This is a genomic window from Undibacterium sp. GW821-FHT11B02 (assembly GCF_058808955.1).
Window position 1 is genome coordinate 288,358 of the sequence record NZ_JBXASD010000004.1, and the last position, 57,671, is coordinate 346,028.

Consider the following 57,671-nt stretch of genomic DNA (forward strand, 5'->3'; position numbering starts at 1 on the left):
TCGAAAGAATTGATTCCCCAGATCACGCCCTGCACAAATACTTTGTGTTCATACAAGGCCAGCAACATACCAAGCTGGAAAGGGTCCAGGCTGGGCATCAGTATGGTAGTGGATGGCTGGTTACCAGCAAACACTTTATGCGGCAAAAGCTTGGCGATATGTACGTCGCTAAGACCTGCCTGCGACAACTCTTCCCGTGCCTGGCTTTCGGTCTTGCCAAATGCCAGTGCTGCGCTCTGGGCCAGGCAGTTCGCCAGCAAGGGTGCCTGATGACCGGGCAAAGGATAATCACTGGAAGCCGCCACCACAAAATCGCAAGGAATCAGCCAGCCACCCTGATGCAATAACTGGAAGAAAGCATGCTGGCCATTCACACCGATTTCCCCCCAGACGATGGGGTTGGCACGGCAAGTCAGAGCTTCGCCATCACGGCTGACGGTCTTGCCATTGGACTCCATTTCCAGTTGTTGCAAGAAAGCCGGCAAATGACGAATAGATTCGTTGTACGGCAGGATAGCGGTCGTTTCGGCACCGAGGAAATTGGTGTTCCAGATGGAAATCAGGGCCAGCAGCACGGGAAGGTTGTTTTCCAGCGGTGCCCGGCAGAAATGCTTGTCCATGGTTTCTGCCCCTGCGAGCATGCGTTCGAAACCACTCATGCCAATCGCCAGCGCCACCGACAAGCCAACCGCCGACCACAGGGAATAGCGCCCCCCCACCCAATCCCAGATTTGCAGGATATTGCTGTCCGGAATACCGAATTCATGCGCTTTATCAGGGCTGGATGTCACCGCAATGAAATGCTTGGCAACCGCCCATTCTTCCATTGCTGCCGCCATCAGCCAGGTGCGCGCAGTCTGGGCATTGATGCTGGTTTCTTGCGTAGTGAAGGTCTTGGAGGCGACAATAAACAGGGTGGTACGTGGATCCAGCTTTTCCAGCAAGGGAGCAAGGTGGGCACTATCCAGATTCGACACATAGTAAAAAGTCAGCCCTGGATGCTGCATGGCCGATAGTGCACGGGTTGCCAGCTTCGGGCCAAGGTCGGAACCACCTATGCCTATATTCACGACATTCTGTATGGCATCACCCTTGAAGCCGCGCCACAAACCACTACGTACACGCTCGACGATATCCCGCATCTGCTTGCGCACGGCCCTGACTTGCGGCATGACATCATGCTCTGCATTTGGAAAAGGAGTGAAATCCGTGTGACGCAAAGCCGTATGCAACACCGCGCGGTCTTCACTGATATTGATTTTTTCACCGGCAAACATGCGGTCACGCCAGCTTTCTACATTCGACAAACGTGCCAGCGCCATCAGGCTATCGAGTGTGGGCTTGTCTATGCGCTGCTTGGAATAATCGACCAGCAAGCCATCCAGCTCTGCCGAAAAATGATTAAACCTGTCCGTATCGGCAGCAAACAGTTCACGCAGATGCTTATGCTCCAGGCGCTGTTGATGCGCCAGCAATGCCTGCCATTCGGGCGTGTGGGTGATATTCATATTCTTCCTGGGCTGATAAGGGTGAGCGTAACTAGCTGATAACCAAGCTGATTTAAATACGCGTGCAGCGAAGCTGATTATTAAAATATATTGTTAAAATAAACACTAAACTGTGTTAACCTATGTTACATCGCTGCACTTCTGCAGCCAAAATAACATAGGGCAAGAATGCCAACAAGATTAGCCTGACAAAAAGGATGATCATGCTGAGTAAACAGGACATCGGTATCTTGATTGTGGATGACAATGACATCAGCCGTTCGATGCTGCGTCATATCCTTGAGAGCGAACAATTCAATGTCATTGGTGAAGCCAACAATGGCCTCACCGCTATTGAGTGGATAGAAAAAACCATCCCGGAAGTGGTGTGCCTGGACGTCATGATGCCCGACATTGACGGGTTGGTTATACTCGACCACATCAAGAGAATATCACCGGAAACCGTGGTGTTGATGGTTACCGGCAGCAACAAAAAAGAAACCGTGGTCAAAGCTATCAAGAGTGGGGCCAACGGTTTTATCGTCAAGCCTTTCAATCCCGCGACGGTGCTGCAGAATATGAACAGCCTGTTGACGAAGTCGTACAGGCCGCTAAAGTACTTGATTGACCGCCGCAAAAACTGGAAACAACCAGAATTTTAAGGCGTGCCATGAATAGGCATGGCGTAAAGAGATCAGGCGAACACCTTGCCAGATTGCACTGTTAACGCGAGCTGAGTAAATTCGCCATGGCAACATAAGCTTCCAGCGACAAGGTCTCTGGACGGCCCTGAGGATCTACCCCACACGCGACCAGATCAGCTTCCGTCAGCAAGCCAGCGACGCAATTGCGTACTACCTTGCGTCTTTGAGAAAATGCCTTGGTGACGACTTCTTCCAGTTTTTTGATATCGCAAGGGAAGGCTCCGGGCTTGGGTATCATGCGTACGATGGCAGATTCCACCCTTGGTGGCGGATCAAATGCTTCTGGCGGCACAACAAACATCAACTCCATGTGGTAGCGCACCTGCAACATGACAGACAGCCGGCCATAGGTTTTGCTACCAGGCTCTGCCACCATCCGTTCCACCACTTCTTTTTGCAGCATGAAATGCTGGTCTTCTACCAAGTGGGCAAATTCAGCCAGATGGAACAAGAGTGGGCTGGAAATGTTATATGGCAAATTGCCCACCACACGCAGCTTCTGCCCAGCTGGAACGGCAATGCCAGAAAAATCAAATGCCAGGGCATCGCCCTCATGCACCGTCAGTTTTTCTGCGGGAAAATTCTTCTTCAGGCGCGCCACCAGATCACGGTCCAGTTCCACTACGTGCAGGTGGTCCAGCCCTTCCAGCAGCAAGCGTGTCATGGCCGCCAGACCAGGACCAATTTCCACCATGGTCTGACCCGGCTGCGGGTGGATGGCGCGAATGATCTGGCTCAATACCAGATCGTCAGTCAAAAAATTCTGACCAAAACGTTTACGTGGGATATGTTTCATATTATTTCTTTGAGGCTGGAACATGTTTGCCCTGACTTTTGCCAGAACAAGATGCTGCCAATTCTGCTATTGGGTTCTGGCCATGCTGGCCGCAACACGTATGGCTACTATCATACTACCGATATCAGCATGCCCGACACCCTGTGCCGCCAGGTCCAGCGCCGTACCATGATCTACCGAAGTGCGTATCAATGGCAAGCCCAGGGTGATATTTACACCCAGTCCAAAACTCGCATGTTTCAGTACTGGCAAACCCTGATCATGATACATGGCCAGCACGCAATCAGCCTGTTCCAGGTATTTTTGCTGGAACAGGGTGTCTGCCGGATAAGGACCGCTGACTTGCATGCCTGCTTGTTGCGCCTGCATGATGACGGGCGTGATGACATCAATTTCTTCGCGGCCCAGATATCCATTCTCACCTGCATGCGGGTTCAACCCGGCCACCAGTATGCGTGGCATGGCAATACCAAACTTGTCGCGCAGATCAGCATGAATAATTTCCAACGTACGCAGCAAGTCATCAAACTGGATAGCATCTGCCACCTGTCGCAAGGGCAGATGCGTGGTTGCCAGAGCGACCCTCAAAGGCTGCGGCAACTGCGCATTGGCTTCACTTGCCAGCATCATGACGACACGGCTGGTATTGGTTTTTTCGGCGAAATATTCAGTATGCCCACTGAAAGGAACGCCAGCATCATTGATGGTGCTTTTTTGCAGCGGTGCTGTGACGATGGCGTCACACCATTGCTGCTGCACACTTTCAATGGCCACATCCAGGGTTTGTAAAACAGAACGGCCATTACGTGCATCCAGATGGCCAGCAATCACGTGGGCGTTCAGGGGACAATCAATCACCGTCAATCTATCTGTGCCGCAGGCGGGCAAACCTTGATTGCGTAGTGCCTGTAAGGACACGCCCATAAGATTGATATCGGGATTAATCTCCGCCGCGAGCATGGCCAGATAAGCAGCATCGCCTACCAGAACAGGTCTTACTTCATGCCGCAATTGCCAGGCGGCGGCGATAGATATTTCAGGCCCGATGCCGGCCGGTTCCCCTACGGTCACCGCGATCACCGACAAACTGGGCTGTGGCATTATTTGTCTTCCAGACGATATTCCACGTATGCGCGATCACGAATCTCGCGCAACCAGTCCTGCAAGGCTTCATCGGCCTTGCGTTCACGCACAGCCTGACGGGCTGCGATACGTTGACGATCTTTCGACAATTCATCAGTTTTGCGCTCCAGCACCTGAATCAGGTGGACACCAAACTGTGTGGTGACCGGCTCACTAATCTGGTTGACCGCCAGCTTATCCATCACCTGCTCAAATTCAGGTACGGTAACACCAGGGAAAACCCAACCCAGATCACCGCCTTTGGAGGCAGAACCGTCAGCAGAATTCGCTTTGGCCAGATCTTCAAAAGTTGCCTCTTTAGCTTCTATCTTTCTTTTGAATTCCAGCAATTTTTGACGTGCTTCTGGCTCGGTAACGATTTGGCTGACCTTGATCAGGATGTGGCGTGCATGTGTCTGTTGTTCGACTGCTGCAGCCTTGCTGTCATTCACAGCACGCTTGCCATTGACCTTGACGATATGAAAACCATTCGGGCTACGCACGATGTCGGACACTTCGCCGACTTTAACCTTGCTGATGGCATCGACAAACAATTGTGGCAAACGGTCTTGTTCACGCCAGCCGATGTCACCACCCTTGAGCGCTTCAGAACTATCGGAATAAGTCACTGCAAGTTTGGCAAAGTCCGCGCCGCCGCGCAATTTTTCCAGCACTTCTTCAGCACGTTTGCGACGCAGGGCAATTTGTTCAGATGAGGCATTTTCTGGAATGCTCACCAGAATATGTGCCAAATTCAATTCTTGCTTGCCCGCTTTGGAATTGGCTTCTGCTGCCAGATAATTGTCAATCTCTGTTTCTGACACCTGAATCTTGCTGTCAACTTCACGTTCGCGGACACGCTGCATGAGGATATCGTCACGAATTTCTTCGCGGAACTTGGCGTAGGATGTGCCTTCGCGTTCGATCTGGTTGCGGAACTCGGTCATGGACATCTTGTTTTGTTCAGCCAGACGTAACATGGTGCGGTCCAGCATTACATCATCAACACGCATGCCATTTTCTTTGGCCAGTTGCATTTGGGCACGATCGGTAATCATGCGTTCTAGCAATTGCTTTTGCAGATCAGCGCGGTCTGGCAAGGCTGTACCCTGTTTTTTCAGGCGCGTTTCTACGGACAGCAGGCGTTCATTCAATTCCTGACGGGTAATCACTTCATCATTCACCACCACCACGATGGTATTGATGACTTGCGACTTGCCGGTCTGCGCAGACTTGGGCTTGGAGACAGGTGCAGGAGCTGGTGCAACGGCGGCTGGATTGATTTTAACTTGCGACCACGCCACCGGGCTGGCAAGCAGGCCGGCAGAAACCGCGAATACTGAGAATAATTTACATTGTTTCATTTGCAATAAATGTCGCATATTGATCCAAAAATCCTGTTACGCCTGGTCACGTGTCTGAGCATCGACACCGGGCAAAAGTTGCAATATACACGTTAGCACCCGTTTCATAAACAGCGCAGGCCATTCAATCGCCGGTGACGGCTACTACAATTGTTATTACAGCAAAAATATCTACCGTTCATTGATCGGCTGATAACCCGAAATATTTTTCCTCAAGGCATCAATTGGATTACCGCCAAAGCCCAGACGGGCCAGGCCATTCAATTCCAGCTGAATCGAGAATCCCGACGTGTTATTGACACTATTAGTGGCAAAACGTTGCGCAAGAAAACGCAAAGACCAGCAATCTGCCTTGTATTCAAAGCCCAGCAAGCCATCCACCATGCGTTTGTCCATCATGGAATAATTGCTGCGACCCACCATATACCAGCGATCAGCCATCGGCCATTGTGCTGAAAAATCCAACTGTTCCAGCGAATCCCGCTGGTAACGATAAGTCAGGTTCAGCACTTTTTTAGGAGATGGTTGCCAGCGAATACCATAATTGGAACGCACGGACTGACGATCAGTCTGACTCAACTGCAAGGCCATCTCGCCACTCAAAGTAGATGATAACTTGCCAACGGCTGCCAGCAACAGATCGGAACGACTTGGACTGACGGTATTGTCCAGCGTGACTTTCTGGGTATTGAAATAAAAACGCTGACCGATCGCCAGTTTCAGACTTTCATCACCATTACCTTCAATAAAACGCGAAATCAGGGCCGCCGTGATCTGGTTGGAATCCCCTATCCTGTCCTGGCCAGTGAAACGGTTTTCACTGAAAATCTGGGCAAAATTAAAATCGGCAACCGCGCTGTCAAAATTCGGCATGTTCGACTGGTCGCGGTAAGGCGTATTCACATAGAACAGGCGCGGCTCAAGGGTTTGCGTCAGGTCAGTGTCAAACATGCGGGTTTTTCGCTCAAACACCAGGCCGCTATCAACAGAAAAAGTCGGTACAGCACGATGAAAATCAGCTTCCTGTCCGGGTGCCGGATTCACCAGATGATAATTGGTCGCATGGAAGGAGATTTTCGGAATAATGAAAGCTCCAGGTTGCACCAGCGGCAAAGACAAGCTGGGGTTGATCACCACGCGATCACCACGTACCAGGGTAGGATGCCAGAAACGTGTCAACATGCTGTCCATGGACCAGTCCAGGCCCGCGACATCATGCTGTTCCGCATGCAGTTGCAACTGTGGCAAGCGGTCATAAGGGCGGTCAATCGGCGCAGTCGGATCCTGCAAGACCTGATAGTTTGAGGCTCTGAGCCCCACGCTCCAGAATGAACCGTAATATGTCAGATTGGCTTCGCGCAGCAACAGCCGCTGAGCGGTCTTGGTAATGGTGCGGGAAAAATCGGTAGGATAATTATCGTCCGATGCCGTATTGATATTCCAGGAAAAATCCAGTTGTGGCAGCAATTTCTGCTGATGGACAGAAGCTACCGCATAACGGTTGGTACCGGTCACGCGGTCATTGAGCAAACCTTCGACACTGGTTTCGCCAGAATAGGTTTCACCCAGATAGCGCCCTTCCAACCCCAGTTGCAGACCGCGCCTGGCAATCATCTTGGGGTAGACCGTCAAATCACGGTTAGGCGCAATATTGAAGTAATACGGTACCGTCAGTTCTGGCCCACCCTTGGATGAGGCCCCCAGGACAGGTGGCAGGAAACCAGAATGGCGTGCACCAGACAAAGGAAAAGTCAGTGATGGCGTCGCCAGGATAGGTACACCAAGGAAATATATGACCGACTTGCCAGCCACACCACGGTCAAGACCGGTATCCAAGTTCAACGTGTCTGCTTGTAAATACCAATCCGGATTCAGACCTTCACAGGTACTGTAAGTACCACTGGTAAGAAGGGAACGCTCTTCATCCTGAAAATCGATACGCTTGGCATGGCCCTGGGCATTATTGCGCAAGAGTTTGTAAATAGGATTGGTGACAAAGCCAGCACCAGAATCAAGCTGCATGCGCATGCTATCACCGCTATAACAGTCTCCATAGCGATTAACGCGGACATTGCCAGATGCATCCACCTCATCGTCGAGGTTGCTGTACATGGCTTCATCCGCATTTAACTTGGTGCCGCCCTTGATGACTTCCACATCGCGCTCAAACTTGATAAAGCGTTCTGGCCGGCCATTGAAGGAGTCGGCACTTATCGTCACAGGCGCGTTTTTATCGTCCTGCTTTGCTTTAGCAAGCTGCAGTTTCTCTTTCTGCGATTTTTCATCCTGCTGATTTTGCGCCTGGGCTTCGGCTGTAATGCCTGAAGTCTGGGTCTGCGCCATCGCCTGGGAAAAATAGGCAGGCACAAGAACCGACACCAGAATCGCCGGGATAGTAGGAAACAACAGCGGTGAATGAGATAATACGGGTTTCCTGCGCATGAATTCAGTGGTCAATAAGCGTTTTGCCAAGTATTCTGAACGATGTCATACAGACAATCTGCCAGAAATCAGTCGCCTATTATAGGTGAAATGCTGGCAAAACCACTTGAAGTATGCAGACAAACTAACTTCTATTAATATTTATACATGTCCTCCTCAGCAATCCCAGCGAATTCTGCAGCATCTGCAGTGATCTCCTCCGAAAAAGAACAGCGCAAACAGGCGCTGCAAACCTGGCTTGCGGGTGTAAACGGGCATGCCATGAAGCTGGACAGCATCCGTACAGCTTCTGCCGATGCCAGTTTTCGCCAATATTACAGAATTGATACCGAAAATGGTAACAGCCTCATCGCCGTTGATGCTCCTCCAGCGACCGAGAATAGCGCTGCCTTTATCAAGATGGCAAATCTGTTGAAAAGCATCAATCTGACTGTGCCTGAAGTACTGGACCACGACATTGCACAGGGTTTCTTGCTGGTCACCGATATGGGCATGCATACTTATGGCCAGGTCTTGAATAGCGACAATGCGCACAAGCTGTATCTGGATGCCATTGACAGCCTGATCCTGTTGCAGGCGCAAAGCCAGCCGGATGTATTGCCTGAATATGACCGCCCTTTCCTGCTGCGCGAATTGAATATCTTTAAAGAATGGTATGTCGCCAAACATCTGGGTGTGACCCTGACGGATGCACAAAATGCCACGCTGGATAAGGTATTTGATCACTTGCTGGCCAGCGCATTGGCACAGCCACAGGTGTACGTACACCGTGATTTTCATTCGCGCAATCTGATGTGGATGGACAAGGGCAACCCCGGCATTATCGATTTCCAGGATGCTGTGTATGGCCCCATCACCTATGACCTGGTATCGCTGTTGCGCGACGCCTACGTGCAGTGGGATGAGGAAATCGTGCTGGACTGGGCCATACGTTATTGGGAAAAAGCCAAACGTGCTGGCTTGCCAGTAGCACCGGACATCGACAGCTTCTACCGTGATTTCGAGAGGATGGGCTTGCAGCGCCACCTGAAGATACTTGGCATCTTCGCCCGTCTGTCACATCGTGACGGCAAACATCATTACATAGGTGATATCCCTACTGTCATGGAATACGTGCGCAAAACTTCACACCGCTACAAGGAACTGATCCCGCTGTTGCGCCTGCTGGATGAACTGCAAGACAACGCGCCGCAAGTTGGCTACACCTTCTAAAGGCCCGTGACCATGAAAGCCATGTTACTTGCCGCAGGACGCGGCGAACGTATGCGTCCCTTGACCGACTCCTGCCCCAAGCCCTTGCTGAAAGTGCGCGGCAGACCGCTGATCGTCTGGCATATCCTGAACCTGGTAAAAGCCGGCATCACCGAAATGGTCATCAATCATGCACATCTGGGTCACATGATAGAAGATGCCCTGGGTGATGGTTCCCGTTTCGGTGCGAGCATCCAGTACTCTGCTGAAGAACAGGCGCTGGAAACAGCAGGCGGTATTGCCAAGGCCCTGCACTTGCTGGGGGATGCCCCCTTCATCGTAGTATCTGGCGATATTTATATCCCGCATTTCAATTTTGCTGAATGCCTGAATACGCTGGAAGAACATGACCCCTGGGGTAACCCGCACCCGACAGACAAGCGCGACATCGCCTGGCTGTATATGGTGAAAAATCCAAGCTTCCACCCTGGTGGTGACTTCGCACTGACGCTGATGGGTCTGGCGAATGAAGGTTCACCACGGCATACTTTTGGCAATATCGGCGTGTACCGGCCAGAAATGTTCCAGGCCATACGCCCCGGCGACCATGCCAAGCTTGGCCCTTTGCTGCGCGAATACATTGATGCTGGTCGTGTCGGTGGTGAACTGTATCGTGGTGAGTGGCATAACCTTGGCACGCCAGATCAATTGGAAGCACTGAATGCCCCCCTGAATTTCAAAGGAACTGCATGAATATCCCTTCCGTGCCTGCTCTGCAGTCTTACCTCCGGCGTCGCCAACAGTTGCAGTCACAGATGCTGGCACAAGGTGGCGGCGTCGCCATCATCCCCACTGCACGCGAATTGATACGCAACAACGACAACACCTACCCTTTCCGGCACGATAGCCATTTTTATTACCTGTCCGGTTTCAATGAACCGGAAGCCCTCATCGTGCTCGTCGCCAAAGCTGATCAACAGCAAGCCATTTTGTTTTGCCGCGAAAAAAATCCTGAGCGTGAAATATGGGATGGCTTTCGCTATGGCCCACAAGCGGCAGAAAAAGAGTTTGGTTTCGATGCTGCGTACCCCATAGAAAGTCTTGCGGAAAAGTTACCTGAGCTGCTGGCTGATACCCACAAGCTGTTTTACAGCACCGCCATGGAACCGCATATCGACGAACAGTTGCAGCAAAGCCTGCAGGCCGTGCGTGCCAAGAGCCGCAGCGGTATCCGTGCACCTGCCATCACCGTAGATGTGCGGGAACTGATCGATGAAATGCGCCTGTTCAAGGATGAAACTGAAATTGCCCTGATGCAGCGTGCCGCCAGCATTTCCGGCATGGCCCATGCACGCGCCATGCGCAGTGCCCGGCCCGGCAAGTATGAATATGAACTGGAAGCTGAACTGCTGCATGAATTCCGCCGTCAGGGTGCACAGTCACCGGCCTATGGCTCCATCGTTGCCGCCGGTGGCAACGCCTGCATATTGCATTACCAGAGTAACCAGGCGCAGATACAGGATGGCGATCTGGTACTGATCGATGCAGGCTGCGAATACGACAGCTATGCATCTGACATCACCCGCACCTTCCCTGCCAATGGCAAGTTCAGCATTGCACAAGAACGCCTGTATGAAATCGTGCTGAATGCACAGCAGGCGGCCATGGATTGCGCCCACCCCGGTTCACGTTATATGGATGGGCATCATGCCGCCGTGCGTATACTGACCCAGGGTATGCTGGATACTGGCCTGCTGGATAAAAACAAGGTCGGCAATCTCGACGATGCCATTACCAGTTCAGCTTACCGTCAGTTTTATATGCACGGCACCGGCCACTGGCTGGGTCTGGATGTGCACGATGTTGGCAATTATCGTGAAACCGAAAAACTCGGAGACGAAAAACCTTACCGCCAGTTACAAGCCGACATGGTCATCACCATAGAACCCGGCATTTATGTACGGCCTGCCGAAGGTGTACCGCAAGAATACTGGAACATAGGCATACGCATAGAAGACGATATCCTGATCACCGCAGATGGTCATCTGAACCTGAGCCGTGATACGCCCAAAACCGTGGCAGAAATTGAAGCAGAAATGCGTAAGCATTAGAGATACAAAACCCTATGGATCAAATCATCAATGATGTGGATATAGCGATTTGCGGTGCAGGCCCGGTAGGCCAGGTGCTGGCCCTGTTGCTGCATCGTCAGGGTTACATGGCTGACCGGATTGCCCTGTTCGATGGCAAAACCGCAGAGCAGGCCGAGCACGATGCACGCTCCATCGCCCTGTCATATGGCAGCCGGCAAATCCTGGAAGCTGCTGGGGCCTGGCCCATCCGGGCGACCGCCATCAGCGAAATCCATGTCTCGCGCCGTGGCCATTTTGGCCGTAGCCTGATGCGTGCCAGCGACTATGATTTACCTGCGCTGGGATATGTGGCGCGGTATGGTGACATCATTCGTCCATTGCAACTGGCAATCAAACAGTCAGGCATCATCATCACCCGGCCGCATACCATTACCGCCATCGATGAAATGCCCGACCATGTGCGTCTGAGCCTGCGCCACGCTGATACCATGGATACGCAAGCCATCAGCCACATCAGCGCCGGCATCGTGATACAGGCCGAAGGTGGTACCTTTGGTGACCAGCAGCAAAGAACGCAGCACCACGATTATCAGCAAACAGCCATCATTGCCCATGTGAATACCGACGCCCAGATCACCGGGCGTGCATTTGAACGCTTTACTGACCAGGGCCCGCTGGCCCTGTTGCCGCAGGAAGATGGTTATGCCCTGGTGTGGTGTGTCAGGCCGGACCAGGCTGGTCACTTGCTGGCGATGGATGAAGCCGCCTTCAGGCAAGCTCTGCAAACAGCATTTGGCAATCGCCTTGGCAATTTCATCAAGACCTCTGTGCGCCTGTCTTACCCGTTGGGCTTGAATGCCCAGGCCCAGGCCACGGCACGCACAGTCGCCATCGGCAATGCAGCCCAAACCCTGCACCCGGTAGCAGGGCAAGGTCTGAACCTGGGTCTGCGCGATAGTATGGTTTTAGCGCGTGTATTGACACGGCATGCCAGCAGCACTGCCGCCATGACTGATCCGGCTGCAGCCTTGCAAGCTTATCTGGCAGAACGTCTGGCCGACAGAAAATTGACCATACGCATCACCGACAGCATGGCCCGCGTGTTTGCCAGCAGCCCTGATGGTGCCTTCAGCCAAAGCTTGCTTGGTATAGGGTTAGGTGCATTGGACCTGATCAACCCGGCAAAAAAAATGCTGGCCGAACAGATGATGTATGGGTGGCGTTGAACATTTTCAGCCATGCATAAAGAACAGAAATTAGGTAGAGGCAGAGATTACTCTATAATCCGCCCTTCACCTGAAAGGAAACACCATGAAATTGCGCATCAAGAGACGTCACCTGAACTATGGCCGTTTGTACAATCACCAACTGGCTGTCGTGCTGGAAGCTGCATTTGAAGAATTCAGAAGCAACTTCAGCGAACAAGGTGCATCCATTGCCGAATCCATCGATTCACTGCAAGACCTGGGTGCCAGCTACCGCCACTTCAAGAAATTTGCCCTGCGCTTCGCCAAGGCACATTAAGCATTACCTTTAACGAGTCGTGGCGAATAGCGCAAGCCGACCAGCACGACTCGTATTTCATAATAGCCAATCGCTTCGCTGGCAGCATAAAGCCCCCTGCCCGACAATCTCTTCTCGAAACAAATCCACGTAGCCGCAATGCCATCGCGCATCGTTTGTACTTTGCTCATCTAAACAACGTCGACCTCTCCGAACAGATCCAATATTCCGTGATGCTTACAACGGAATGAAATCGATTGTAATTTTGTCGTAACAGTCGCCTTTTACAATGCATTCATATACCGCAAATATATTTAACTATCTGTATATGAAAATTCACTGCATCTGAGAAAAGGATTTCCCATGCCCCCCCGTTTTTTGAGTTTGATTGCTATTTCTTGTGCTGTTCCTTCCGCCGTTTTCTTGCTGCATGGCTGTGGCAGTTCGTCTGACAATCCCACGCAAGTACAGAACCCAAATCTGCCCGTAGCATCTCAAGCTGGATGGACGACGGGTGACTTGCATGTGCACACCATACAATCCGACGATGCCCGCACGACGCAAACACTGGATACCGTGCTGGACAAGGCTTTCACCAGCTATGGCCTGGACTGGACCGCTGTCACCAATCATTTGCGCTCGTCAAAATATGACAATAACGGTGTCCTGCTGACCACCCCTGTTCCTTTTGCGTATGGCATGGAGTCGTATGAAATCCCCAGGATCAAAGCCTTGCAGGCCTCTGGTCGCTATGCAGACAAAACCATCTTCTCTGGTTTTGAATGGGATATGCCCACGCATGATCACTTGGGCGTCAGCATTTTTGATGTAGCTGATGGCAAATTGATTTCGTCTACGTCAGCGGCCAAGGAATTTCAATATCTGTTCACCACCCTGGAAGACAGCAAATTTGACGCTGCGGATGTCAGCAAGTGGAAAGTGAAATATTCCCAACGTTTTAACAGCACGGCAGCAGATGCCTTGCAAGCCATCTCGTGGTTGAAGAAAAATTATCCTGATACCAGTTTTGTCACGATCAACCATCCTTCGCGCAATCCCGGCAAGTACACGATTGCCGACTTCCGCACCATGAACGATATGGCACCCAATATCATGTTTTCCATAGAGGGCATGGTCGGTAACCAGATGGAACCTGATCGTGGCGGGTATACCTCCAGCTATACCGATGCGAACAAACCAAATCGTGTTTATGGTGGCGTTGATGCCATCGTCGCGCAGGTAGGTGGTGTCTGGGATGCCTTGCTTGGCGAAGGTCGCCGCATCTGGAATATTGCCGATTCTGACTCGCATTTTAAAATCGACGACGCAGGCAACAGCAGTGGCTACTTCCCCGGCGAATATGCGAAAAACTATGTGTGGATGAACGACAAGAAAGCCGGCGTCAATGAACTAATCAAAAGCCTGCAATCAGGAAGAATGTTCAGCGTCTTTGGTGACCTTATCAATGCCATGGAATTCACTGCCAGTAATTCCAGCGACGTAAAAAATATGGGACAGGAACTGAAGGTAGCGAACGGCAGCACGGTTGATGTCACCATACGTTTCAAAAGCCCGGCCAAGAATAATTATGAATTCCCGGTCGGTAGTGGTGTATCCGGCAACAAGGCACCGAAAGTGGATCATGTGGATCTGATCGTGGGTGACGTTGGTAGCAAGGCGGCACCGGATTCCAGCGCCTACAACGTGGCGACCAATCCCAGTACCAAAGTCTTGAAACGCTTCACCAGCGTTGACTGGAAAACAGATGCTGATGGTTACAACGTCATCAAGTACCAGATGGTTGTGCAGAAAAACCAGTATCTGCGCCTGCGTGGCACCAACCTGGGTATCAATGTCGCAGACATGACGGACAATGGCGAACCTTTGGCCGATGCCAAAATCACGACCGCAGACAACCCCACGCGTCACAACCAGATCAATGACCGCAACTACGCCAGCCTGTGGTTCTATTCCAATCCGGTCTTTATCAGCGTGAACTAGATTGGATTGTATTCATGGTGGGGAAGGTGCCATGCAGCATTGCCATTGCATGCGTCTTGCCCCCTAGCCTGACAAAATATCTCTACAGTGATTGTTACTTCAAATGGTGTGACGGCAAGTCCATCTGTTACGGCCGCGTCGATCAAATCTGTATCCCTGCCATACGACTTTTCAGGAGTACAATTTTTTACTCAGACATAATCAGGAGCGTTTGCCATGAAACTGTACCCATTATTCCTGCTGATGGCGACCGCCACTGTATTCAGCCCTGGTCCGGGCGTGGTCATGACGCTCACAAATGCTTTGCGTTATGGCTTGCGCGGCACATTTGGCGGCATCCTGGGCATTGCCTTTGGTGCCCTGATCGTGGCTGCCATTTCTGCCACAAGTGTCGGTGTGGTGCTGGCGGCATCCGCCACGGCTTTTACCATCCTCAAACTGCTCGGTGCAGCCTACCTGATTTTTCTTGGTGTCAAACTCTGGCGCGCTCCGGCCTTCCGCTTTGCTGAAGCAAATGCACATGAAGCCAGCTTCAAGAAGCGCTTTCTTGAGGGCCTGTCGCTGCAAATGACTAATCCGAAAGCGATCTTTTTCTTTCTATCGATTTTTCCACAATTTATCGATCCGGCAATGGGCTATGGCATGCAGTTTGGCGTACTGGTACTGACTTACAGCACGCTGATTGTTTTGATACACAGCAGTTACGCCATTTTTGCAGGTAAGGCGAAAAACTGGCTGACTTCAGAAAAAGGTGGAGCCCGCATGAATAAAATTGGTGCGGTCACCTTCATATTCTTTGGCTGCGCCCTCGCTGGTGCCAAACGTACAGTGTGACGATAAAGGTCGAAGCTAAGACATCACGGCTAGTGCGGTGCAGCAATAAAAAACTGCATTGTTGACATTTGGTAATGTGCCAAGCGGCATTTTTCTGCTAGCATCAATTATCTGCCTTTTATCTTTTATGTAAAGGCAGGCCATCGTCCACCACTACCCGAGGTGCTTATGTCAACAAGACGCATAGGAATGTCTGACATTATCATAGGGCAGCCCTTACTTTGGGATGTCTACGGCAGTGACGGCAGTCTCTTGCTTCGCAAGGGCTTTATTGTCAGTAACACAGGCCAGGTCGCCTCACTGATAGAGCGCGGTCTGTTTGCCAACACCGAGCGAAGCGATGGTGGTCTGCGCGATGGCAAACCGGTAGAAAAAGCCAGCGAATCCCCTTCTGTAGTACGCATGGTCAATTCAGCCCGTACGGAATTGCGGCGCATTTTGTACAAACTCAACACTGAAGCAAATGCCCAGGCGCAGATTCTCGCGCTGGCCAGACAGGTAGGTTCTGCCGTCTTCATGTCGCCCGATATCGCCCTTGGGGGTATCTTGCTGAATCAGGAAGATACCTACGGCATACGCCACTCTGTCGATACTGCCATGGTGGCATTACTAATCGCACGCGCATTAAAAAAACCACAGGAAGAAATGCTGCTGCTGGCAGCCGCCGCACTGACCATGAACCTGGGTATGTTGCGTCAACAAGAACGCCTGCAAGAAAAAAGCGAAGCCCTGACAACAGACGAACGGGAATTGATCATGCAACATCCGGAAGCTGCAGTCAGCATGTTGCGTGCTGCAGGCATCGATAAAGAAGACTGGTTATCCTGGGTCTTGCATCATCACGAAAGTGAAGACGGTAGTGGTTATCCTGGTAAAAAGACCGGTGTCGACATCCCGCAAAATGCCAAAATTATTTCAGTCGCCGACCGTTACTGCGCCCGCATCTGCCCCCGCAGTTATCGCAAATCCATGCTGCCAAACGTTGCCCTGCGCGACATCCTGATAGAAGGAAAAGAAAAAATAGACCCCATGCTGGTCGCGGTGTTTATACGTGAGCTTGGTGCCTATCCCATCGGTACGTTTGTCAGGCTGGAAAATGGCGAAGTAGGTGTGGTAAGCGCCAAGGGAGCGACCACAACCACTCCGTTTGTGCATGCCCTGCTGGGGCCGCGCGGGGTGGCGCTGACGGTACCACTCAAGCGGGACACACAAAAAATTGCCATTCGCGAAGTCATGCATCGTGAGCAGGTACCGGTCAAATTTACTATGCGTCATCTATGGGGTGATATCGCCCGGGTCTGAAGATGATCAGGTTATCCCCATCATAACCGACCACTGGCCAGCAGGCAGCGTTATGTGCCTGGTGTGTTCGCTAATCTATGGGCAAACCACTGACTGGCTTGATTTCTTCCATGCAAATCATGGACCTTAAGGATGCCACGCCCGGAACCTGCATCAGGGTGTCAGTCAAAAACTGCGACAGGCTCTTCAAATCACAGGCTACCACCTTCAGGATGTAATCAAAATCGCCTGAAATGGTGTGGCATTCTATGATTTCGGGGAAAGCCTTCAACTGACGCTCCACCTCGCGCACATTGCGGAACTGTTCACGGTCCAGTGACAGGTTCACAAATGCCATGACTCCCAGTCCCAGTGCCTCCGGTGCTACCTGCGCTACGTAGGCGCGTATCACCCCTTTTTCTTCCAGTGTCCGGACCCGCCTGAGCGTCTGTGGGGCGGACAGATGTATGCGTTCAGCCAGGCTCAGATTACTCATACGGCCATCTTGCTGAAGGTGGCGCAAGATGTTGCGGTCATACACGTCCATTTACTTCTCCTTTTTCCTCAAAATGCCGGCTAGCCATTCTGCCGCCGCCAATGCTGATTTTCAGGATATTTTATCAATTCCATTAAATAAGAAATTTAAACACATATTTTTCATAAATAAGAAATTTAATTTCTATTTATACAGAATTTACATCACATTTAGCAATCTAATTCTCGCTGCCGCTGGCTACAATAGATAACAGAATACATAGCACAACAGGTGCGCAAGAGCCTGATGCGAAATGGGTCTGGTGGATTTCTACCGTATTTGCCGGCTTGCAAGCTGGGCAAATCCGAAATCTCGCAACATCAGGAAAACCAGGGTGATTTCGCAATAGCCTCTCAAATGTATTCCGGTAAGTTTTTAAAAATACACGGAGAACATCATGGTGACCTTCATCGGCACGCAAGAAATGCAAAACCACTTGAAAAAAACCCGACTTGAAGACGCAATCACACGTCTGGCCGGGATGATCAAGGAAGATTATTTACGCTGGCAGGCTTTTGACAAGTCAGCACGGGTAGCCAGCCACTCTGATGTCGGCGTCATAGAATTGATGCCAATTTCCGATGGAGTGCAGTATTCATTCAAATATGTGAACGGGCATCCCAAAAATACCCAGGCAGGCCTGCTAACGGTCACCGCCTTTGGCGTGCTGGCAGATGTCAATACCGGCTACCCTCGCCTGCTGTCTGAACTGACACTGACCACCGCTATCCGCACTGCCGCCACCTCGGCACTGGCCGCCACTTTTATGGCCAGACCTGATTGCCGCAGCATGGCGTTGATTGGCAACGGTGCCCAAAGCGAATTCCAGGCTATTGCCTTTCATGCCATGCTGGGCATCAAAGAGTTACGTGTATATGACATCGACCCTGCAGCAACCGACAAGTTAATTCATAATTTGCGCATGTATCCTGAATTGCGGGTGATACGCGCCAATTCCACTGCCGAAGCAGTCAAAGGCGCAGACATTGTGACTACAGTGACGGCAGACAAAACCAATGCCATCATACTGACACCGGAAATGATAGAACCCGGCATGCACATCAATGGCGTCGGTGGTGATTGCCCCGGCAAGACTGAATTACATGCCGATATTTTGCATCAGGCCCATGTTGTGGTTGAATATGAACCACAATCGAGGATAGAAGGTGAATTGCAACAGATGCCAGCTGATTTCCAGGTAACGGAATTGTGGACTATCCTGGCAGGCAAGGCATCTGGTCGCACACATGCTGAACAGATCACGGTATTTGATTCTGTTGGTTTTGCGCTGGAAGATTTTTCTGCCATGCGTTATCTGGAAAAATATGTAATGCAGGCCAATTCGCCTGTACTGGATTTGATACCTGAATTGATGAACCCGAAAGATTTGTTTGGCATGGGAATGGCTGGTAATACTGTAACCAGCCCTACCCGCAGCACAACTGCCTATGCCGTACCGATAAACGCCTGATCCAGGCATTACCGCAAGAACGAAAACAGCGAATGAAAACCATTTCCTTAATTGGAGCGCCAACCGATGTCGGCGCAAGTGTCAGAGGCGCGGGCATGGGGCCTGACGCATTGCGTGTGGCAGGTCTGAACGAGGCTCTGACAGCGCGTCATATAAAAGTCATCGATCATGGCAATTTGCATGGTCCTGCCAACCCCTGGGAACAACCCGTCAACGGCCTGCGTCACCTGAAAGAAGCCATAGACTGGAACCAGGCGGTGTATGACGCCGTTGATCAGGCCCTGCGTGACGGCCACATGCCCATGATGCTGGGTGGCGATCATTGCCTGGCAATAGGTTCGATCAGCGCGGTGGCGGCACACTGCCGCCGCGTTGGCAAAAAGCTGCGGGTGCTGTGGTTTGATGCCCATGCCGACAGCAACCTGTCTACCATCAGCCCCACCGGGAATATCCACGGTATGCCTGTCGCCTGCCTGATGGGCCACGGCCCGAAAGAATTAATTAATTATGGCGGTCACACACCAGCCATAGAACCTGCCGACATCCGCCTGATAGGCATACGCAGTGTGGATGACGGTGAACGACGTTTCATCCACGAAATGGGCATGCAAGTCTTCGACATGCGCTATATCGATGAATATGGCATGCGCAACGTCATGTCTTCAGCCCTCGCCAATCTCGACAGCAATACCCATCTGCATGTGAGCTTTGACCTCGACTGCCTCGACCCGGGCATCGCCCCCGGTGTCGGCACCGCCGTACTGGGCGGGCCCAGCTATCGCGAAGCCCAGCTGTGCATGGAAATGGTCGCCGACACCGGCTTGCTGGCATCGCTGGACGTGGTAGAACTGAACCCTGCACTGGACATACGCAACCAGACCGCCGTATTGGCAGTGGATTTGATCGAAAGCCTGTTTGGCAAATCTACCCTGGTCAGGATGTGAGCATCAACAGGCTACGAAAACTGCAACAGTTGAAACAATTACTTAGAGGCTGTTGCGAAATTAAGATGGCTAGGCGTCGTCGCCGCAGACAGTACTTTAGTACGGCAAGGCGACGCAACAACGCCAGGTTAATTTCGCAACTGCCTCTTAAATGGAATTGCCATCACACGTAACAGTTGCTCATCTTTTGGATAGGCATCAGGTTCATGCACCCCAAGTGCATCGGGAAGTGAACCTGGGTGATAATCAAAGCTGCCAAACAATTGATCCCAGATGGTGACAACTGCAGCATAGTTTTTACCTTCGTTGAAAGCTGAGCTATGGTGGTAACGATGCAGTTCAGTACCCATGAACAGGTAGTTCAAATAGCCTGCCCTGACATCCACATTGAAGTGTGAAACCAATCCCTGAAAACCCGTCAGCACCGCAGCAGCAAAGATGGCCTCTTCTGAAAAACCAAGAAACACAGGCGGCAGCATCAGTATCGCCCTGACATAGGCCCCATTGATGGGATGGCCGACCACATGCATGAAGACATAGACTTGCTGCGGCAGATGATGTGCCACATGCGTCTTCCACAGCCACTGTCCCAACCGGCCTTGTGCCTCGTGGCTGTAACGATGTACCCAGTACCAGAGAAGGTCAGAAATTAAAATAGCGATGCCAGCCTGCGCCCACCAGGGCAGCCAACCCGTATCGTGCAATTTGGGTAAAGCACTCCAGCGCGTCAGTGCAGTCAGACAGAAAGCAGTAGCAGCCAGGGCCGCACCATTGACCAGCATCATGGGAATATCTCTGCGTAAAAAACTACGCCAACTCATGGACCAGTCTGCTCTTGCCGGCATGACCCATTCCAGAAAAAGCATGATGCCTATGGTCGCTCCCAAATAAATGGAATAAGCCTGCCTGGGCACGCCCAGCATTTTCATGGTGTTCATGTAAATGAAGGCCAGCGTCATCAGCAAGCCTAGAGGATAAAACCAAAACTTGATGAACCGGGTGAAATAATCCCGCACAAAACCAGATTTCGGTTCGTGCGTGTAGCCTTTGGCTGATGAGGTTTGCATGTTTTTTACTCCACTGTAAGTAGTATTGTTTGCGCGTTGCTGCCATGGGTAAAACGCAGTTTTTCAAAGTTGGGCATGCCTGAAAACAGCCTTACCCTGAAACCATTTGAAAACCCCAGTGCTTCGACTGGCAAACCAAAGAAGTTGTGATCGACGGTCCCGTTATCGTTAGCATCGTGAAACACGACCACCGCGTAATCACCTGCGGGCAGTGCTGTAAACAGAAAACTACTTTGCCCTTCATTGATAGTTGCACTTAGTTCCAGTTGCCCCTTCCTGGTGACTTCATTTCCTGGCCGGTAGAGCCTGGCAATTGCATGTCCTTTACTTGTTTTAAACCCGTTCGCGATGACCGTCAGGTTGCCATTTGCATCCTGAGCATTCGCGACACTGCTGGTCATGAGCAAGCTAAGCACTACACCAGTCGAAAAAAAAGAAACCTGGCGCAGTTTTGCGGCGATTTGTCTGTAAGTCGTGTTTGTCATCATGTACTTGTCTGAAATTGGACAGGCGTCCATAATCGCAAGCAAATGGAGTTGACCGAAGAACCAAATTCCATTCCGCGCCCATTTACAGACGTTTCCGCCCTTATTGTTCAGGAAGTCGCACCATGCCCGTACAGACAGTAACTGATCGCCGGATACTAAAAACCAGACTGGCTCTGCGCGAAGCGTTGCTCAGTTTGCTGACTGAATGTGGATGGGACGACCTCAGCATCCAGCAAATTTGCGAACGCGCGAATGTCGGACGTTCCACGTTTTATCTGCACTTTGAAAGTAAAGACGCCCTGCTTTCAGAAAGCCTGAATGATTTACGGGATGCATTGACTACCCATGCCAACATGCACACTCCAGTCCAGGGCTTTGCTTTCTTGCCTGGCTTGCTGGCACACATGGAGGAAAATCGACGGGTATTCAGAAACGTCATAGGCCGTCGTAGCGGCTATGGCGTTGAACGTCGATTCCGGGAAATGGTATTTCAATTAATAGAACATGATCTGGCAAAACAGAATGTTGCTGAAATCCAGCGCCACATGCAGGCGCGCTACATCGCAGGCGGGATAGTTGATTTAATGGCCTGGTGGGTAGATGCGCCCGAAGCACCGACAATGAGTGAGCTGAAGCAATTTATACTGGAACACATTGCACGACAATAATCGGGCTTGACCACTGTGCAAGCAAATAGACGGGGTGATTTGTAAGGTTTTGCCGTGTAACCATGACATAACTCAAGTGAATGCCGACTTGACTTGACGCCAAAATCCTTACTCCCTATGATACGTTCAGTGAAATTACCGTTCTACCCATGAAATTATCCCATCCATCCCGCTTGGCGGCAGTGTTTGTTGCACTGTTCAGCATGCTGTTCATGCAGCTTGCCCTGGCTTCGTACGCCTGCCCGGGTATGACGATGGAAGGTGGTCAGGACAGTGCCCGGACATCCTTATCCGCAGACATTGAATCGATGCCCGGTTGTGAAGGAATGGACAAGGAACAGCCTGGTCTTTGCCATGCCCATGCCCAGAACGAATGGAGCAAACAATCGCTCGACAAGCCATCAATGCCTGACGTGCAGGCATTTACACCTGCAGGCATGGTATTGGTGGTAGAGGTCGCTGATTTCACGGCGACCATGCCGCAAACAGCGACTTTCTCCCGCTTGTTGAGCCATACGACAGCACCTCCGATTGCCATACGCAACTGCTGTTTCCGTATTTAAATTTCCAGATAGCCCGTTCTGACCGGCACGCTTATCAGTGTGTCTTGTTATCTATTGCTGTCTGGAGTTTCCATGTTATTTTCTTTCGTCACCCCACATCGTGGGCGGCCACATCCTGTTCGTATTGTCGCACTTGCAGGCATACTGGCTTTATCTCCATTTTTATCTCCATTTACTGCTCTGGCGCTTGATCTTCCTCTGACGCTGGGGCAAGCACAACAGCTGGCTGTGACACGGTCCCGACAACTGAATGCGCAAGATCTGGCGGTCACTGCTGCGCGCGAAATGGCGATCGCCGCTGGCCAGCTGCCTGACCCGGTACTGAAGGTCGGCGTCGATAATCTGCCAGTCAGTGGTGCTGACCGTGGCAGCCTGACCAGTGATTTCATGACCATGCGCCGCGTTGGCATCATGCAGGAAATCACCCGGGCAGACAAACGGCAGCTACGCGCCGAACGCTACGATCGCAGCGCTGACAAAGCACTCGCAGAAAAGACCACAACCATCGCAACCATCCAGCGCGAGACAGCAGTCGCCTGGCTGGATCGCTATTTTTCTGAGCAAATGTTGGCTGTGGTGACGGAACAGATACAACAGGCAAAACTGGAAATCGAAGCTACCGAAGCTGCGTATCGCGCAGGCCGCAGCAGTCAGGCAGATGTGTTTGCAGCACGCGCTGCACTCGCCATGGCTGATGATCGCGCCAGCGAATTTAAAAAGAAACTAAAAAATGCCACAACCACATTAGCTCGCTGGACTGGTGATACATCCGATACCCCACTATCCGGAAAACCTAATGTCGACAATATCGAATTAGACAGAATGTCGCTGGAGACTTCACTGGCGCATCATCCCCAGATTGCCGTACTGAACAGGCAGACAGAAATTGCAGAGACCGATGCCAGGCTGGCTGCAGCCAATAAAAAATCTGACTGGACCGTAGAAGTGGCATTCCAGCAGCGCGGACCTGCCTATTCGAATATGGTATCCATCGGCCTGTCCCTGCCTTTCCAATGGGACCAAAAGAACCGGCAAGACCGGGAGCTGTCGTCCAAACTGGCCATGCTGGAACAATCCAGAGCTGAACGTGACGAAATGTTGAGAGCCCATATTGCCGAAACCCAAATCATGATAGACGAATGGCAAAGCAACCGCGAACGTGTCACCCGCTACGAGCATGAACTAATCCCGTTGGCAAGGGAACGTAGTCAGGCGGTGATGGCTGCCTATCGGGGTGGCAAGTCCAGTCTCAATGATGTATTGGCAGCCCGCCGCAATGAACTCGACACCCAGTTGCAAACGCTGCAATTACAAGCCGACGCTGCCCGTCTGTGGGCACAACTGAATTTCCTGATTCCTGTCGACACCATGAACAAGGATATGCCATGAAAAACAAAAACATCATCATTGCGCTTGCCGTCACCAGCGCTTTTGTCATCAGCGGTTATGGCTTATATCAATTCGGTCTCAGGCAGGGAACACAAGCCGCTTCCAATGCAACAAACAATGCTGCAACGACGAAAAACAGTGGCAACGACAGGAGGGTTTTGTACTGGCATGACCCAATGGCCCCGGGTCAAAAATTTGACAAACCGGGTAAATCACCCTTCATGGATATGCAACTGGTACCGGTGTACGCTGATAGTGTCGATGATGCCAATAGCGCAGATCAGGGCAGTGTCAACATCAGCCCGCGCGTACAACAGAATCTGGGTATCCGCATCGCCGAGGTCAGCAAAGCTAATCTGGTTTCCCCTGTGAGCACTGTCGGAACCGTTGCTTATAACGAACGCGATGTCGCCCTGGTACAGGCGCGCAGCAACGGCTTCGTCGAAAAACTCTATGTACGCGCCCCCCTGGATACAGTCAGGAAGGGACAGCCGCTGGCAGAACTGTATGTTCCGGATTGGGTCGCAGCACAGGAAGAATACCTGACGGCTCGACACATGCAAGCTGCAGGCATCGCAGATTTGCAAGAAGCCGCCCAGCAGCGTATGCGGCTTGCCGGAATGAATGATGAGCAGATTCGTCAAGTAGCCAACAGTGGCAAAGTGCGCCCACGTATCACCATTACTGCACCAGTCAGCGGGGTAGTCTCAGAGTTGACGGCGCGCGAAGGCATGACGGTGATTACAGGTGCCTCATTATTTCGTATCAATGGTCTTGCCACGATCTGGGTCAATGCCGATATACCGGAGAACCTGGCTGCTCAGGTACGTCCTGGCAATAGTGTGGAAGCACGCACACCCTCTTTACCTGGCGTGTCCTTCCAGGGCAAGGTCAGCGCCATCCTGCCGCAAGTCGATACCACCACCCGCACCTTGAAGGCACGCATAGAGCTGGCGAACCCCAATGGCGCGTTGGTGCCCGGCATGTTTGCCACACTGAACTTTAATTCTGGATTACACAAAGATGTCTTGCTGGTACCGACTGAAGCAGTGATTGCAACCGGAACGCGCCATGTGGTGATGCTGGCCCAGGGCGAGGGCAAATTCATGCCTGTCGATGTTGAAATCGGCGCAGAAGCAAGTGGCCAGACGGAAATTCGCAAGGGTTTGGAAGCAGGGCAAAAGGTGGTCGTTTCCGGTCAATTCCTGATCGATTCCGAGGCCAGCTTAAAAGGAACCACAACCCGCATGGGCGGCACACCAGCAGCGAATGCAACAGAGATGAGCAAAGCGAATGGCACGATACATCATGGTAGCGGCAAAGTTGAAAAAATAAATAAGGATGAAATCACGCTATCGCACGGCCCTATCGCCAGTCTGGGATGGGACGCGATGACGATGGGCTTCAAGCTGCCCGCCAGCGGTTTGCCGCGCAATATAAAAGTCGGTGATACGGTGATTTTTGAAATACGCCAGGCACAGGATGGTAGCTACCAGATTGTCTCCGTTTCGCCAACGGCAGGAGCGCAGAAATGATCGCCAAACTGATACGCTGGTCGATTGCCAATCGCTTTCTGGTCTTGCTGGCTACCCTTGTTATCACCGCATGGGGTATCTGGTCATTGTCCCGCACGCCGTTGGATGCAATTCCTGACTTATCCGATGTGCAAGTAATTATCCGCACCAGTTATCCGGGTCAGGCACCGCAAATTGTCGAAAATCAAATCACCTATCCATTGACGACCACCATGCTGTCGGTGCCCGGTGCCAAGACGGTACGCGGCTATTCTTTCTTTGGTGATTCCTTTGTGTATGTGTTGTTTGAAGATGGCACTGATCTTTACTGGGCGCGTTCACGTGTGCTGGAATACCTGAATCAGGTGCAGTCGCGCTTGCCGCCACAAGCCAAAGCCTCACTTGGCCCTGATGCCACCGGTGTCGGCTGGGTATATGAATATGCACTGGTGGATCGCAGTGGCAAGATGGATTTGTCACAGTTAAGGGCATTCCAGGACTGGTTCCTGAAGTACGAATTAAAATCTGTCCCGAATGTGTCCGAGGTGGCCAGCATAGGCGGTATGGTGCGCCAATATCAGATTCAGCTTGACCCGGACAAGATGCGTGCCTACAACATACCCCATGGCAAAATCATTGAAGCGGTACAAAAGGCCAACCAGGAAACCGGCGGATCAGTACTCGAGCTGGGTGAAGCCGAATATATGGTGCGTGCCTCTGGTTATCTGAAGTCGCTGGATGATTTTCGCAAGATACCTTTGATGACGACAGATGCCGGTGTATCCGTGCGCCTGGGTGATGTGGCACGCATCCAGGTCGGGCCAGAAATGCGGCGCGGCATTGCCGACCTGAACGGTGAAGGCGAAGTGGCTGGTGGTGTCATCATCATGCGATCTGGAAAAAATGCCCTTGAAACCATCAATGCTGTGAAAGTCAAACTGGAAAAACTGAAAGCCAGCCTGCCTCCAGGTGTGGAAGTCGTCACTACCTATGACCGCTCCAGTCTCATCAATCGCGCTGTAAAAAACCTGGAAGAGAAATTGATTGAAGAATTCATTGTGGTGGCCATTGTATGCGCTGTCTTCTTATTCCATTTTCGCTCGGCCCTGGTTGCTATCGTCACTTTGCCAATTGGCATCTTGATTGCCTTTATCATCATGTATTACCAGGGAGTAAACGCCAATATCATGTCGCTTGGAGGTATCGCAATTGCTGTTGGTGCCATGGTTGATGCAGCCGTGGTCATGATAGAGAACGCACACAAGCACATGGAAGCATGGAATCATGCCCACCCAAATGAAAAGCTACAGGGTGAAGCGCATTGGCGGGTGATCGGCGATGCTGCTGCCGAAGTGGGGCCAGCCCTGTTCTTCTCTTTGCTGATTATTGTCCTGTCCTTTATTCCAGTCTTCACGCTGGAAGCGCAGGAAGGGCGGCTATTTTCGCCACTGGCTTTCACCAAAACCTATGCCATGGCAGCCGCCGCATGTTTGGCAGTCACATTGATTCCCGTATTAATGGGTTATCTTATACGTGGAAAGATTCCTGATGAACATAAGAACCCCTTGAATCGCCTGCTGATTGCTTTGTATCGTCCCTTGCTTAACGTGGTACTTAGGTTTCCCAAACTGACCCTGGTGCTCGCTGCACTGATAGCAATCGTTACCGTCTGGCCCCTGGCGCGTCTGGGGGGGGAGTTCATGCCGCCCCTTGATGAAGGTGACCTGCTATACATGCCTTCCGCACTGCCGGGTGCAGGTGCGGGCAAGGTCGCAGAATTACTTCAGCAGACAGATCGCCTGATCAAGACTGTACCGGAAGTAAAAAGCGTATTCGGCAAAGCTGGCCGCGCCGAAACCGCGACTGACCCTGCCCCTTTGGAAATGTTCGAGACCACCATTCAATTCAAGCCCAAGGACCAATGGCGTCCCGGCATGACTACCGATAAGCTGGTGGAAGAGCTGGACCGCATTGTCAAAGTTCCCGGTTTATCCAATATATGGGTGCCACCGATCAGGAACCGTATAGACATGTTGGCGACGGGTATCAAGAGTCCGGTGGGTGTTAAAGTGGCAGGAACAAACCTCAAAGAAATAGACAGGATTACCAGCGATATTGAACGTGCCATCAAAAACGTACCCGGCGTTTCATCCGTCCTGGCTGAAAGACTGAACGGTGGGCGCTACATCGATATTGATATCAACCGCGATGCCGCAGCACGTTACGGCCTCAACATTGCAGATGTGCAAAGCATCGTATCCGCCGCCATTGGCGGTGACAATATTGGTGAAACGATCGAAGGTCTGCAACGCTTTCCCATCAATGTGCGCTATCCACGAGAGGTGCGTGATTCGGTAGAGAAGTTGCGCCAGTTACCGGTACTGACCGAACGTGGCGCACAAATCCGCCTGAGTGATGTTGCTGACATTCGTATCAACGACGGACCGCCCATGTTAAAGAGCGAGAACGCACGCTTGTCGGGTTGGGTATATGTCGATATTCGTGATCGCGACCTTAGTTCAGCAGTCCATGACATGCAAGAAATCGTTGCCAGGGAAGTGAAATTGCCAGCCGGCTATTCGATTGCCTGGTCCGGTCAGTTTGAATACCTGGAACGTGCGGCAGCAAAGCTGAAAATCGTTGTTCCCGCGACCTTGCTGATCATCTTTGTATTGCTGTACATGACCTTCAAGCGTGTAGACGAAGCAGTACTGATTATGGCGACCCTGCCATTTGCTTTGGCTGGCGGAATCTGGTTGCTATGGGCACTCGGGCATAATCTTTCTGTCGCCAGTGGGGTCGGCTTCATCGCTTTAGCTGGTGTATCGGCTGAATTCGGCGTGATCATGCTTTTGTATCTGAAGCATGCATGGGACGACAAATTAAAATTGGGCAAGAACAGTGAAACAGACCTGTTGGAAGCAATACGCGAAGGTGCCGTATTGCGTGTGCGTCCTAAAGCCATGACGGTTGCCGTCATCATCGCGGGCCTCGTGCCTGTCATGTTTGGCCATGGCAGCGGATCGGAAGTCATGCAAAGGATCGCCGCCCCCATGGTGGGCGGCATGATTACGGCACCTTTGCTGTCGATGTTTGTGGTGCCAGCAGTGTATTTACTACTGCGACGCCGACTAGCAGGCGATATCAAAAAATGAGAGAAAAACTTCATGCTTCTTGAAGCATGAACGGACCAAGCACTGTACCGTATGGATTCTTGTTTTCTTCTGATGTGTGCAAAGACAGGACCTTGCCCTTCAATGAGAATGCTGATGATGCATATCAGGATAATGTGGATGTTTATGCCTTACCGGGTGATGCTGGTGTTGATGTACATGTGGTTCTGTGCCATCCCAGTCGGCATCATGTTCATGCTGGTGATGCGTGTCATGCGTATGCTCGTGTGCATGCAACAAGGGTTCATGGGTGTGTTCATGTTCATGGTTTTCAGTCAGGTGCAACCAGATACCTGCCAACATCAAAACCGCCGCCTGCCAGAACATGCTGCCTGGATGTTCGCTTAGCAGGAGTAGCGATACGACTGTGCCTACAAAGGGTGCTGACGAAAAATAGGCACCAGTACGTGCAGCCCCCAGATGCCGCAGTGCCAGTACAAACATGACCAGGCTGAGACCATAGCCAGCAAACCCGATCAGACCAACCGACAGCAAGGTGTTGATATGGGGTGGCTGGTAGCCGAGGAACAAGGCTATGCTCAGGTTGACGGTACCGGCAACCAGCCCTTTGATGCCGGCAATTTGCAAGGCATCACTGGCCGCCACCTTGCGGGTCAGGTTATTGTCAATTGCCCAGCACAGGCAGGCAGCAGTAATTGCCAGCGCGCCCCAGGGTACGCCCAATACCGGTACCTGCTCCCAGGATAAAAGCACACCTGCCACCACAATCAACAACATGCCCAGAAAAATGCGCCGGTCAAAATTTTCCTTGAAAACGAACCAGGCCAGCAATGCCGTCAATACCCCTTCCATATTCAGTAACAGGGAAGTTGTCGAGGCTGGCGTCAAAGTCAAACCAGCCATCAGCAACACTGGCCCGGCGATACCGCCAGTGAGTACGGCACCTGCAAGCCAGGGTAGATCTGGCCGTGTGAGCGGCACTAATTTATCCTGACTGTTACGAGACATAGCAGCACGCAGAATAAAAATCAGCAGCAAACCCAGGCCGCTCCCCAGGTACAAGACACCTGCCAGCATGACAGGGGCGATATCCGCCACCATGGTTTTGGCGAATGGGGTGCTAATGCCGAACAGGATAGCTGCCAGCAACGCGTAAATAACACCTTTGTGCATCAAATGAGCTTTCTATAATTTTTTTAAATAGCCAGACCAGCGCGTCATCAATGACAGCCACTACCGTGGCTGCCAAGGTTGCGTACCGGATGTCCTTCCGCAGTCCCCAGGTTCTGCAAAATACCGCAGTCTTTTGTTGCCTGCGTAGTTTTGCACAAATTGCGCAAGGACTTTAGTTGCAGCTCCAACCCCTTCAACTCTTTGATACGATGGGCAACATGACCAATATGCTTGTCCAGCAAGGCATTGACCTCGGAACAATTGTCTTCCGGCACATCACGGAATTGCAACAATTGGCGTATTTCATCCAGGGTCATGTCCAGTGAACGGCAGTGTCGTATGAATTGCAGGCGTTCTGCATGCACTTCACCGTACAGGCGGAAATTGCCCTGGGAACGGCTGGCCTGGGGCAGCAAGCCCTCTTTTTCATAGTAACGTATGGTTTCCACCAGGCATCCGGAACGCTTTGCCAGTTCACCTATTTTCAATTCCATTACACGACCTCTATAATTTTAATGTCAGTGCTTGACTCTATACCTGCTACAGGGTGTCTAATGCTCACTATACCTCTTTTCCGGAGCAAGCATGGCGAACCAACAACATAAATATTCACATTCTCATTCGCCCCCTCATGTACACCCGCACGCGCATGCCCATCAGCACGCTCATCAGCACGACCATGCGTGTTGTGATCATGGGGATGTCAAAGTGACTGAAGATGCAGAAAATGCAATGGCAGCACCAAATTTGAATGCTGCCGACCTGCCTGCAGGTACTTCCACCGTCATGTACTCGATAGAGAACATGGATTGCCCGACTGAAGAGGGCCTGATCCGTAACAAGTTGTCAGGCATGCCAGGTATCGTCAGGCTTAATTTCAATCTGATGCAGCGCAAATTGACGGTCAGCCATACCTTGGAAACGCAGGAGGCAATTCAAGCTGCCCTGACTTCCATCAGCATGCAGGCGGTGTTGTTAAGTGAAGATGGTCAAAACAGTCAAGACGCGACGGCGATACCGCCAACCAACCCATCCAGAAAATGGTGGTTGCTGGGTGCAGGTGCCATGGCAGCAATTCTTGCGGAAGCTTATACCTATATCGGTAACCCCAAAATAGCCGCTCCCGTCATTCTGCTGTCCGTCTTCGCCATTCTTGTCAGTGGTACCAGCACGTATAAAAAAGGCTGGATCGCGCTAAAGAACTTCAATCTGAACATCAATGCCTTGATGACCATCGCCGTCACTGGTGCAGTTATCATCGGTCAATGGCCCGAAGCCGCGATGGTCATGGTGTTGTTCAGCCTGTCAGAGGCAATAGAAGCCATGTCGCTGGACCGCGCCCGCAATGCCATACGTGGCCTGATGGCGATGACGCCGGAAAAAGCCAGTGTCTTGCAAGTAGATGGAAGCTGGCAAACCCTGGAAGCCAAATCAATAGTCGTTGGCGCAACTGTCCGTGTCGCTCCCGGCGAACGTATCCCCATGGACGGAGAAATAAGCAAGGGACAGTCTTCTGTCAACCAGGCCCCTATCACAGGTGAAAGCATGCCTGTTGCCAAAAGCATTGGTGACAAGGTATTTGCCGGTACCATCAATGAAACCGGTTCTTTCGAATACCGTGTAACCGCAGCACAAACAGACTCCACTCTGTCACGTATCATCCATGCGGTTGAAGAGGCGCAGGGCAGCCGGGCACCGACACAGCGTTTTGTCGACAGCTTTGCCAAAGTGTATACACCCATCGTATTTGTGCTGGCGCTGGGCGTCATGCTCATCCCACCGCTGCTGCTGGGCTTGCCGTGGATGGTCTGGGTTTACAAGGCTTTGGTCTTGCTTGTGATTGCCTGCCCGTGTGCGCTGGTTGTTTCCACCCCGGTGACGGTGGTCAGTGGTCTGGCAGCGGCGGCAAAGGCGGGTATCCTGATCAAGGGCGGTATTTATCTGGAAGAAGGTCGCAAGCTGAAATCACTGGCATTGGACAAAACCGGCACCATCACCCAGGGCAAACCTATTGTCACGGACATCAAGTTGCTGACCGGTGAACCAGACACTGTGCTACAACTGGCAGCCAGCCTGGCAGGTCGTTCCGATCACCCTGTATCAGGTGCAGTGACAGCACATTGGACAGCACAGGAAAATGACACTTCAGTATTTGAAGTCAGCGACTTTGAAGCCATTGCAGGACGTGGCGTCAAGGGCCAGATTGCCGGTAAATGGTATTACCTGGGCAATCACCGCCTGATAGAAGAACTTAAAATTTGCAGCGCAACTACCGAGGCCGTACTGTATGCCATGGAAGCTGACGGCAAAACCGCCGTGATCATCGCCGACGAATACAGGCCACTCGCCATCATCGGTGTCGCAGACACCGTAAGAGAAAGCAGCCGCCAGGCGATTGCAGAATTGCATGCACTGGGTATCCGTACTGTGATGCTGACCGGTGACAATGAACTGACCGCGAAAGCCATTGCAAAAAGTGTAGGGATTGACGATGCCCGTGGCAATCTGCTGCCGGAAGACAAACTGACTGCCATCAACGATGAACTGACAAGCTACGGCACGGTCGGTATGGTTGGTGATGGTATCAATGATGCCCCGGCATTGGCCAAATCCAGCATAGGCTTCGCCATGGGTGCCGCCGGCACTGATACCGCTTTGGAAACAGCTGATGTTGCCCTGATGGACGATGACTTGCGCAAGATCCCGCAATTCATCCGTTTAAGTCAGCGTACTGCAGCTATCCTGAAGCAAAATATTGCGCTGGCACTGGGTATCAAGCTGGTGTTCCTGATCATGGCTGTCATGGGCATTGCCACCCTGTGGATGGCTGTGTTTGCAGATATGGGGGCAAGCCTGCTGGTAATCTTTAATGGGCTTCGTCTGGTACGCGGAGTCAAATAAGACCATCAACATAAAAAAGCCCAAAAGCAAATGAATGCTTTTGGGCTTTTTTAATCAATTGAATCTACCGGCAATATCGCTTACTCAACTGCCTTCACCATGTCTTCAATGACTTTCTTGGCATCACCAAAGACCATCATGGTTTTATCCATGTAGAACAATTCATTGTCCAGACCTGCATAGCCAGAAGCCATGGAGCGCTTGTTGACGATGACGGTCTTGGCCTTGTAGGCTTCCAGAATAGGCATGCCTGCAATCGGTGATTTCGGGTCTTTTGCCGCAGGGTTCACCACGTCATTCGCACCCAACACCAATACCACGTCAGCCTGACCAAACTCGCTGTTGATGTCTTCCATTTCAAATACCTGGTCGTATGGTACTTCGGCTTCTGCCAGCAAGACATTCATGTGACCAGGCATGCGCCCCGCCACAGGATGAATCGCATACTTGACCGTGATGCCTTTGTGCGTCAGTTTTTCTGTCAACTCTTTCAAGGCATGCTGGGCACGTGCTACCGCCAGACCATAACCAGGAACAATGATGACAGTCTCGGCGTTACCGAGCAGGAACGCGACGTCATCAGCAGAGCCGGATTTGACAGTACGCTGAGCCTGATCACCCGTAGCAGCAGTAGCTGCTTCGCCACCAAAACCACCCAGTATCACGTTGAAGAAAGAGCGGTTCATGGCCTTGCACATGATGTAAGACAGAATCGCACCAGAAGAACCCACCAGCGAACCGGCAATGATCAGCATGGAGTTATTCAGCGAAAAGCCGATACCCGCTGCAGCCCAGCCAGAATAGCTGTTCAACATGGACACCACCACCGGCATATCAGCACCACCGATAGGGATGATGATCAGCACACCCAATACAAAGGCAATCGCTGCCATGACGACGAACGGTGCCCAGCTTTGTGTCACGCAGAAGGCAATACCAAAAGCCAGCATGGCAATCGCCAGTATCAGGTTCAACTGATGCTGACCTGCAAAACTGACCGGTGCCCCCTGGAACAGGCGGAACTTGTATTTGCCCGACAATTTACCAAAAGCAATGACAGAACCAGAGAAAGTAATCGCGCCGACAAAAGTACCGATAAACAATTCCAAACGATTACCGAAAGGAATTGGCTGGTCTCTTGCCACGATATTGAATACCCATGGTTCAGACACGACGGCGACGGCAATACACACCGCTGCCAGACCAATCAGTGAGTGCATCGCTGCAACCAGTTCCGGCATCTTGGTCATCTCTACACGCTTGGCGAGGGTGGCACCAATGCCACCGCCAACGACCACGCCGATAATCACCAGGCCATAACCCAGACCTGCACCAGCGCTTTCGTTTTTCAGCTTGACGATCAGGGCAATGGTGGTCGCTACGGCGATTGCCATGCCTATCATGCCGAAGCTGTTACCACGGCGTGCCGTCGATGGATGGGACAAACCCTTGAGGGCCTGGATGAAGCAGACGGATGCAATCAAATAGAGCATCGTTACCAGATTCATGCTCATTATTTGTCCTCCTTCGGTGCTTTAGGCTCTTTCTTCTTGAACATTTCCAGCATCCTCTGGGTGACCAGAAAACCGCCGAATACGTTCACTGCCGCCAGTGCCACGGCAAGGGTGCCCATGACCTGGGCCAACGCGCCTTCCGTCAGGCCGGCAGCCAACATGGCGCCGACGATGATGATGGCGGAAATGGCATTGGTCACCGCCATCAAAGGCGTGTGCAGGGCCGGTGTTACTGTCCACACCACATGGTAACCGACATAAATTGCCAGTACGAAGATGATGAGGTTGGTAAGGGTATGACTAACTTCCATAATGTCCTCTCTTTAATTGGATTGAGACATGCAAATCGCTATGACATCAAGCTACTTTTTTAAAGTCGCTTTTGGTCGCGTCACTTATACTCTTTGATACTGGTGATCTGATTCTTGCCATTCACAAAAACGACATTGGGCTGGTACGCTTTTGCCTCTTCTTCTGTCATCGGCGCATAGGTACAAATAATCATCAAATCACCGAGTTGCACGCGACGGGCAGCAGCGCCATTCAGTGAGATTTCACCGCTACCACGTTTGCCTCTGATGGCATAAGTGGAAAAGCGCTCACCATTGTTGACGTTATACAGCTCTATCTGCTCGTTTTCGATGATGTTGGCAGCGTCGAGCAAATCTTCATCTATCCCGCACGATCCTTCATAGTGCAGGTCACACTGGGTCACAGTTGCGCGATGAATTTTGGCGCGGAGCATATTTCTTTGCATGGTCTTTCTACTTTCTGATACTGAAAAAATCTTAAACCTTAAATCTTAAACCTTAAAACTTTTACTCTATTTCTTTAATACTTCGCCTGCTGAGCAAACCAGAGTAGCAGCGATGATTTCATCTTCACGGTTGATAGCCAGTGCAGCATCCTTGTCGATGATGAGTTTGAGGAAGTCCAGCACATTGCGTGCATACAAGGCCGATGCATCAGCCGCCACCAGCGTTGCCAGATTAGGCTCACCAATGATGTGTACACCGTACTTGGTGACCGTTTTGTTCAGTTCAGACAAGGGGCAATTACCACCCTGCTCTACCGCCATATCGACGATGACTGAACCTGGTTTCATGGCCTTGACCGTATCTTCCGAGATCAATACCGGTGCCTTGCGGCCAGGGATCAATGCGGTAGTGATGATAATGTCAGCCTGCTTGGCACGTTCATGCACCAGCGCTGCCTGCCGGGCCATCCATGCAGCTGGCATGGGACGGGCATAACCGCCTACCCCTTTGGCGATCTCACGCTCTTCATCGGTTTCATACGGCACATCGATAAATTTCGCGCCCAGTGACTCGACCTGTTCCTTGACTGGTGGACGTACGTCAGATGCTTCGATGACGGCTCCTAAACGCTTGGCAGTGGCGATGGCCTGCAAGCCAGCCACACCGACACCCATGATCAACACACGTGCTGCTTTGACCGTGCCCGCCGCAGTCATCAACATAGGCATGAAGCGTTGATAGGTATTGGCTGCCAGCATGACGGCTTTGTAACCGGCAATATTGGCTTGCGAAGACAAGACATCGAGTGACTGTGCACGGGTAATGCGCGGTGCAGCTTCGAGTGCGAATGCGGACAGGCCGTGTGTGGCCATTGCCGCAATATTGTCTGCATCAAAAGGATTAAGCATGCCGACCAGCACTGCACCTGATTTCATCAGGCTTCGTTCTGTTGCATCCGGTGCACGCACTTTCAAGATCAGTTCGGCACCAAAAGCATCGGCTGCCGTACCGATTTCAGCGCCCACTGCCTGATAAGCTTCGTCAGTAATGCTGGAAGCCACACCAGCACCCGACTGTACGATCACCTGGTGTTTAGCGGCGATATATTTCTTGATGGTTTCTGGGGTTGCCGCAACACGCGTCTCCCCCGGCCGTGACTCGGCGGGAATGCCGATTTTCATAGATTGCTCCCTGATGTGATTAAATTCGGTGAATAAATTCCGTGCTGATGAGGCCAGGGGCAAGCTCTGCCCCAGGACTAATCTTGCCTGACCGGGTTGTATGACAACTTATACAATTCTTACCCGAATCTTACATTTAATATTCGACAACGATATTACACGCAAAATGTTTTTTAGCACAACCGTTCGTTTTTCTTGATTTTTTGGTTTTTCCAACCTCAATTTCAGGATGTCGTCATTACTTCAGTTCAAAGAAAATATTTATTTCCCCATTAAAAACAGTTACTTAAAGTAACTTCTTCAAGTTGCATCAGTTTGGTGCAAATTGAAAAATGAGAAATTTTCCTTCCATAACCGGACCATAGATAAATTACGCATTAGCTAATTCGCTTTCAAATTTGCTGGATTGCCACACAAAATCTGACGGCAAAGTAAAATGACGGACTTACTGGAAAATGCTATGTCTGCCATTTGGAAACCCTCCGTCACTGTAGCCGCAATTATTGAGCGCGACCAACAGTTTTTCATGATTGAAGAAGAAACACCAGACGGTATCCGCATCAACCAGCCTGCCGGCCATCTGGACCCCGATGAATCGCTGGAACAGGCTGTCATACGCGAAACCCTGGAAGAAACCGCACATGCTTTCACGCCTACCGGCTTGATCGGCACCTACATGTCGCGTTTCATTTCTCCCACAACCGGCGAAGCTGTCACTTACCTGCGTTTTGCCTTCAGTGGTGAACTGGGTGCGGCACAGGACAGGGAACTTGATACCGGCATCCTGCGTACTGTGTGGATGAGCTATGCAGACTTGCAGGCGTCGCAGGACAGACATCGCAGTCCTTTGGTCATGCAATGCATCAATGATTATTTGCAGGGCAAGCGTGCGCCACTATCCCTGTTATTTACCCATCCAAGCGCACTTGGAAACTTGGAACATCAATAATGAGCAAGAAAAAAGTAGTAATCGGCATGTCTGGTGGTGTGGATTCTTCGGTATCCGCCTGGCTGCTGAAAGAACAGGGCTATGAAGTTATCGGCCTGTTCATGAAGAACTGGGAAGACGATGACGATTCTGAATATTGCTCAACCCGTGAAGACTGGATTGATGCCGTCAGCGTCGCCGACGTGGTCGGTGTCGATATCGAGGCCGTCAACTTTGCCAGCGAATACAAGGACCGTGTGTTTGCCGAGTTCCTGCGTGAATACCAGGCTGGTCGTACACCGAACCCGGATGTATTGTGCAATGCCGAAATCAAGTTCAAGGCTTTTCTTGACCATGCCATGAAGCTGGGTGCCGATTACATCGCCACCGGCCACTATGCACGCGTGCGCGAAGTGGACGGCCAATTTCAGTTGCTCAAAGCGATGGACGCCAGCAAGGATCAAAGCTACTTCCTGCATCGTTTAAATCAGCAGCAACTGGCCAATACCCTGTTCCCTTTGGGAGAAATTCACAAGACGGAAGTACGCAAGATCGCCGAACAACTGCAACTGCCGAACGCCAAGAAAAAAGATTCGACTGGCATTTGCTTCATTGGTGAACGCCCTTTTCGCGAATTCCTGAACCGTTACCTGTCCTACAAGCCTGGTGACATCAAAACCCCGGAAGGTGAAATCATAGGCCAGCATGTCGGCCTGAGCTTTTATACCCTTGGTCAGAGAAAAGGCATAGGCATAGGTGGTATCAAATCCCATCAAAATGCCGACGGCAGTAGTGATGCCTGGTATGTGGCAAAAAAGGATGTGGCAGCCAACACGCTGTATGCAGTACAAGGACACGATCATCCATGGTTGTTGTCAGAGTCGCTGGAAGCCGGACAAGTCAGCTGGGTGGCGGGCCATGCACCGCAGGCTGGTGACCTGTCAGCCAAGACACGTTATCGCCAGCCTGATATAGCCTGCGAATTCAACGGAAATGAGCAGCGCTTTGAACTGGTCTTCCCGCAGGCGCAATGGGCCGTCACGCCGGGCCAGTCTGCCGTTCTGTATAATGGGGACATCTGTCTGGGTGGTGGTATTATCGATTCCGCAGTACGCATCCACACTGAGACTTGATCAAAATTGACACAAAAATTGTCCCATGTGCCAGCGCCAGATGAATGTAGTCCAGTATTTATCTGGCCAAAGAAACTGGCGTCTACATCCCAATCGGGAAGAAAGCGTGAAGAATAGTGTTCGTCCCACGAAGATTGATATGCGTATATGTACAACACATCCAATGACTGACGGTCAAAATCTTTCCCCTGACACAATCAATAGCTTGTGCAAACAACGCTAATTTCAAAACAAAATTTAATGTATTTTGTTTACTCTGACAAATCTACTCAATAGACCAAATTATCCAAAATATGTACGGAGAGAGACAATCATCGATTTGACACGATTCATTTCTTTACAATTTAAATCGATGAAATTATATTTACATTTCTATTTCACCAAAAAAGCTAGTCGATATGAATCGTCCTGATACGCAAGCACTAGGTGGTACCGTTAACGCACGCATAGGCAAGGTTTATATGAGCTTGTCAAAAGCACATAGAAAAGCTGCAGACTATGTGCTGTCGAATGTTTTTCGCTCTGCCACGATGTCTATCGACGAACTGGCTAATGCAGTGGGTATCTCTGTTGCAACGGCGAATCGCTTCGCCAGAGCACTGGGATTTGAAGGTTACCCGCAATTTCGTGCAGAGCTGGTTTATGGCTTTGAAGCGATGCTGGCCCCTATCGACAACCTGCGCAGTGAAATTCAGCGTCCTGCTACCAGCACGGAAATCATTTCCAGTTCCCTGAACGAAGATATGGCGAATCTGGAAGCCACCCGCCGCGGCCTGGCACCCGATTTGTGCAACCATGCTGTGCGCCAGATACTGAATGCGGAAAGAATTTATATTGTCGGTTATGGTGCCAGCGCCTTTCTGGCTGGCCTGATGGCGCATGGCCTGGACCCGTTTTGCAACACGGTGCAATCCACGCTGGGTTCCGGCGGGCCATCGAATGTAGCCCGGCAACTGTTTAAATATACCGAGCGCGATCTGGTCATCGGCATTTCTTTTCCACGCTATGCCGAAGACGTTGTCACCATTTTGCAACAATTGCGTGAAAAAGGGGTGCCTATCCTGGCCCTGACCGACGCCCCCAGCTCCCCCCTGGCGTCGCTGGCCAATGTCACGCTGTACGCGCAGACCAGACGCAATTTCTCACCCAATTCCGAAGGCGCAGCACTATGCCTGATCGAAGCTATTTGCAGCGCTGTCGCCCATCAGGCCAAAGCACCCGTGCATGCGGCGTCGGAAATGACCAAGTTCATGTTGCCCTGGTTGTATCAGGAACCCAACGCCAGCCGTAAATCCCAGGCAGCGGCTGCCAGTAAAATCATAGACGTGGATCGCCCGGCTTAAACCCGGGTATTGAAAATGAATGCCAAAGCCAGCGCCGCCATCATCATTCATGGTGGCGCTGGTACCATACTGCGCAGCTCACTGACAGCAGGGCAGGAGCAGGATTACCTGACCGCACTGTATGACGTTGTCGTCGCCGCTGCCAGTATGCTGGCTAATGGTGGCAGTGCACTTGATGCAGTGACACTGGCTGTCAGCCTGCTGGAAGACTGCCCTCTTTTCAATGCGGGTAAAGGCTCGGTATACACCAGTGCCGGACAGATAGAAATGGATGCCGCCATCATGGATGGCCAAGATCTTCGCGCTGGTGCAGTCGCCTGTGTTACTCGCCTGCGTAATCCAGTGCGTGCGGCACGCATGGTCATGGAACACAGTCCCCATGTGTTGATGGTAGGCCGGGGGGCGGAAGACTTCGTCCTTCAACATGGCGCACAAGCGGAGGATGCCGCTTACTTCCATACAGAACAGCGTTATGTGCAATTGCTGCGCGCACAGCATGAAACAGGTGTCCTGCTGGACCATGATGCAGAAAAACTGGTCGCAGCATCAGAAGCAAAAACAGGTACAGCACCACTCGATCCTGATAAAAAGTTCGGTACCGTCGGTGCCGTCGCCCTGGACTTGCATGGCAATCTGGCTGCCGCCACCTCTACCGGCGGCATGACAAATAAACTGCCAGGGCGTGTCGGCGACACGGCCATGCTGGGTGCTGGCTGCTACGCGAACAACCGCACTGCGGCCCTGTCTGCCACTGGCACTGGCGAAGCCTTCATGCGCAGCCTCGCGCTGCACGATATTGCCGCACTCATGGACTATACCGGCCTGAGCCTGGAACAGGCCGCACACAAGGTGGTGATGGAAAAATTGCCGCAAGTGCAAGGTCGCGGCGGCGTCATCGGCATAGACAGGCAGGGTAATATCGTCATGCCCTTCAATACTGAAGGCATGTACCGGGCCAGCATGCGCGTCGGCGATGCGCCGTTGATAGGCATTTACAGCAATTTTCAGAAACGGTAGTTTCTCCCTCCGATTACCGGAAACAGTTATTCAAAGTACACCTATACTGCGGATGTCTTCACCTAACGGAATCGTCAATCATGCAAAATCTTCCTAGAATTGGCCTGGCAGTGCTGGTAATTGCCATCCTGTTTATCTTGAACCCATTTGCCACCATCCCGGCTGGTCATCGCGGCGTGCTGACCACGTTTGGCAAACCCTCTGACGAAGTCTATAGTGAAGGTATCCACTTTGTCTGGCCAATTGCACAAAAGCTGAACAAGGTATCGGTCGCCATCCAGAAAGGTGAAGGCGACGGTGATGCTGCATCGAAAGACTTGCAAACCGTACATACCAAGATTGCCATCAACTATCATGTCAGGCCAGATGCTGTGGTGTCGGTCTATCGTGATCTTGGTAATGAACCGGGTGAACGTATCATCATCCCCAGTGTGCAAGAAGCAGTAAAGGCCGTCACCGCCAGGTTTACGGCTGAAGAACTGATCTCACGCCGCTCGCAGGTACGCGATGAAATCGTGCTCGCGCTCAAAGAACGCATGGCAAGACATGGCCTGATCGTCGATGAATTTTCCATAGTCAATTTCAATTTCAGCAAAACCTTCAATGAAGCCATCGAAGCGAAAACCACCGCAGATCAGCTGAAAATGAAGGCCGAACGCGATCTGCAAAGGATAGACGTGGAAGCCAAGCAAAAAGTATCCCGCGCCCGTGCTGAAGCCGAAGCACTTGCCCTGCAAAGACAGCAGGTAACGCCAGAATTGTTGCGCCTGCGTGAAACCGAGAATCAGGCCAAAGCGATAGAGAAATGGGATGGACACCTGCCTACCACAACCGGTGGTGCCATCCCTTTCATCAACATCGGTAAATAATTTCGCGTGAGTATAGCCATGTCCGAACAAAAATCTTCCGCCCGCTTCACGCTGTTTTGCATACTCTTGCTGCTGGTATGGTACATGCTCGACACGCCAATGGACCTGAATATTGACTGGGACCTGGAAGACTTCGACATCTTCTCCAGTTCCGGCATGTCCCTGCCCGGCATCGCCGTCGCTATCATCGCCGCAGTCTTCGCCATGATCATGGCTGGACTGGTCATCGCCGGGGTGTCGTTTTTACTGGTGGGAATAGCTGTGCTGATAGGTGGCCTGTTCCTGATGGTGTTTTCACCATTCTTGTTACCGCTGGTGTTGTTGTTGATTGTGGTGAGTATTTTTAAGAGGAAGTCGCGGTAGTTTGAAACTTGGCGTAATTCGCTCCGCTTAGGCCATATTGCTCCAAAATATTTTGGCGAAGCTTTTTTATTCACTACGTTCGTTGAGTTACGATTGCAGGTCGGGGATAGCCCGACAGCTACTCACTTTTCTTTTCTTCTCCGCAAAAGAAAGTATCTCGGCCACCGGGCCCAGACCCGGCTTGTGTCCACGAAGGATAATCGTTTTAATTAACGGCGAAAATATGCAACGAACGCCGCTGGGCTCCAGCCTACGCTGGAGCGACGAAATGTGATTGCCGTCTATCAGCAGAAACCCATTTTCACCCTCTCCTTGAAGGAGAGGGAATTTCGATCTACAGAACCGCAATACCTGGCTGCGCAGAACATTCTGCACAGCTAACAGGCAGCATGTATTTATACAGTCTCAGCAGAAATAACCTGCGCTGCCGCATTCACCACCGCCGCAATCCGCCCCACATCACGCAATTGCGTCGCCGACATGCCTTCTTTCTTCAACAATTCAAAATGCGATTTCACGCAGAAATGGCATTTACCAATGATAGATGCAGACAAGGCATACATTTCAAAGCGACGTTTGTCGACACCACCATTGGTCGCATAGGCATTCATGCGTAACTGGGCAGCCTGGGTTTTCAGGTCAGCATCATCTGCCATTTCAACATAGGGATACCAGACATTGTTCATGCCCATCAAAGCCGCTGCTGTCAGCGCTGCATTGATTTCTTCTGGCGTGATTGCACCACTGGATTTGATGGCTTCAATGATCACGGTGCTTTTTGCCGCAAAAGCCGCTGCCAGTGCCACACCTACGGCATCATTGCCTTCCAGGCTGGAGCGGGCAATCGTGCCATCGATGTTCAGACGGATATCCTTGGCATAATCAGGGATACGGCTTTTAATTAAATTCAAGAATTCCATAGTATTTACCTATCAAAAAGTGGTTTTAAAACCCGCCGGAGCGGGTTTATTTTACAGCCGGGCTAAACTCGATTACAGAGTTGCGCCGCCTACTGTGCGGTTGCATGGGCACAGTTCGTCTGTTTGCAGACCATCCAGAATACGCAGGATTTCTGTCGGGTTACGGCCAACGTTGAGGTTGTTCACAGAAACGTGCTGGATGACATTGTCAGGATCAACGATAAAAGTCGCACGCAGCGCAACGCCAGCGTTCACATCACGTACACCCAGCATGTCGACCAAAGAACCAGTGGCATCACCGAACGCATAGTGGTTCAGTTTGTCCAGGTCTTTGTGTTCCCGGCGCCATGCCAGTTTGCAGAATTCGTTATCTGTAGAGCCACCCATCAAAACCGCATCGCGTTCTGTGAAGTCATCGGCCAGTTTGGCGAATTCAACGATTTCAGTTGGGCATACGAATGTGAAATCTTTTGGGTAGAAATAAATGATTTTCCATTTGCCAGGAAAAGAAGCTTCTGTGATGTCCTCAAATGCAGACACGCCATTTTCTTCATGATGATTGAAGCCTGGTTTAGCAGCTGGGACTTTGAATGCGTCAAGTTTTTGACCTACGGTTTTCATTAAACTCTCCTGATTTGACATAAAGGTGGACAACAAATCCACAACGGATCGAAGCATATCACTATGAATTTCAAATATCCAATAGATTTTAACTACCATTCATTTAGTTAAAAAATATCTGACACGCCCCCACATCCATGAGTAGCGACATTTGTCATGGCTACCTGAAACCAGTTCAGGAGCCCCTGTCATCACGGCGCTTTACACCGGCCAGCAGCGTAAACCAGAATACGGTTCCCTTGCCTACTTCTGTATCAAAGCCTATCTCGCCACCCATTTTTTCGACAAAGGTCTTGGTAATATTCAGGCCCAGACCTGTCCCGCCCTGTTGTCTGGTATTGGTACCGTCAGCCTGTGCAAATTTCTTGAAAATCTGCTCCCTGAACGCCGGAGATATACCAGGCCCTTTGTCGCGGACTTCGACTTTATAACTTCCCGATATTTCAGAGATATGAATTTCGACTTCATCGCCAGTCGGCGAAAACTTGGCTGCATTTGACAGCAGATTGGCAAACACCTGCATTACACGTTCGCTGTCCCCCATGGCCCATGCCTGTGCGGGGTAGGTCAAGATACGGTAACGTACATTCAATGCCTGGGCATAGGCGGCATTGGCTTCTATCGCCTGCCGGGTGGCAGCTACCAAATCAAAACGTTCAATATTGATGACCATTTTGCCGGATGCCAGTTTTTCCATGTCGAGAATGTCATTCACCAACACCCCCAGTCGCTGACAATTCTTGTGTGCGACTTTGATCAGTTGCATGACTTTGGGTGCAAGTTCACCAGCCACACCGCTTTCCAGCAAACCCAGGGCACCGCGTATCGATGTCAAAGGCGTGCGTAGCTCATGACTGACGACGGAAATAAATTCAGATTTGATGCGGTCAGCTTTGCGCTGCTCGGTCAAGTCGAGTACAAACCCTACCCATTCTTCGAACGAGCCTTCAAGCTGCGCCAGCCCAACCATGACAGGAATACGAATTCCATCTCCGCGTATCACTTCACCTTCATAAGGTTTAGCCTGACCATGCAGGCGCAACTCCTGCAGTGCCTTGTCATGACTGACATGGCTTTCCCCCGATGCCTTATCCAGCCAGTTCATGCCCGAATCAATAAATTCTGACCGGGTCACCCCGACCAGTTGCAGCAAGACATCATTGGCTTCTGTCAGCCTGCCATTCAGGCTACCTTGCATGATGCCAATAAGACTGGAGTTAACCAGGCGACGCAGACGTGACTCACTGACCAACAGCGCTTCCACCATGCGTGATTTTTCTTTGCTGGCTTGCTGCGCAGCATCACGGGCAGCCACCAGACTACGTTCCGCCTCCTTCATCTGGGTGATGTCGCGCACACTGAATACACGCCCGATGCGGCGATCACGCAAGAACTCGGGCTTGGAAACACAAACAAAATAACGACCGTCTTTCAGGATCAGCAAATCTTCCGTTTCCAGGTTGGGGTCATCCAATACTTTTTGCAGGTTGAGAAAGAAACCATCGGCATCCTGCAAGGCGGCTTTCAGGTAAGCAAATATTTGTGCTTCGTCGCGACCTGCCAGCAATTCATCCGGCAACTGCCACATGCCAGAAAAGCGTTTATTGAGATTGATGATATTGCCGTACAAGTCTACCGACAATATGCCTTCAGCAGTCGCATCCAGTGAGCTTTGCAATTGTGCGATCAGGTGTACCTGTCCTTCTGCAAGCTGTCGCCGATGGGTGATATCTTCAGCATGAATGACAAAATAATCCTGTCCTTCGTCACTGAATGCAGACACTCTTTTTTCGACAGGAAAAGATGAGCCACTATGCGTCAGCCATTCACTTTCGGCCACAGTGACATCCTGGTCGGCAACATCGGCGTGCAAAGCTTCCCAAAAAAACACGTCTTGCAAAGAGCATTCAACATGTGCCAGCGGTTGCCCCAGCAAATCGGCACGCTTATACGACAGCATCTGGCAAGCGACTTGATTGACATCCACCACAGTCATTTGAAGTTTATCCACCACAAGCACGGCTTCGCGACTGTGGTCTATCATATGCCGCAGCAAACCATTACTCAATGTCGATGAGGGCTGTGACATACTGGTGTAGATGACTTCCGGTTAGCGCGCGCCAGGCAAGGGATTGTTCTGGGGTTTCTTCGACTGTGAATCAAAATAATAATTAACCCGTTTGCGTGGGTTCAGGTATTCATAAATTGCCCTTGGCAGCAAACCGGGTTTGATGCTGGCGCTGATAGACAGTTCCTTACTCTCTTCCGCCAGGTCCAGAATGATGGCATCTTCCTTAGGTATTTCAGCGTCATACATCAGCACACGCGGGCGCAAGGGCTTGCCAACATTCACATTCATCACCAGTCCTATGGCTTCATTCGACAGTCGTACCAGCGTACCTGGTGGATACACTCCCAGGCTCTTGACCAGCGTCGCCATCACCGCCTGATCAAATTGCGTCCTGCGATGGGCATACATGGTTGATAGTGCTTCGTGTGGTGTCAAGGATTGTCTTGGGTCATTATGATTACACAAATTATCATACACATTGGCAATTGTCACGATGCGACTTGGCATGCGTATTTCATCACCCTTCAGGTGGTGAGGATATCCGCTGCCATCCATAAATTCGTGATGCTGGGCGATGACATCCAGCACTGTGGTGGACAGACCGGCCTTTTTTCCGACATCCACACCATACTGGGGGTGCAATTCAAAAAAATTCTGTTCCACCTTGGTCAGGGGTTCGGTTTTATTCAAAATATGTTCTGGCACATTCACCTTACCCAGGTCATGGAACAGGGAGGCTATACCCACCGTCTTGATTTGTGCCGGGGACCATTTCATTTCATGCGCCAGCATCATGGCCAGTACCGACACATTCAGGGTATGGAAATACATCTCTTCACTACCCGCCGCCTGCTGTATCAGATGCATGACGGTATCCGTGCCACTGAGAAATACTTCAGCCATGCTGTCCACCAGCTTGCCGGCTTCCTGTATCGTTTCTGCAGGCTGGGAAAAAATCAGCTTGTTGATACTTTTGACGACCTTCGCTGCCTCGACAAATTTCTCTTCACAACGAGCGATTTCCTCACGCTGTTTTTGCAGTTTTTCAAAGCGGGCTCGCTTGGCGTCAATAATACTGGCATATACCTTACCAGCAGCCACAGCTGGTGCAGTTGTTGCCGTGGGCGCTGCAGCAATGTTTTTGACAACTGGCGTGGTAGATACAGGATCCGATTTGGATGGAATATACCGCACATGCTTGAGCTTCAGGGCCATCAGCTCGTCGATCTGTTGCTGGCTGGTGATCTTGAACGAGTTCATGGGAAACGAATGTTCAAACCAACTCAGATCGAGTTTGATGAACATTCCTATCCTGATCTGATCAATCACAATTAACTGGCTGTCATCGGACATGGGCGGCAATTATAGGTATTTCTTCTGACGATAGCATATGCACCCTGCATTTGCAAAAAGTTGACCAACGGAAATATGTCCGACTGCTCAGGAACGATACGCACAGAAAAATCAGCTTTATCCAAATGCAACGTTATAATCGCTGACTTGAACTTTTTGTGAGTGAATTAACGTGTCTGATCGCCTCGCTGTCCTGCCGCAATATCTGTTGCCAAAACAAGCATTGACCGTATTTGCCGGAAAATTTGCCAACGCCAAAGCAGGCAAACTAACTACTCGCGTCATAAAGTGGTTTGTCGGCAGATACCAGGTCAACATGAATGAAGCGGCAAACTCTGACATCAGCAGCTATGCCAGCTTTAACGAATTTTTTACCCGCCCCTTGCGGGACGGTGCGCGCCCACTGGCGAGCTGCGACTTGCTGAGCCCAGTAGATGGTGCTATCAGCCAGTTCGGGCCGGTTGCCCAGGGTCAGATATTCCAGGCCAAGGGCCATAGCTATTCTGCTACTGCATTGGTGGGCGGTGATGCCAGCCTGGCAGCACAATTCAATAATGGTAATTTCGCAACGCTGTATCTCAGTCCGCGTGACTATCACCGCATCCATATGCCTTGCGATGGCCGTCTGACGCGCATGATTTACGTGCCAGGTGCCTTGTTTTCCGTCAACCCCACCACGGCGCGCGGCGTGCCGGGCCTGTTTGCCCGCAATGAGCGTGTGGTCTGCGTTTTTGAATCTGCCTTCGGCCCCTTTGTATTAACCCTGGTTGGTGCCACCATAGTCGGTAGTATGGCAACCACCTGGCATGGTGTGGTTAATCCACCCCGCAGCGCAAAAGTACGCGAATGGCGCTATGACGATCAGCAAATCATCCTGAAAAAGGGTGAAGAAATGGGGCGTTTCCTGCTCGGATCCACGGTTGTTATGCTATTTCCTCAAAATACGCTGGCCTTTAATCCGGACTGGGCAGTGGAAAAATCCATATGTATGGGCGAAGCTATGGCCAATCTGGCAAGCTGAGCCAGCCTGTACCCTCATAAAGTCCACGAATACTCCTCTCATAAATTGACAGGCCTCAGCTTGAAAGCCATGTCATATTGACCATTCCATCTGGCAGCATCTGCTGCCAGACCTCTGTATATATTGCGCATAGTTTCCCAAAGGGAAATATCAGCGTAAACCTCCTCGAATGTGTCGGACAAACTCTGGTGTTTTCCAGCGATAACTGCTGCACATCAAACACTGCATAAAAAACGCTTGCCAAACCTATGCGAATATTCAATAATCTAAATAAGAATTGTTATCGTTTAGATTTGCAAGGTAAAATATGACTACGAATGATGCTATTCAAGACTTGAAACCGGGAACAGAACCTGTTGCGATACAACCGCAAACGCCTGTACCTCGCCTCAAGAGTGCAGACCTGATGCAGCAAAAACGCGAAGTTGAAATTGATCACGAAGGCCGGATTTATCGTCTGCGTATCACTCAACTGAACAAGCTGATATTGACTGCCTGAAGCTGTTATTGACTGATGGAGCGTAACTATGCCGGATGAAACGCCAATGAATGCTGACCCGTCTGCATTGACGGGCAAATCAAGTCAACCGGAACTGCTGGTGTCAGCCGTCTTGCACCTGATGTCGCACTACACAGTCAATAGCACACAAAGCGATGCAGAACAGTCCAGGACCAGACTGGCATCGGTGATAGAGCGTCATTTGAAAGCATTGGCCAATTTACCGGATTTGGCACCGGTATTGAAGGCCACCTGCCAACAACTGTCCGAACAATGGGCGAGTCTGGTGGAGATAAAAACTTCACAGCAAAACAAAATGCACAGACTGGGCTGGCTGCTGGCCGGCACCCGACGAGATTTGAATTAATGGAGCTGGTTTCATGATTGTATGTGTTTGCAATAATGTCTCTGACAAGAAGATACACCAGGCTGTTGCCATGGGTGTGACCACTATGTCTGAATTGCGCGAGCAACTGGACGTAGGCACTTGCTGCGGTAAATGTGCAGGTTGTGCCCGCCAAGTTATGCGTGACTGCATGGAGACGCACACCAGTAAATCGTCAAGTCTGCAAAATTTCATACAGCAATTACATTTTCAGCCCAGCGCTCAGCCTGCCTGAGGATCATCATGTCCGCACTCACACTTCGTCACGATACCGCCCCAGCACCGCTACCCAAATCCCGGATAGTTTCTTTTGCCTGCATAGTGCTGGCTCACCTTGGCTTGTTTTATGCGCTGGAGCATGGATTGATTTCTCATGCGGTGCAGATATTGCCGAAAGAAATGATCATGACGATCATGCAGCCCCCCGTCATCAAACCAGAACCACCGCCAGCACCTGTCCCGACCAAAAAACTGGCCAGTCTGCCTACCCCTGTACCTATCGTGCCGCAGATCACGCCGGTCGTTGATATTCCGGCAGAACAACATCAAATTACCGTACAGGCTTCAGTACAAACACCGCAACCAGCAGCAACTGTCACAGCCAAGGCAGAAGCCACTAGTACATCGGCACAAGCTGCTCCCCCAAAACAGATTAGTGCCGTCGAGTATCTGCGTCCGCCACAGGCAGATTACCCGCCAATGTCACGTCGCATGGGTGAAGAAGGCAAAGTCACATTACGGGTTTTAGTAAATGAAAAGGGCATCGCCGAAAAAGTCGATATCCAAAAATCTTCAGGCTCCAACCGTCTGGACGACGCCGCCAAAACAGCGATCTTGCGTGCGATTTTCAAGCCCTATCTGGAAGACGGTAAAGCACTGACCGTGATTGCCACGGCGACGATCAGTTTTAGTTTGAATACCTAGACCATTTAAGTTTTAGTGCCATGGTCAAAATAAGCTGACACCAGGGATCTCCCCATCCCGTCTGCCTTATTTTTGATAATTGAAGTATGGCAACGACAGAGGCAGGCTGCATTATTTGCAAGTCTTGCCTCTTTTTTTATTCATATGCTCTATGATGTTGTTATCAAAAGCCAATAATCTGGAAGGAAAGCCATGAAAGGCGATGCAAAAGTCATCAAACTCTTGAATGCTCAATTAACCAATGAATTGAGCGCCATTAATCAGTACTTTTTGCATGCGCGCATGTATAAACACTGGGGTTTCGAAAAAATAGCGAAAAAGGAATATGCTGAATCCATCGGTGAAATGAAGCACGCCGACAAGCTCATCGACCGCATTCTCATGCTGGGTGGCTTGCCCAATCTGCAGGCCCTGCATAAGTTAATGATCGGTGAAGATACGCATGAAATGTTGCAGTGTGACCTGAAGCTGGAAACAGCTGCACAAAAAACGGTTAAAGAGGGTATTGCTTGCTGCGAAACTGCAGGTGACTATGTATCGCGTGATCTGTTCCAGATGATACTGGAAGACACCGAAGAACATATAGACTGGCTGGAAACTCAACTAGAGCTGATAGAAAAAATTGGCATCCAGAATTACCTGCAGTCGCAATTGTCGACAGACGAATAAACCAGCCACAGCTGTGTTATTCATAGCAGAACTGATTGCAGTTGCGGGATGATTGGCTCAAAATCAAAAAAAGGGATGACAAGCAAGCGTCACCCCTTTTTTTATTTTTACTGCAGACTTATCCTGGCAAGCTGTCTTTGAAGGAAGCACGTTCCGACAACTTGTCAAACAATTTGGCTAAATTCGGATAATCGCCACGCCAGTCAATTTCCGGGAAGCGGAAGCTCAGCCAGCCCAGCGCGCACGCAACACTGATATCGGCCAGCGTCAAATGGGTGCCAGAACAAAATGGCGCCTCACCCAGACCACTGGACATGGATTTAAGACCAGACAACACTTTGCTCATTTGTCTGTCCACCCATGCCTGACTTTGCTGCTCTGCCGGGCGCAAGGTTCTTTCCAGGCGGATCAGAATAGCAGCATCCAGTATGCCGTCTGCCAGGGCTTCCCAGCATTTGACTTCGGCGCGTTCGCGACCATTGGCAGGGATAAGCTTGCCAACAGGTGTCAAGGTATCGAGATATTCAACGATGACACGCGAATCAAACATAGCTCCGCCGTCTTCCATCAAAAGACAAGGTACTTTACCCAGGGGATTGGAGTCCTGAATAGTGGTATCCTCCGCCCAGACATTTTCCTGGAGGAAGGCGTAGTCGAGTTTCTTTTCCGCCATGACAACGCGGACTTTTCTTACAAAGGGACTGGTGATGGAGCCAATTAGTTTCATAGGAATCGGATAGAAGGTTTAGCGCGGATTATAGCATCCACGCATGGAATCCCATGCAGAACGGGGCTACTTGCATAGCGGCAACAAGCAAGTGTTTATGCTGTTTGAAGGCAATCAAATGGTAAAATCGCATATTCGGCACAAAAAAACCAATTTTTAAGCTACAAAAATTAACTTTTGCAAAACAACAAATGTTTGCATAAGTTAAAGTATTGTTGTTTTTTGCGCAAGCCTTTCTGTTTTTCTTCTACTTTTGTCCATCATGTCCCTATCTTCACTCTCTGCCCTCTCCCCGCTCGACGGCCGCTATGCAAGCAAAGTGGATGCTTTGCGCGCCACCCTGTCTGAAGCGGGCTTCATGCGTCACCGCGTCAAAGTCGAAGTATCCTGGCTGCAAGCCCTGGCACAGGCTGGTTTTGATGAAATCAAGGCTTTTTCTCCGGCATCCATTGCCCTGCTGGACAAACTGGTTGCCGAATTTTCTGAAGCTGATGCACAACGCATCAAGGATATCGAAGCTGTCACCAATCACGATGTCAAAGCAGTTGAGTACTGGCTGAAGGAACAAGTCAAGGATGTACCAGAACTGGTTGCCGCCAGCGAATTCATCCACTTTGCCTGTACATCTGAAGATATCAACAACACTTCGCACGGTATGATGCTGAAGACTGCGCGCAATGATGTCATGTTGCCATCGCTACGCAAGCTGATCGACAGACTGACTGAACTGGCACACACCAATGCCGATGTGCCCATGCTGTCACGCACCCATGGCCAGGCTGCCAGCCCGACGACACTGGGCAAAGAAATGGCCAATGTCGTAGCCCGTCTGCAACGCGCCATCAAACGTATTGAACAGGTTGAAATCCTGGGAAAAATGAATGGCGCAGTCGGCAATTACAATGCCCACCTGTCCGCCTACCCGCATCATGACTGGGAAAGTTTTTCCAAAAACGTCATCGAACAGCGTCTGGGTCTGACTTACAACCCGTACACCATACAGATAGAACCGCATGATTACATGGCCGAGATGTTTGATGCCTTCGCCCGTGTCAATACCATCCTGCTGGATTTGAATCGCGATATCTGGGGTTATATCTCGGTCGGCTACTTCAAGCAAAAAACCAAGGCGGGAGAAATCGGTTCTTCCACCATGCCACACAAGGTCAATCCTATCGACTTTGAAAATTCTGAAGGCAATCTGGGTCTTGCCAATTCCCTGCTGCGTCACCTGTCCGAAAAACTGCCGGTATCCCGCTGGCAGCGTGACCTGACTGATTCTACAGTTCTACGCAATATCGGTGTGGCCTTTGGTTATACCCTGCTGGCCTATGATAGTTGCCTGCGCGGTTTGAATAAACTGGAAACCAACCCTGAACGTCTGGCTGCTGACCTCAATGCAACCTGGGAAGTATTGGCAGAGCCGGTACAAACCGTAATGCGTCGCTATGCGGTTGAAAACGCTTACGAACAATTGAAAGAACTGACACGCGGCAAAGGCATCACCAAGGAAGCCTTGCAAGAGTTTGTCGAAGGTCTTGCTATCCCACGCGATGCTAAGGATTTGCTGCTGGCAATGACACCGGCAAATTACATCGGCATCGCTGCGAAACTGGCAAAAGCTATCTAATCGTTAATCAAGAAGACCATTAACCACAGAGACACTCAGACACAGAGGAAAAGCAGAGAAAAAGCAAGCTTGCATCACATTGCTTTTCTCTCTTTTGTTTTTCTCTGTGTCTGAGTGTCTCTGTGGTGAGCCTTTTGGTCTTACTTAATTATTTATTTCTGCGAACGGAACGGGAACATCAACTGTTTCACGAAACCGTCAGGCATATAGTCGCCCTGTACGCCATACTTTTCCGGGAAGCCTGTTTGCCCCTTGATCGCCGTACCAAATATATGGTCGAGGAAGGCATAATGCGCCGCATAATTTCTGTCGATGGCCACATCATCGGATGAGTGGTGCCAGTGATGGAAATCCGGTGTGACGATCACGTATTTAATCGGTCCCCATGGCAAGTGCACATTGGCGTGATTGAACACTGCCTGGAAACCTACCACGATGATGTACCAGTCCATCACCGTCTTGTCGAAACCCAGTACATACAAGGCACCGAGCACGCCAACCCGCGTAACAATCAGCTCAAGGATGTGCTGCCGTGAACCGGCCAGCCAATCCATGGTTTTGGCTGAGTGGTGCACTGCATGGAAACGCCATAAAAATGGAATTTCATGATACGCCCTGTGGGTCCAGTACTGCACCATGTCCGCTGCCAGAATGCACAATAGCAATTGCGGGAAGAAATAAATCGACTGCACAAATGCGCGTACGCTGTCATGCGCCATCCAGCCAAACAGTTTGTGAATAGCAAAATTGACAGTCAATAGAGCCAGACCAACGATGAAATGATTGACAGCGAAATGGACCATATCGGTTTGCCATTCGCGCCTGAAAATCAACTGCCCTTTATATAGCGGAAAGATTTTTTCTATCGCCACGAAAATGATGGTGGACCCCAGCAGATCAAGAATGAACCAGTCCAGACCTATATAAGGCGTATGGTCTGGAAAATCAGCCACAGGAACATGCGAGCCACCTAGTGCCAGGCTGGCAAACACCAGCATGCCGGCAACTCCATTCAAACCACGGCGTCGCCTGAACAAGACATTGAGCAAACTGATGACGCCAGATAACAGCAAGGCCGCAAACAGGATATGCCGGATCAGATCAGGTGAATACTTGTGCCTGAGTTCTGGTGTGGTCAGGTATTGCGGAAAATGAAAAGCCAATACGCCAAGCAGGCAAAGAAAAGCCAGGGTCAGCGCTAATACTCCGCTGGCCAATCCGGTGCCCGGTTCCAGCGGCCCGCTTTGATCCAGCAAATCTGTGGTCTCACTGACAGCTTGACTGACGTTCCCCAAAACGGACTTTGCAGGTTCGACCAGTTTTTTTTCCAGAATTTCAGGTTTCATTGTGACTATGATGAAATTAATAACATACGTCTATGATAATAGACTTAATTACCTGGCCGTGAAAAAGATTGCTGCAATTTGTAAGGCAGACCAGTGTCCGCTAGCCATAAAACTGAAAAACCGCAGCCAGTTCATCTTGATTTTGCAACAAGCCCACTTTGTTCCTACTATGATGTGATTCGCTACGGCTGGAAAATAAATGGCCGGTCAGCAAGCTTTTCTATTTTTTGCTATATTAGTCCTACTTAGAACTAATTATCTCTTTCATCAGAGGAGCCCCTATGCCTGAAATGCAAAAATACTCCAACGCCAGCATTGTGCTGCACTGGCTCATCGCGCTGTTGATTGTTGCCGCATTTGCACTTGGCACCATCATGACGGACATGAAGTTCAGCCCCACCAAGCTGCAATATTACTCTTATCACAAGTGGTTGGGCGTGACTGTGCTGGCTTTGGTCGCCATACGTCTGCTTAGCCGCCTGTTTGGCAAAGCGCCCGCTTATCCGGCCAACATGGGCAAGTTGCAGGTGCAGGCAGCAAATGCCACGCATATTTTGCTGTACGTATTGATGTTTGCCGTACCGGTGTCAGGTTATTTTTATACGCTGGCTTCCGGCTACCCTGTGGTCTACCTGGGCCTGTTTCAATTGCCGGTACTGATGGGTCCTAATCCAGAACTGAAAGAGACCTTGAAAGAAGTTCACGAAAGTTTGAACTATGTCATGCTGGCGCTGGTCTTGTTGCATGTAGCCGCTGCACTGAAACACCATTTCATCGACAAGGACGGGCTCTTGAATCGCATGCGTCCCGGTCATTAATTCACTTTTATCAGGAATTTTTATGTCATCACCCACTATGAAGAAAATTTTGCTGTCCAGTGCAGTCGCACTGGCCATCATTACACCGGCCATGGCCGCCATCATGAAGCTGGACAATGCCAAGAGTGCTGTCACGATCGTCTTCAAGCAAATGAATGTACCGGTTGACGCCAAGTTTAAAAAATTCACAGCCAATATCGATTATGACGCTGCCAAACCGGAAGCATCCAAGGCGACGGTTGATATTGATGTCACCAGTTTTGATCTGGGCGATGCTGAATACAACAAGGAAGTCTTGAAAAAAGAATGGTTTAACGCAGCCCAGTTTTCAAAGGCCAGCTTTATTTCCACGTCCATGAAAGCAGGCGCAGCGGGCAAACTCGATGTCGTCGGCAAGCTCAGCATCAAAGGTAAAACCATAGATGTCAGCTTCCCGCTGAGCGTCAAAAAAGAAGGCAATAATCAAGTATTTGACGGTAGCCTTCCTATCAAACGTCTCGCTTTCAATATCGGCGAAGGCGAATGGAAAGATACAGGCATGGTTGCCGATGAAGTACAAATCAAGTTCCACGTAGTCACCACCCCGTAAGCCCCGACGTAACATCAAAACGATTACGTCATATTTTTTATATTCATTTTCCAGACCAGGAGTAACACATGAAAATCACCCAACTTATCGCCGCCGCTTTGCTGATCAGTGCAGCACCTGCTTTTGCACAGACTTACAACATCGAATCCAACCATACTTACCCAAGTTTTGAAGCTGACCATATGGGCATTTCCATATGGCGTGGCAAATTCACCAAAACAACAGGCAAGATCGTTCTGGATCGTGCGGCAAAAACCGGTACAGTTGATATCACCATCGATGCCAGCTCCATTGATTTTGGTCATGGAAAAATGAATGAACACGCCAAATCCAAAGACTTGTTTAATGTTGCCCAATTCCCGACAGCGACATACAAAGGCACATCCATCAAGTTTGAAGGCGATACACCAGTTTCCGTTCAGGGTGAACTGACATTGTTGGGCGTGACCAAACCAGTCACACTGACCATCAACAAATTCAAGTGCATCCAGCATCCAATGTTCAAGAAAGAAGCCTGCGGTGCTGATGCAACGGCAGAATTCAAGCGTACCGACTTTGGCATGAACTATGCATCCCCACCTTTTGCTCCTGAAGTAAAACTGGCGATCCAGGTCGAAGCCATCAAGGCAGACTAAGATAGCCCAAAAGCTGTCATTTTGCTTTCAGGTTTGATCCGCCTGGTGCGGATCAAACCTTCACATTTAGAATATTCTTATGGGTGAACGCTTCCTGCGCAGCATACGATTACTTTTCGAATGCGTGCAATTATTTGAGCACTCCTCGACGAGGACAGTGCGCAAGCTCGGCTTTACGCATTCTCAATTCGATATCATTGCCACCCTCGGCAATACTCCCGGCATGACCTGTAAGGAATTGGGTGAAAAAACCCTGATCACCAAAGGGACCCTGACCGGCGTACTTGATCGACTGGAACAAAAAGGCCTGGTACAACGCGACCGTGGCAACGACGACAGGCGGCAATTGTTTGTCAAACTGACGCCCTGTGGCGAAGCCACATTTAACGATATCTTTCCCAAAGTAGTACAAAGCGGAAAACTGCGTTTCAACAGTTATACAGAGGCAGATTATCTGCAACTGGAAACCGCTCTCGGCAAGCTCAAACAGCATCTGCACGACGACAATTAATGGCAACAGACCGTATCCATATACTGCGACACGCTCTTATTCTGATTCTCCACGAAGCTTAATCAGGCATTTCAATTACTCCCTCTACCCGCATGGCGAAGACGGATAAAGGGTTTTCATGCGTACAGATACCAATGCGGCAACCTGTGCGGCGGATTAATTCAGGCGATCACCAACGATAGGACCTTTACCGCTGAACCTGTCGAGTGCAAGATAAATTACGGGTGTAATGAACAGGGTAATCGCTTGTGAAAAGATCAGGCCACCAACCACAGCAAGCCCCAGAGGCTGACGCAATTCTGCACCGGCCCCCAGACCCAGCGCAATCGGCAAGGCACCTGCCAGCGCAGCCAGAGTTGTCATCATGATCGGGCGGAAACGCTGAATACAGGCTTCGCGTATCGCTTCTGTCGGCGTCATGTTGTTATGTCTTTGTGCATCCAACGCAAAATCAATCATCATGATCGCATTTTTCTTGACGATACCAATCAGTAGCAAAATACCTATGGTTGCTATGAGCGTCAGGTCTTCGCCGAATAACTGCAAAGTCAACAATGCACCGACTGCAGCCGATGGCAAACCCGCGAGAATCGTGATTGGGTGAATATAACTTTCATACAGTACGCCCAGCAAAACATAAATAACCAGCAAGGCTGCCACGATCAATATCACCTGACCAGATTGCGAATCCTTGAACACCGCTGCATCGCCTCCATAGGAGGTAATGATGGAGGCTGGCAACTTGATTTCTTCTCTATATTTTTCTATGCGATTAGTCGCCTCACCCAATGCCGTACCTGGAGACAGATTGAAAGACACGGTAACCGCCTGCAACTGGCCTACGTGGTTAATTGCGGTTGGCCCTACAGTACGCTTGACGGTGGCCAGGCTGGACAAGGGGACCAGAGCGCCGGTATTGGCACGAACATAAATACCGTTGATGGCATCTTCATCCTTCTTGGCATCCGGCGCGACTTCCATGATGATCTGATAGCTATCCACGTTGGTGTACATGGTAGATACCTGCCGTTCGCCAAAGGCGCTGTACAAAGCCGAGCGTATGCTATCCATGTTGACACCGAGCCCATTGGCGCGATCACGGTCGATATCTATACTGGCCTGCAGACCTTTCAGTTGTGAATCAGTGGTGACATCCTTAAAGCCGGGATCAGCGCGCAACT

The 57,671-nt window shown here is 50.7% G+C and carries 56 protein-coding genes (2 of these 56 only partly in view); 34 read left to right on the forward strand and 22 right to left on the reverse strand.

Going from position 1 to position 57,671, the window contains the following annotated elements:
• Positions 1-1,508: the 5' portion of a glucose-6-phosphate isomerase gene (pgi, locus tag AC1RVX_RS10175; RefSeq protein ID WP_493216471.1), read on the reverse strand. The gene continues 139 nt to the left of window position 1, outside the view; the window shows 1,508 of its 1,647 coding nt (coding positions 1-1,508); the start codon lies at positions 1,506-1,508; its stop codon lies beyond the left edge, outside the window.
• A 203-nt stretch (positions 1,509-1,711) separates the two neighbouring features.
• Here pgi and AC1RVX_RS10180 point away from each other — a divergent pair, with 203 nt between their 5' ends.
• Positions 1,712-2,149: a response regulator gene (locus AC1RVX_RS10180; RefSeq protein WP_493216472.1), complete on the forward strand. Its 438-nt coding sequence runs from the start codon at positions 1,712-1,714 to the stop codon at positions 2,147-2,149.
• Positions 2,150-2,210: 61 nt separating this feature from the next.
• On the opposite strand, the gene rsmA is transcribed toward AC1RVX_RS10180, so the two are convergent.
• The 4 genes from rsmA to AC1RVX_RS10200 all read right to left on the reverse strand — a co-directional run bounded on the left by rsmA (position 2,211) and on the right by AC1RVX_RS10200 (position 7,945).
• Complete coding sequence (gene rsmA, locus AC1RVX_RS10185) at positions 2,211-2,987, reverse strand: 16S rRNA (adenine(1518)-N(6)/adenine(1519)-N(6))-dimethyltransferase RsmA (RefSeq protein WP_493216473.1); 777 nt, start codon at positions 2,985-2,987, stop codon at positions 2,211-2,213.
• 66 nt (positions 2,988-3,053) lie between these two features.
• Positions 3,054-4,088, reverse strand: a complete 1,035-nt coding sequence (pdxA, locus tag AC1RVX_RS10190; RefSeq protein WP_493216474.1) for a 4-hydroxythreonine-4-phosphate dehydrogenase PdxA — start codon at positions 4,086-4,088, stop codon at positions 3,054-3,056.
• Positions 4,088-5,491 (reverse strand): peptidylprolyl isomerase, encoded by a 1,404-nt coding sequence (locus tag AC1RVX_RS10195; RefSeq protein WP_493216475.1) that lies wholly within the window; start codon positions 5,489-5,491, stop codon positions 4,088-4,090. Before AC1RVX_RS10195 ends, pdxA begins: the two co-directional genes overlap by 1 nt.
• Positions 5,492-5,644: 153 nt before the next feature.
• Positions 5,645-7,945, reverse strand: coding sequence for an LPS-assembly protein LptD (locus tag AC1RVX_RS10200; protein WP_493216476.1), 2,301 nt, complete (start codon positions 7,943-7,945; stop codon positions 5,645-5,647).
• Between the two features lie 117 nt (positions 7,946-8,062).
• On the opposite strand from AC1RVX_RS10200, the gene AC1RVX_RS10205 reads away from it, so the two are divergent.
• The 5 genes from AC1RVX_RS10205 to AC1RVX_RS10225 all read left to right on the forward strand — a co-directional run bounded on the left by AC1RVX_RS10205 (position 8,063) and on the right by AC1RVX_RS10225 (position 12,723).
• The gene (locus AC1RVX_RS10205; RefSeq protein ID WP_493216477.1) at positions 8,063-9,127 is read left to right on the forward strand and encodes an aminoglycoside phosphotransferase family protein; all 1,065 of its coding nucleotides are present in this window, start codon (positions 8,063-8,065) and stop codon (positions 9,125-9,127) included.
• 12 nt (positions 9,128-9,139) lie between these two features.
• Complete coding sequence (gene murU / locus AC1RVX_RS10210) at positions 9,140-9,859, forward strand: N-acetylmuramate alpha-1-phosphate uridylyltransferase MurU (RefSeq protein ID WP_493216478.1); 720 nt, start codon at positions 9,140-9,142, stop codon at positions 9,857-9,859.
• Complete coding sequence (gene pepP, locus AC1RVX_RS10215; protein WP_493216479.1) at positions 9,856-11,217, forward strand: Xaa-Pro aminopeptidase; 1,362 nt, start codon at positions 9,856-9,858, stop codon at positions 11,215-11,217. Before murU ends, pepP begins: the two co-directional genes overlap by 4 nt.
• A gap of 14 nt (positions 11,218-11,231) precedes the next feature.
• Positions 11,232-12,425 carry an FAD-dependent monooxygenase gene (locus tag AC1RVX_RS10220; protein ID WP_493216480.1) on the forward strand — a complete coding sequence of 398 codons (1,194 nt, stop codon included), beginning with the start codon at positions 11,232-11,234 and terminating at the stop codon, positions 12,423-12,425.
• A gap of 85 nt (positions 12,426-12,510) precedes the next feature.
• On the forward strand, positions 12,511-12,723 hold the full coding sequence (locus tag AC1RVX_RS10225; protein ID WP_493216481.1) for a hypothetical protein: 213 nt from the start codon (positions 12,511-12,513) through the stop codon (positions 12,721-12,723).
• On the opposite strand, the gene AC1RVX_RS10230 is transcribed toward AC1RVX_RS10225, so the two are convergent.
• A complete protein-coding gene (locus AC1RVX_RS10230; RefSeq protein WP_493216482.1) occupies positions 12,720-12,893 on the reverse strand; it encodes a hypothetical protein in 174 nt (57 codons plus the stop codon). The two genes, AC1RVX_RS10225 and AC1RVX_RS10230, sit on opposite strands and share 4 nt — an antisense overlap.
• Positions 12,894-13,065: 172 nt before the next feature.
• Here AC1RVX_RS10230 and AC1RVX_RS10235 point away from each other — a divergent pair, with 172 nt between their 5' ends.
• From AC1RVX_RS10235 to AC1RVX_RS10245, 3 genes are all read left to right on the forward strand, one after another.
• A complete protein-coding gene (locus AC1RVX_RS10235; protein WP_493216483.1) occupies positions 13,066-14,703 on the forward strand; it encodes a CehA/McbA family metallohydrolase domain-containing protein in 1,638 nt (545 codons plus the stop codon).
• Between the two features lie 216 nt (positions 14,704-14,919).
• Positions 14,920-15,537: a LysE family translocator gene (locus AC1RVX_RS10240; protein ID WP_493216484.1), complete on the forward strand. Its 618-nt coding sequence runs from the start codon at positions 14,920-14,922 to the stop codon at positions 15,535-15,537.
• 189 nt (positions 15,538-15,726) lie between these two features.
• The gene (locus AC1RVX_RS10245; RefSeq protein WP_493216485.1) at positions 15,727-16,839 is read left to right on the forward strand and encodes an HD-GYP domain-containing protein; all 1,113 of its coding nucleotides are present in this window, start codon (positions 15,727-15,729) and stop codon (positions 16,837-16,839) included.
• A 70-nt stretch (positions 16,840-16,909) separates the two neighbouring features.
• Here the strand turns inward: AC1RVX_RS10245 and AC1RVX_RS10250 are convergent, their stop codons facing one another.
• Positions 16,910-17,365 carry an Lrp/AsnC family transcriptional regulator gene (locus tag AC1RVX_RS10250; RefSeq protein ID WP_493216486.1) on the reverse strand — a complete coding sequence of 152 codons (456 nt, stop codon included), beginning with the start codon at positions 17,363-17,365 and terminating at the stop codon, positions 16,910-16,912.
• A 385-nt stretch (positions 17,366-17,750) separates the two neighbouring features.
• Here AC1RVX_RS10250 and ocd point away from each other — a divergent pair, with 385 nt between their 5' ends.
• Together ocd and rocF are read left to right on the forward strand one after the other, a co-directional pair.
• Positions 17,751-18,824 carry an ornithine cyclodeaminase gene (gene ocd / locus AC1RVX_RS10255; RefSeq protein ID WP_493216487.1) on the forward strand — a complete coding sequence of 358 codons (1,074 nt, stop codon included), beginning with the start codon at positions 17,751-17,753 and terminating at the stop codon, positions 18,822-18,824.
• A gap of 32 nt (positions 18,825-18,856) precedes the next feature.
• Positions 18,857-19,768 carry an arginase gene (gene rocF, locus AC1RVX_RS10260; RefSeq protein WP_493216488.1) on the forward strand — a complete coding sequence of 304 codons (912 nt, stop codon included), beginning with the start codon at positions 18,857-18,859 and terminating at the stop codon, positions 19,766-19,768.
• Positions 19,769-19,896: 128 nt separating this feature from the next.
• On the opposite strand, the gene AC1RVX_RS10265 is transcribed toward rocF, so the two are convergent.
• Both AC1RVX_RS10265 and AC1RVX_RS10270 read right to left on the reverse strand, forming a co-directional pair.
• Entirely contained in the window at positions 19,897-20,835 is a 939-nt protein-coding gene (locus AC1RVX_RS10265) for a sterol desaturase family protein (RefSeq protein ID WP_493216489.1), read from the reverse strand.
• Positions 20,836-20,840: 5 nt separating this feature from the next.
• Entirely contained in the window at positions 20,841-21,323 is a 483-nt protein-coding gene (locus AC1RVX_RS10270; RefSeq protein ID WP_493216490.1) for a DUF2141 domain-containing protein, read from the reverse strand.
• Positions 21,324-21,445: 122 nt separating this feature from the next.
• On the opposite strand from AC1RVX_RS10270, the gene AC1RVX_RS10275 reads away from it, so the two are divergent.
• The 5 genes from AC1RVX_RS10275 (at position 21,446) to AC1RVX_RS10295 (ending at position 28,612) form a co-directional block, all read left to right on the forward strand.
• Complete coding sequence (locus AC1RVX_RS10275) at positions 21,446-21,991, forward strand: TetR/AcrR family transcriptional regulator (protein WP_493216491.1); 546 nt, start codon at positions 21,446-21,448, stop codon at positions 21,989-21,991.
• 149 nt (positions 21,992-22,140) lie between these two features.
• Positions 22,141-22,554: a hypothetical protein gene (locus AC1RVX_RS10280; protein ID WP_493216492.1), complete on the forward strand. Its 414-nt coding sequence runs from the start codon at positions 22,141-22,143 to the stop codon at positions 22,552-22,554.
• 72 nt (positions 22,555-22,626) lie between these two features.
• A complete protein-coding gene (locus AC1RVX_RS10285; protein ID WP_493216493.1) occupies positions 22,627-23,943 on the forward strand; it encodes a TolC family protein in 1,317 nt (438 codons plus the stop codon).
• Positions 23,940-25,478 carry an efflux RND transporter periplasmic adaptor subunit gene (locus AC1RVX_RS10290; RefSeq protein ID WP_493216494.1) on the forward strand — a complete coding sequence of 513 codons (1,539 nt, stop codon included), beginning with the start codon at positions 23,940-23,942 and terminating at the stop codon, positions 25,476-25,478. The genes AC1RVX_RS10285 and AC1RVX_RS10290 overlap by 4 nt, the downstream gene beginning before the upstream one ends.
• Positions 25,475-28,612, forward strand: a complete 3,138-nt coding sequence (locus AC1RVX_RS10295; protein ID WP_493216495.1) for an efflux RND transporter permease subunit — start codon at positions 25,475-25,477, stop codon at positions 28,610-28,612. The genes AC1RVX_RS10290 and AC1RVX_RS10295 overlap by 4 nt, the downstream gene beginning before the upstream one ends.
• Before the next feature lie 99 nt (positions 28,613-28,711).
• Here AC1RVX_RS10295 and AC1RVX_RS10300 read toward each other — a convergent pair whose 3' ends face one another.
• Both AC1RVX_RS10300 and cadR read right to left on the reverse strand, forming a co-directional pair.
• Positions 28,712-29,764 carry a DMT family transporter gene (locus tag AC1RVX_RS10300; protein ID WP_493216496.1) on the reverse strand — a complete coding sequence of 351 codons (1,053 nt, stop codon included), beginning with the start codon at positions 29,762-29,764 and terminating at the stop codon, positions 28,712-28,714.
• Between the two features lie 47 nt (positions 29,765-29,811).
• Positions 29,812-30,258, reverse strand: coding sequence for a Cd(II)/Pb(II)-responsive transcriptional regulator (gene cadR, locus AC1RVX_RS10305; RefSeq protein WP_493216497.1), 447 nt, complete (start codon positions 30,256-30,258; stop codon positions 29,812-29,814).
• 238 nt (positions 30,259-30,496) lie between these two features.
• Between cadR and AC1RVX_RS10310 the strand changes: the two genes are divergently transcribed.
• A complete protein-coding gene (locus AC1RVX_RS10310; protein ID WP_493216498.1) occupies positions 30,497-32,665 on the forward strand; it encodes a heavy metal translocating P-type ATPase in 2,169 nt (722 codons plus the stop codon).
• Between the two features lie 80 nt (positions 32,666-32,745).
• Here the strand turns inward: AC1RVX_RS10310 and AC1RVX_RS10315 are convergent, their stop codons facing one another.
• The 4 genes from AC1RVX_RS10315 to AC1RVX_RS10330 all read right to left on the reverse strand — a co-directional run bounded on the left by AC1RVX_RS10315 (position 32,746) and on the right by AC1RVX_RS10330 (position 36,118).
• Positions 32,746-34,179 (reverse strand): NAD(P)(+) transhydrogenase (Re/Si-specific) subunit beta, encoded by a 1,434-nt coding sequence (locus AC1RVX_RS10315; protein WP_493216499.1) that lies wholly within the window; start codon positions 34,177-34,179, stop codon positions 32,746-32,748.
• A complete protein-coding gene (locus tag AC1RVX_RS10320; protein ID WP_493216500.1) occupies positions 34,179-34,490 on the reverse strand; it encodes an NAD(P) transhydrogenase subunit alpha part 2 in 312 nt (103 codons plus the stop codon). Before AC1RVX_RS10320 ends, AC1RVX_RS10315 begins: the two co-directional genes overlap by 1 nt.
• A gap of 80 nt (positions 34,491-34,570) precedes the next feature.
• Positions 34,571-34,936 (reverse strand): aspartate 1-decarboxylase, encoded by a 366-nt coding sequence (gene panD / locus AC1RVX_RS10325; protein ID WP_493216501.1) that lies wholly within the window; start codon positions 34,934-34,936, stop codon positions 34,571-34,573.
• 66 nt (positions 34,937-35,002) lie between these two features.
• A complete protein-coding gene (locus AC1RVX_RS10330) occupies positions 35,003-36,118 on the reverse strand; it encodes a Re/Si-specific NAD(P)(+) transhydrogenase subunit alpha (RefSeq protein WP_493216502.1) in 1,116 nt (371 codons plus the stop codon).
• A gap of 460 nt (positions 36,119-36,578) precedes the next feature.
• Between AC1RVX_RS10330 and AC1RVX_RS10335 the strand changes: the two genes are divergently transcribed.
• From AC1RVX_RS10335 to AC1RVX_RS10360, 6 genes are all read left to right on the forward strand, one after another.
• Entirely contained in the window at positions 36,579-37,067 is a 489-nt protein-coding gene (locus tag AC1RVX_RS10335; RefSeq protein WP_493216503.1) for an NUDIX hydrolase, read from the forward strand.
• Entirely contained in the window at positions 37,067-38,179 is a 1,113-nt protein-coding gene (mnmA, locus tag AC1RVX_RS10340; RefSeq protein ID WP_493216504.1) for a tRNA 2-thiouridine(34) synthase MnmA, read from the forward strand. Before AC1RVX_RS10335 ends, mnmA begins: the two co-directional genes overlap by 1 nt.
• A gap of 398 nt (positions 38,180-38,577) precedes the next feature.
• Positions 38,578-39,522 carry a MurR/RpiR family transcriptional regulator gene (locus tag AC1RVX_RS10345; protein WP_493216505.1) on the forward strand — a complete coding sequence of 315 codons (945 nt, stop codon included), beginning with the start codon at positions 38,578-38,580 and terminating at the stop codon, positions 39,520-39,522.
• Between the two features lie 15 nt (positions 39,523-39,537).
• Positions 39,538-40,539, forward strand: coding sequence for an isoaspartyl peptidase/L-asparaginase family protein (locus tag AC1RVX_RS10350; protein ID WP_493216506.1), 1,002 nt, complete (start codon positions 39,538-39,540; stop codon positions 40,537-40,539).
• 80 nt (positions 40,540-40,619) lie between these two features.
• Complete coding sequence (locus AC1RVX_RS10355; protein WP_493216507.1) at positions 40,620-41,408, forward strand: prohibitin family protein; 789 nt, start codon at positions 40,620-40,622, stop codon at positions 41,406-41,408.
• An 18-nt stretch (positions 41,409-41,426) separates the two neighbouring features.
• Positions 41,427-41,771: a hypothetical protein gene (locus AC1RVX_RS10360; protein WP_493216508.1), complete on the forward strand. Its 345-nt coding sequence runs from the start codon at positions 41,427-41,429 to the stop codon at positions 41,769-41,771.
• A gap of 395 nt (positions 41,772-42,166) precedes the next feature.
• Here the strand turns inward: AC1RVX_RS10360 and AC1RVX_RS10365 are convergent, their stop codons facing one another.
• The 4 genes from AC1RVX_RS10365 to AC1RVX_RS10380 form a co-directional block, all read right to left on the reverse strand.
• Positions 42,167-42,691 (reverse strand): carboxymuconolactone decarboxylase family protein, encoded by a 525-nt coding sequence (locus AC1RVX_RS10365; protein ID WP_186950911.1) that lies wholly within the window; start codon positions 42,689-42,691, stop codon positions 42,167-42,169.
• Between the two features lie 72 nt (positions 42,692-42,763).
• Positions 42,764-43,312 carry a peroxiredoxin gene (locus AC1RVX_RS10370; protein WP_493216509.1) on the reverse strand — a complete coding sequence of 183 codons (549 nt, stop codon included), beginning with the start codon at positions 43,310-43,312 and terminating at the stop codon, positions 42,764-42,766.
• Between the two features lie 175 nt (positions 43,313-43,487).
• Positions 43,488-45,401 (reverse strand): PAS domain-containing sensor histidine kinase, encoded by a 1,914-nt coding sequence (locus AC1RVX_RS10375; protein ID WP_493216510.1) that lies wholly within the window; start codon positions 45,399-45,401, stop codon positions 43,488-43,490.
• A 21-nt stretch (positions 45,402-45,422) separates the two neighbouring features.
• The gene (locus AC1RVX_RS10380) at positions 45,423-46,736 is read right to left on the reverse strand and encodes a cyclic di-GMP phosphodiesterase (protein ID WP_493216511.1); all 1,314 of its coding nucleotides are present in this window, start codon (positions 46,734-46,736) and stop codon (positions 45,423-45,425) included.
• Positions 46,737-46,908: 172 nt separating this feature from the next.
• On the opposite strand from AC1RVX_RS10380, the gene asd reads away from it, so the two are divergent.
• The 6 genes from asd (at position 46,909) to bfr (ending at position 50,234) form a co-directional block, all read left to right on the forward strand.
• On the forward strand, positions 46,909-47,757 hold the full coding sequence (gene asd / locus AC1RVX_RS10385) for an archaetidylserine decarboxylase (RefSeq protein WP_493216512.1): 849 nt from the start codon (positions 46,909-46,911) through the stop codon (positions 47,755-47,757).
• Between the two features lie 307 nt (positions 47,758-48,064).
• Positions 48,065-48,256 (forward strand): hemin uptake protein HemP, encoded by a 192-nt coding sequence (hemP, locus tag AC1RVX_RS10390; RefSeq protein WP_493216513.1) that lies wholly within the window; start codon positions 48,065-48,067, stop codon positions 48,254-48,256.
• Between the two features lie 28 nt (positions 48,257-48,284).
• On the forward strand, positions 48,285-48,623 hold the full coding sequence (locus AC1RVX_RS10395) for a hypothetical protein (RefSeq protein WP_493216514.1): 339 nt from the start codon (positions 48,285-48,287) through the stop codon (positions 48,621-48,623).
• Positions 48,624-48,693: 70 nt separating this feature from the next.
• Positions 48,694-48,876: a bacterioferritin-associated ferredoxin gene (locus AC1RVX_RS10400; protein WP_493216672.1), complete on the forward strand. Its 183-nt coding sequence runs from the start codon at positions 48,694-48,696 to the stop codon at positions 48,874-48,876.
• An 8-nt stretch (positions 48,877-48,884) separates the two neighbouring features.
• Positions 48,885-49,565, forward strand: coding sequence for an energy transducer TonB (locus AC1RVX_RS10405; RefSeq protein WP_493216515.1), 681 nt, complete (start codon positions 48,885-48,887; stop codon positions 49,563-49,565).
• Between the two features lie 192 nt (positions 49,566-49,757).
• Positions 49,758-50,234: a bacterioferritin gene (gene bfr, locus AC1RVX_RS10410; RefSeq protein WP_493216516.1), complete on the forward strand. Its 477-nt coding sequence runs from the start codon at positions 49,758-49,760 to the stop codon at positions 50,232-50,234.
• 118 nt (positions 50,235-50,352) lie between these two features.
• On the opposite strand, the gene AC1RVX_RS10415 is transcribed toward bfr, so the two are convergent.
• Complete coding sequence (locus AC1RVX_RS10415) at positions 50,353-50,961, reverse strand: glutathione S-transferase C-terminal domain-containing protein (protein ID WP_493216517.1); 609 nt, start codon at positions 50,959-50,961, stop codon at positions 50,353-50,355.
• Positions 50,962-51,223: 262 nt separating this feature from the next.
• On the opposite strand from AC1RVX_RS10415, the gene purB reads away from it, so the two are divergent.
• Positions 51,224-52,591 (forward strand): adenylosuccinate lyase, encoded by a 1,368-nt coding sequence (gene purB, locus AC1RVX_RS10420; RefSeq protein WP_493216518.1) that lies wholly within the window; start codon positions 51,224-51,226, stop codon positions 52,589-52,591.
• A gap of 152 nt (positions 52,592-52,743) precedes the next feature.
• On the opposite strand, the gene AC1RVX_RS10425 is transcribed toward purB, so the two are convergent.
• Positions 52,744-53,937, reverse strand: a complete 1,194-nt coding sequence (locus AC1RVX_RS10425; RefSeq protein WP_493216519.1) for a sterol desaturase family protein — start codon at positions 53,935-53,937, stop codon at positions 52,744-52,746.
• Positions 53,938-54,227: 290 nt separating this feature from the next.
• Here AC1RVX_RS10425 and AC1RVX_RS10430 point away from each other — a divergent pair, with 290 nt between their 5' ends.
• The 4 genes from AC1RVX_RS10430 (at position 54,228) to AC1RVX_RS10445 (ending at position 56,490) form a co-directional block, all read left to right on the forward strand.
• Positions 54,228-54,755: a cytochrome b gene (locus AC1RVX_RS10430; protein WP_493216673.1), complete on the forward strand. Its 528-nt coding sequence runs from the start codon at positions 54,228-54,230 to the stop codon at positions 54,753-54,755.
• 37 nt (positions 54,756-54,792) lie between these two features.
• On the forward strand, positions 54,793-55,344 hold the full coding sequence (locus tag AC1RVX_RS10435; RefSeq protein WP_493216674.1) for a YceI family protein: 552 nt from the start codon (positions 54,793-54,795) through the stop codon (positions 55,342-55,344).
• 68 nt (positions 55,345-55,412) lie between these two features.
• Entirely contained in the window at positions 55,413-55,979 is a 567-nt protein-coding gene (locus AC1RVX_RS10440) for a YceI family protein (RefSeq protein WP_493216520.1), read from the forward strand.
• 79 nt (positions 55,980-56,058) lie between these two features.
• Positions 56,059-56,490: a MarR family winged helix-turn-helix transcriptional regulator gene (locus AC1RVX_RS10445; protein WP_493216521.1), complete on the forward strand. Its 432-nt coding sequence runs from the start codon at positions 56,059-56,061 to the stop codon at positions 56,488-56,490.
• A gap of 156 nt (positions 56,491-56,646) precedes the next feature.
• Here AC1RVX_RS10445 and AC1RVX_RS10450 read toward each other — a convergent pair whose 3' ends face one another.
• Positions 56,647-57,671, reverse strand: partial view of an efflux RND transporter permease subunit gene (locus AC1RVX_RS10450; protein ID WP_493216522.1) — the final stretch only. The gene runs 2,065 nt beyond the window's last position; 1,025 of the gene's 3,090 nt are visible here — the last part of the coding sequence; its start codon lies beyond the right edge, outside the window; it ends in the stop codon at positions 56,647-56,649.

Coding starts and splice junctions, on each gene's coding strand:
- AC1RVX_RS10220 (WP_493216480.1), top strand. CDS start 11,232: ATGGATCAAATCATCAATGATGTGGATATAGCGATTTGCGGTGCAGGC.
- pdxA (WP_493216474.1), bottom strand. CDS start 4,088: ATGCCACAGCCCAGTTTGTCGGTGATCGCGGTGACCGTAGGGGAACCG.
- AC1RVX_RS10435 (WP_493216674.1), top strand. CDS start 54,793: ATGAAGAAAATTTTGCTGTCCAGTGCAGTCGCACTGGCCATCATTACA.
- cadR (WP_493216497.1), bottom strand. CDS start 30,258: ATGGAATTGAAAATAGGTGAACTGGCAAAGCGTTCCGGATGCCTGGTG.
- AC1RVX_RS10240 (WP_493216484.1), top strand. CDS start 14,920: ATGAAACTGTACCCATTATTCCTGCTGATGGCGACCGCCACTGTATTC.
- AC1RVX_RS10225 (WP_493216481.1), top strand. CDS start 12,511: ATGAAATTGCGCATCAAGAGACGTCACCTGAACTATGGCCGTTTGTAC.
- mnmA (WP_493216504.1), top strand. CDS start 37,067: ATGAGCAAGAAAAAAGTAGTAATCGGCATGTCTGGTGGTGTGGATTCT.
- AC1RVX_RS10320 (WP_493216500.1), bottom strand. CDS start 34,490: ATGGAAGTTAGTCATACCCTTACCAACCTCATCATCTTCGTACTGGCA.
- panD (WP_493216501.1), bottom strand. CDS start 34,936: ATGCAAAGAAATATGCTCCGCGCCAAAATTCATCGCGCAACTGTGACC.
- AC1RVX_RS10375 (WP_493216510.1), bottom strand. CDS start 45,401: ATGTCACAGCCCTCATCGACATTGAGTAATGGTTTGCTGCGGCATATG.
- AC1RVX_RS10370 (WP_493216509.1), bottom strand. CDS start 43,312: ATGAAAACCGTAGGTCAAAAACTTGACGCATTCAAAGTCCCAGCTGCT.
- AC1RVX_RS10300 (WP_493216496.1), bottom strand. CDS start 29,764: ATGCACAAAGGTGTTATTTACGCGTTGCTGGCAGCTATCCTGTTCGGC.
- AC1RVX_RS10205 (WP_493216477.1), top strand. CDS start 8,063: ATGTCCTCCTCAGCAATCCCAGCGAATTCTGCAGCATCTGCAGTGATC.
- AC1RVX_RS10310 (WP_493216498.1), top strand. CDS start 30,497: ATGGCAGCACCAAATTTGAATGCTGCCGACCTGCCTGCAGGTACTTCC.
- AC1RVX_RS10285 (WP_493216493.1), top strand. CDS start 22,627: ATGTTATTTTCTTTCGTCACCCCACATCGTGGGCGGCCACATCCTGTT.
- AC1RVX_RS10365 (WP_186950911.1), bottom strand. CDS start 42,691: ATGGAATTCTTGAATTTAATTAAAAGCCGTATCCCTGATTATGCCAAG.
- AC1RVX_RS10290 (WP_493216494.1), top strand. CDS start 23,940: ATGAAAAACAAAAACATCATCATTGCGCTTGCCGTCACCAGCGCTTTT.
- AC1RVX_RS10345 (WP_493216505.1), top strand. CDS start 38,578: ATGAATCGTCCTGATACGCAAGCACTAGGTGGTACCGTTAACGCACGC.
- AC1RVX_RS10355 (WP_493216507.1), top strand. CDS start 40,620: ATGCAAAATCTTCCTAGAATTGGCCTGGCAGTGCTGGTAATTGCCATC.
- AC1RVX_RS10180 (WP_493216472.1), top strand. CDS start 1,712: ATGCTGAGTAAACAGGACATCGGTATCTTGATTGTGGATGACAATGAC.
- AC1RVX_RS10330 (WP_493216502.1), bottom strand. CDS start 36,118: ATGAAAATCGGCATTCCCGCCGAGTCACGGCCGGGGGAGACGCGTGTT.
- AC1RVX_RS10415 (WP_493216517.1), bottom strand. CDS start 50,961: ATGAAACTAATTGGCTCCATCACCAGTCCCTTTGTAAGAAAAGTCCGC.
- AC1RVX_RS10425 (WP_493216519.1), bottom strand. CDS start 53,937: ATGAAACCTGAAATTCTGGAAAAAAAACTGGTCGAACCTGCAAAGTCC.
- pepP (WP_493216479.1), top strand. CDS start 9,856: ATGAATATCCCTTCCGTGCCTGCTCTGCAGTCTTACCTCCGGCGTCGC.
- bfr (WP_493216516.1), top strand. CDS start 49,758: ATGAAAGGCGATGCAAAAGTCATCAAACTCTTGAATGCTCAATTAACC.
- AC1RVX_RS10360 (WP_493216508.1), top strand. CDS start 41,427: ATGTCCGAACAAAAATCTTCCGCCCGCTTCACGCTGTTTTGCATACTC.
- AC1RVX_RS10350 (WP_493216506.1), top strand. CDS start 39,538: ATGAATGCCAAAGCCAGCGCCGCCATCATCATTCATGGTGGCGCTGGT.
- AC1RVX_RS10315 (WP_493216499.1), bottom strand. CDS start 34,179: ATGAGCATGAATCTGGTAACGATGCTCTATTTGATTGCATCCGTCTGC.
- AC1RVX_RS10405 (WP_493216515.1), top strand. CDS start 48,885: ATGTCCGCACTCACACTTCGTCACGATACCGCCCCAGCACCGCTACCC.
- AC1RVX_RS10230 (WP_493216482.1), bottom strand. CDS start 12,893: ATGAGCAAAGTACAAACGATGCGCGATGGCATTGCGGCTACGTGGATT.
- AC1RVX_RS10430 (WP_493216673.1), top strand. CDS start 54,228: ATGCAAAAATACTCCAACGCCAGCATTGTGCTGCACTGGCTCATCGCG.
- AC1RVX_RS10280 (WP_493216492.1), top strand. CDS start 22,141: ATGAAATTATCCCATCCATCCCGCTTGGCGGCAGTGTTTGTTGCACTG.
- AC1RVX_RS10250 (WP_493216486.1), bottom strand. CDS start 17,365: ATGGACGTGTATGACCGCAACATCTTGCGCCACCTTCAGCAAGATGGC.
- AC1RVX_RS10270 (WP_493216490.1), bottom strand. CDS start 21,323: ATGATGACAAACACGACTTACAGACAAATCGCCGCAAAACTGCGCCAG.
- AC1RVX_RS10235 (WP_493216483.1), top strand. CDS start 13,066: ATGCCCCCCCGTTTTTTGAGTTTGATTGCTATTTCTTGTGCTGTTCCT.
- hemP (WP_493216513.1), top strand. CDS start 48,065: ATGACTACGAATGATGCTATTCAAGACTTGAAACCGGGAACAGAACCT.
- murU (WP_493216478.1), top strand. CDS start 9,140: ATGAAAGCCATGTTACTTGCCGCAGGACGCGGCGAACGTATGCGTCCC.
- AC1RVX_RS10395 (WP_493216514.1), top strand. CDS start 48,285: ATGCCGGATGAAACGCCAATGAATGCTGACCCGTCTGCATTGACGGGC.
- AC1RVX_RS10445 (WP_493216521.1), top strand. CDS start 56,059: ATGGGTGAACGCTTCCTGCGCAGCATACGATTACTTTTCGAATGCGTG.
- AC1RVX_RS10380 (WP_493216511.1), bottom strand. CDS start 46,736: ATGTCCGATGACAGCCAGTTAATTGTGATTGATCAGATCAGGATAGGA.
- ocd (WP_493216487.1), top strand. CDS start 17,751: ATGGTGACCTTCATCGGCACGCAAGAAATGCAAAACCACTTGAAAAAA.
- AC1RVX_RS10245 (WP_493216485.1), top strand. CDS start 15,727: ATGTCTGACATTATCATAGGGCAGCCCTTACTTTGGGATGTCTACGGC.
- rocF (WP_493216488.1), top strand. CDS start 18,857: ATGAAAACCATTTCCTTAATTGGAGCGCCAACCGATGTCGGCGCAAGT.
- purB (WP_493216518.1), top strand. CDS start 51,224: ATGTCCCTATCTTCACTCTCTGCCCTCTCCCCGCTCGACGGCCGCTAT.
- AC1RVX_RS10195 (WP_493216475.1), bottom strand. CDS start 5,491: ATGCGACATTTATTGCAAATGAAACAATGTAAATTATTCTCAGTATTC.
- AC1RVX_RS10440 (WP_493216520.1), top strand. CDS start 55,413: ATGAAAATCACCCAACTTATCGCCGCCGCTTTGCTGATCAGTGCAGCA.
- AC1RVX_RS10400 (WP_493216672.1), top strand. CDS start 48,694: ATGGGTGTGACCACTATGTCTGAATTGCGCGAGCAACTGGACGTAGGC.
- AC1RVX_RS10265 (WP_493216489.1), bottom strand. CDS start 20,835: ATGCAAACCTCATCAGCCAAAGGCTACACGCACGAACCGAAATCTGGT.
- AC1RVX_RS10275 (WP_493216491.1), top strand. CDS start 21,446: ATGCCCGTACAGACAGTAACTGATCGCCGGATACTAAAAACCAGACTG.
- AC1RVX_RS10335 (WP_493216503.1), top strand. CDS start 36,579: ATGTCTGCCATTTGGAAACCCTCCGTCACTGTAGCCGCAATTATTGAG.
- rsmA (WP_493216473.1), bottom strand. CDS start 2,987: ATGAAACATATCCCACGTAAACGTTTTGGTCAGAATTTTTTGACTGAC.
- AC1RVX_RS10295 (WP_493216495.1), top strand. CDS start 25,475: ATGATCGCCAAACTGATACGCTGGTCGATTGCCAATCGCTTTCTGGTC.